We start from the raw sequence: 57671 nt of genomic DNA, 5'->3' as shown, positions 1-57671 counted from the left end.
TGTTCCAGATATCAATATGGACGGCTTGACCTTAAGAGTATATCAGGATGCATTAGCAATTAATTCTATTGCAACTCCTTCAGAAGAAAATAGTAGCGTAACAGATAGTACTGCCCCTTTCAACATAAACCTCGAAGATATACGGCTCTCTAATATCGACATTAAATTCAATAGCCATCAGAGCAAAATGAATGCTAAGATCGCGCTTAGGGAGTTATCCTTAGATTTTGATGATTTCAATTTTGCCGATCAAAACGTTGTAATTAATGACTTTGAAGTTGATGGCCTTAATGGAAATGTACTTTTGCTTAAAGATGAAAAATTAGTTAATAACGCTCAAGATAGCACTGCTACTTCTGCTCCTATTTTATGGAAAGTTGCTGTTGCTGAAACCAATTTAAGCAATATCAATTTTAAGTTTAAAGATGAAAATGCTAAGCCGGTTGAGGAGGGAATAGATTATATGGATCTGGAACTTACCAACATCAATTTGGAAGCCGATGATCTTGAATATACCGCAGATCGTATTTCTGGTGCTATTTCAGCATTTACTATGAAAGACAAATCCGGACTTTATATTAAATCGTTACATACCGATTTTCTTTACGCTAGTACTTCTTCTTATCTAAAAGATCTTTACATAGAAACGTCGGAGAGTATTATTCGTAAAAAAGTAGTGTTAGGATATCCATCTTTAGAAGCGATGCAAGATGATCCCGGAACTATAGAAATAGATGCAGAATTTGAAGAGAGTAAGATCGCATTTCAAGATATTTTGATCTTGGCTCCAGAACTTAAAAATACCAATCCGTTTCAATCTAATCCAAATGCGGTGCTTTATGTAGATGGTAAGATTTCTGGGAAATTGAACGATCTAAAAGTGGAGCAATTTAGCGCTTCAGGAATTGGAAGCACCAGAGTAAGCGCTACTGGAACTATTAAAGGATTACCAGATGTAGAAAATGCCAGATTCAATTTAAATATTTCTGAATTTACCTCTACCGCTCAAGATATTAAAGAATTTGTACCAGAAGGAACCATTCCTAGTAATATCACGTTACCGAAAAGAATGAATTTAAAAGGAAGTTTTGCCGGTTCTATGCAAAATTTTAAAGCAGATCTAATACTGAAAAGCAGCTCGGGAGATGCCAGTTTTGATGGAAATTTGGATATGAGAACCGAAGGGAACGAGATTTACGACGGAAATCTAAAACTATCCAATTTTGATGTTGGTAGATTAATTCAAAATGATTCTATAGGTGTGGTTAGCATGAATGCCAAGGTAAAAGGGAGAGGTCTAGATCCTAAAACAGCTACCGCAAGTGCATCTGGAACAATTACCAAAGCTCAATACAACAGTTATAATTATAAAGATCTAAAATTTGAAGGCGATATAGCTAAGGGCGATTATAACCTAAAAGCTGGAATGAACGATCCTAATCTAGATTTTGATCTGAATGCTTCCGGAAGTTTTAGTGGAGAACATCCTTCGTTAAATCTAGAAACCAATTTAAATAATGTTGGTTTAGATTCCCTCAACCTCTACGGAACACCATTAAGATTCACTGGAAAGATTAAAGCAGCGCTTACAAGCGCAGATCCAGATTACTTAAATGGAAAGGTATATATAACCGATCTTGTTATTGATAATGTAAAAAAGAAATTTCCATTAGATACTATTTCATTAACCGCAGTTTCAAAATTAGATAGCACCTCTTTGGTTTTAGAATCTCAATTATTAGAGGCTAGTATTAAAGGGCAATTTCAACTAACTAAAATTGGAGCGGCGCTTACCAGATCTCTTTCTCACTATTATGAGATCTCTACGGTTGCAGATACCGCCACTATTAAAAATCAAAATTTTGGCTATAAATTAAAAGTTCAAAGCGATCCTCTATTAACGCAAATTATGCCTGCTTTAAATCTAGAGGAGCCACTAAATATTTCCGGGAGATTTAACAGTGTAAATGATACAATAGTGATGGCAGCTAGTTTCCCGAGAATGGATTATCTAGATTATAAGATCACCAATGGTGCTTTGGATATCCACCCAGAAGGAAATGCCCTCACCTACGCTCTCACTATTGGTGATGTTGATAGTCCGCAAATAAAATTGCCTTATACTTCGCTTACCGGAAAAGTGGAAAATAACATGGTAGATTATAATCTTAGAATAGATAATTCTAAAGGTCAGCCACATTATCAGGTTGCAGGTACTATGGAAACCTCTTCCGGAAACACGTTGTTTTCTTTAGATCCAAAGAATCTTTTATTAGATTATGAAAATTGGAGCATTCCTCAAGACAATCAAATTATGATTGCAAGTAATGGCGTTTTAGCAACTAATTTCAACCTAAGCCATAATAATAGTGCTATTAAGATCAATTCTCAAACGCAAGATCCTGCTTCTCCTCTAAATATAGATTTTGAGAGTTTTAAAATTGAAACGATAAGTGCTATGATCTCTAAAGATACCTTGTTAATGGGTGGCCAAATTAATGGAGAATTATCTTTAGCAGATATGTTTACAAAACCTAAAATAACTTCAGATCTAAACATTGCCAATTTTAATTTCAAAAAAGATACTGTTGGAGATATCAGATTAAGAATAAGCAGCCAAACCCCTACTCTTTTAAACACCAATATTAATATTACAGGGCAAGGCAATCAAGTAGATCTTACCGGAACTTATGAAACTACAGAAGGTTCATTAAATATGAATTTGGATATTAAAACATTAAATGTGAAGAGCATTCAAGGTTTTAGTTTTGGCGCCATCTCAGAAAGTACAGGAAATATTTCTGGGAATTTTGATATTTCGGGAACTGTTGCAGAACCTAACATTATTGGTAGAATGAAATTTAACGAGGTAGGATTTCTGGTTAATCAGTTAAATGCAAATTTCCATACCATGAACGACTGGATTGCGTTTGATGAGAAGGGAATGAATATGTCTACTTTCACTTTATTTGATGAAGATGATAATAAATTAGTAATAGATGGAAGTATTGCTACTACAGATTATACTAGCTACAATTTTGATCTTGATGTTACTGCAGATAATTTCCACGCCGTGAACTCTACCGCAAAAGACAATGACTTTTATTACGGAGATCTTTATTTAGACAGTAATTTAAAAATTGGTGGATCATTAGAAAGTCCTGTAGTGAGCGGAACCATAGACATTCAAGAAGATACCGATTTTACCATCGTTATGCCGCAACCAGATCCATCTATTGCCGATAGAGAAGGCGTGGTGGAATTTGTAGACGAGCAAAGTTTACGAGAAGCTCAGGCAAAACAGATGGAAGCGCAATTTTCTAATGCAGAGCTGGAAGGAATGGATGTTTCAGTAAATATTACCGTTACCGATAAATCTAAATTCACCTTAGTAATAGATGAGGCTAATGGCGATTTCTTGAATTTAGAAGGAAATGCACAACTTTCAGCAGGTATAGATCCTTCAGGAAAAACAAGCTTAACAGGTAGATATGAATTATCTGATGGAGCTTATGAAATGTCCTTCAACTTTATTAAAAGAAGATTCGAACTAGAAAAAGGCAGTTACATACTGTGGACGGGAGATCCTACAAATGCAGATATTAATATTACTGCTATCTACAAATCTGAAACAGCACCTATAGATCTATTAGACAATCAGCTTTCCGGGCTTACCCCTTCAGCTAGAAATATCTATAAGCAAAAATTACCTTTCCAAACTAAATTGAATATGAAAGGGCAACTATTAGAACCAATCATCAGTTTTGACATTGTTCTACCAGAAGGTAATTATAATGTAGCTTCTGAAGTGCTATCTAATACGAGAGCAAAACTGGCTCAAATTAGAGATCAACCTTCAGAATTGAATAAACAGGTTTTTGCATTATTACTTTTAAATAGATTTATTGGAGAGAATCCTTTTGCCAGTGAAGCAGGTGCCACCAGTGCAGGCGCATTAGCAAGACAGAGTGTGAGTAAAATTCTATCTCAGCAATTAAATGATCTTGCAGCAGACCTAATAAATGGAGTTCAGTTAAATTTTGATCTTGAATCTTCAGAAGATTATACCACAGGACAGCGAGAGAACAGAACAGATTTGAATGTAGGAGTTTCAAAATCTTTATTAAATGATAGATTAAAGGTTACCATAGGTAGTAGTTTTGGATTGGAAGGTCCGCAAGGCGCTAACCAACAGTCTACCAATATTGCCGGTGATGTTGCAATAGATTATATGCTTTCTAAAGATGGAAGGTATTTGCTCAGGGCTTATAGAAAGAATCAATATGAAGTAGCTGTACAAGGGCAGGTAGTAGAAACCGGACTCTCTTTTATTATTACTATGGATTATGATAGATTTAGAGAACTGTTTATTGGAAATAAAGACAAAAATAAGTCAGATAACAAATGAAAATAAATCAATTTCTATTACTTCTAGTTGCGGCTCTAATTTTTAGTGCATGCAGCAATACCAAATATTTAGCTGAAGGTGAACTATTATATACAGGAGCCAACGTAAAGGTAAAAGGAGATAGCTTATCCTCAAAATCTACCGCCTATTTTGAAGAGAATTTGGAAGGCTTGGTAAGACCAAGACCTAACTCTAGTATCTTAGGATTAAGACCTAAATTATGGTTTTACAATATCGCGGGAGAACCAAAAAAGGATAAAGGCTTTAAATATTGGTTAAAAAATAAGATGGGAGAACCACCGGTATTATTTAGTCAAGTAGACATGGACTATAACACCAAACTTATTCAGAATTACATTGAGAATAAAGGTTTTTTTAATGCAAGAACAAGCGCAGACTCTTCCGCCAGTGGTAAAAAAGCAACTTCCACATATACGGTGCAATTGGGTGCTCGCTATATTATAGATTCCGTAAGATTTCCAAATGACTCTATTCCGCTTACCATAGATATTAAAGCAACAGAACCAAATTCTCTATTAAAAACTGGCAACCCATATGATCTTGAAGTTATAAAAACAGAAAGAGATAGAATAGATGCAAAATTAAAAGAGGTTGGATATTTTTATTTTAATCCAGACTTTTTACTAGCTCAAGTAGATAGTACCGCAGGGAATCATCAGGTAGATATAAAGATGAAAGTAAAAGATGAAACCCCTATCCTTGCCCAAAGAACTTTTACTATTGGAAATATCTATGTATATCCAGATTATTCTATCAATAAAGACACATTAGCTGAAGATTCTAGCGCTGCCATTTATTATAAAGATCTCACCATTTTAGATCCTGAAAATAAATTTAAACCCAGCGTGTTTGATAGATCATTACTATTTAAGAAAGGTGAATTGTACAATAGAACAGATCACAATAAATCTTTGAATAGACTGGTAAACCTCGGAACTTTTAAGTTCGTGAAAAATCAGTTTAAACCATCAGACTCTATAGATGGTGCCTTAGATGCCTATTATTATTTAACTCCTTTAGCAAAGAAGTCTATACGCCTGGAACTTACAGGTAAAACCAATTCTGCTAATTATTTAGGTACAGATGTTACCTTAAGCTGGAGAAATAGGAATGCATTACGCGGTGCAGAACTACTAACTATTTCGGCTTCAGCAGGATATGAAGCACAATACTCTTCTAATAATAGCGGATTTAATATTTATAGATTTGGAGGAGAAGCATCTTTGTCGTGGCCAAGATTAATAACTCCATTTAATTTAGAATCTAGTAGTGCTTTTATCCCAAAGACCGTAGCGAAATTGAGTTTTGATTTTCAATCCAGATCTCAGCTTTATGCACTAGAATCTTTTAAATCTTCTTTTGGATATCAATGGAAAGATAATATCAGAAAAGAACATCAACTTAATATTTCAGAAATTACTTATGTAAGACCTTTTAATGTTACAGATCTATACAAAGATCAAATAATTCAAAATCCATCATTAGGAAGAGTAATAGAAGAACAACTAATTTTTGGGCCTACATATAAGTATACCTACACCAATACCATGGAAACTGCAAAGACCAATACTATATTCTATCAGGGTTCTGCAGATCTATCTGGTAACATTGTAGGTTTAGTAACTGGAGCCAATGCTAAGGAAGGAGAACAAAAAGAAGTTATTGGTGTCCCATTTAGTCAATATATTAAACTAGAAAATGATTTTAGACATTATTTAAAATTAGGACCAGGGAAAGAGCTGGCAAGTAGAATAATTGTGGGGGCAGGAATTCCTTATGGAAACTCTACCCAATTGCCTTTTATTAAGCAATTCTTTGTTGGTGGTACCAATAGTATTCGTGCTTTTAGAGCCCGAACAATAGGTCCGGGATCTTATAATTTTGAGGTAGATGATAATGCATTTTTACCAGATCAATCTGGAGATCTTAAATTAGAATTAAATACAGAATTTAGAGCAGACCTATTTAGTATTGTAGAAGGAGCTTTATTCGTAGATGCCGGTAATATCTGGTTATTAAATGAAGATGAGCAAAAACCGGGAGCTGCTTTTTCCGGAGATTTTTTAAGTGAACTTGCAGTAGGTACCGGTGTGGGTTTAAGATTTGACTTACAATTCTTGATCTTGAGAACAGATCTTGCTTTTCCTATTAGAGTTCCTTATTATGAGAAAGGAAATAGATGGGTATTAGATCAGGTAGATTTTGGAAACTCTCAATGGAGAAGAGATAATTTAGTCTTTAACCTAGCTATTGGTTATCCATTTTAAAATATAGCTAAACTTAAATAATGAGCATAAAAAAAGGCTTCCTATGGGAAGCCTTTTCTAAAAATATAAAGAAAATTCTGAATTAGTTTACAGAAGTTTCAGTAGTATTTTCTTCAACTTGAGAAGCCTCATCGCTGATGGTATCTACTACTTCTTCAGTAGGAGTTTCCATTACTTCAGCAGGAGTTTCAGTTTCAATAACCTCAACTTCAGTTTTTTCAGCTGAATCTTCTTTACAAGAAGTAAAACTTAAAACAAGTGCGATAGCTGCAAGAGTCAAAAAAGATTTTTTCATTTTAAAATATATTATTGTTTGATTTAGTAAGCCAAATGTATATGATTTTGTAATACAAAAATCAATGTTACAAAATTATTTTTAGGGCTTTAAAGGCTTGATTTTGCTCATTTCTTAAAAATATTTTCATTCAGGCTCATACCTCCTGCCTTCAAAAGATATCTAGCAGACCTCTTTTTACAAGAAAAATGAATCAAATATTCTAGATAATTACCCGAACTTCTCCTAATTGCTGTACGCGATAAGGAAAATTCTCTCCGGGAGCTCCTATGAACATGAAATTTATAGGAATTTCCCAACGTTCTGATAATTCTTTGATCTTTTCTGGACCGAATACGCCCTTCTCTTCTACAAACTCTATTCTTATATCTGGATAAGCTCTATCTAGCACCATAATATCTTCTTTCAAATTTTCTGCAACATGCATGCTGTTATCTGTTACAGAAACTATCTTTATTCTTCTGGTAGGCTCGTTGTTGCGCATATAAAGCATCACCTTATTTAAGGTCTCTACATTATCATGATTGGTAAAGAAAACAAATTCCTGCCCTCTAATTTCTGCTAACTTATATCGAGTTCTTTTATGCAGCGTTTTAAAGAGTTTATTATCCATAGGAAAAACAGTTTCTATAACCGTTAGAAAAGCTCTTAGAATATAATTTCTGTAAAGCATAAAGAACACAACCAGCAAAGTAGGAATAAGGTATTGAAAGAAAATAAACAGATAATTAGGGTTGAGTACCACATTCCCTATGATAGCTGCAAACACCGCAACTATTGCAATTATTAATGCTAACCATGTAGATCTCTCTGGCCTAGGCAATTGTTTTCTATTGATTTTTAATAATAGGTTTCCTATTCCAAAGAGTACCATTACAGATAGAAATGCTATGGTATAAACTCCCGCAAGTTTTGCCAGATCTCCTTCTGTTACAAATAATATCGAGGTACAGAGAATAAAGAATACAATAAATATTAGGTAAGGACTTTTACGTTTGTTCTTTTTGAGAAGATAGTTAGGTAAGATCCTGTCTAAAGCCATACGCTCCATTAACCCACCTACTCCAACGAAAGATGTTAATACCGCTCCACTAAGTACTAATGCAGCATCTATACCTACCAATAAAGAAAGCCAGTTTCCTCCAGAAATATTCCCTAAGAATGATAGCAATGCTTCCTGATTTGCACCTACTACATCCATAGGTATTAATGCCAATGCTAAAAATGCTATTAATGGATTAAAGATGCTAACCACAATCCACATGTTTCTTAGAGTTTTAGGAAACACCCCTTCCTTTTGTTCTTCAACATAATTTGCAGAACTCTCAAATCCACTAATTCCAAGCATCGCTGCAGAAAAACCAAAGAATAATGCCATACTTACACTTCCATGAACAGGCATTCTAAAGTTTGCCATAAGTACATCAAAATCATGCGTAAAGAAATAGTAGAGACAAAATCCGCAGAGCAAGGTAAGAGATACCAAGTGAAAAAGAAAAATAGCAATAGCTACTTTAGAAGATTCTCCGATACCAAGGATCACCAACCCCATAAATAACAATAAAAGTACTATGGTAGTAGGAAGTACAGGAATAAAATCCCATATGCTATATGCATATTTTACTGCCTCACTAGCAGAGATAACTGCAGTGGCCATGTAAGAAAGTACTGTAAGAGCAGCCGCTAATGAGGCCGTAGATTTTTTAGAAGTATTTAAAAGTGCGTTATAAGCTCCCCCATTTAGAGGTAAGGCGCCAACAACTTCTCCATAGATCTTTCTGAAAAGAAATAACACCCCTGCAACCATCAACAAAGAAATCCAAGCGTATTGTCCAGCATAAAATATTGCTAAAGCAGATACATACAAACAAGAGGAACTTATATCGTTTCCACAAATTGCAGTGGCCTCTAATTGGTTTAATTTTTTACCCATAAATAATGAACTAGGACAGTTATGTAACTTTCTTTTAGTAAACAGAAAAGTATTGTAAATAGGATTTGGGATTTCCCAAATAAACTAAGGATAACGAAATTAAAAGAAATTGTACGATAATTCTAAGAACCTGATAATTATTTCAGTTTTTACTAAAAGATAATATTAAATTCAAAATGAATATATTAATCAACCCTATAATTCGCACTTAAAAGAATAGATTTAGCAATAGTACATCACCCGTTTTAAAATTATAGTAACTTTGGTTTTATTACATGAACATAGAACTTTCTATCTTTAAATTCTACTTAGATTTTAAATCTAAGTTTGCTTACTAATACCATATAAATGAAATCTACTTTTTTAAAGATCTTGTTGCTCATTTTCATTGTTTTTAATATTGGTCTAGGGAGTTTTGGGTTGAGTGAGAGCAGTGAAGCCCGATATGCGGAAATAAGTAGAGAAATGGTTAAAACCGGAGATTTTCTTACCCCTAATCTTTTGGGAATAAATCATTATCATAAACCTCCTATCACTTATCACATAACCGCTATTGGATATAAGATTTTTGGTATAAATGAATATGGTGCGAGATTCTTTCTTGGTATTGCACTAATACTTCAAATATACCTGATCTTTAGAATTGGAAAACTGCTATATAAAGATGAGAAGATAGCTGTTGCGGCTGCCTTGATCTATCTTAGCTTTCCTATTGTTATAATTGCCTCCAGAAATCTAACCACAGATGCATATCTAATAACCTTTATCTTATGGAGTCTCTATTTATGGTTGCAAAATAAGGTGCATCATTCTAAGATTTGGATATATGCTTTTTACATGGTTCTTGGGTTTGCTTTTTTAACAAAAGGTCCGGTTGCAATCCTTCCCGTTACTATTTTTATAGCGACCTATTTAATAGTTAAAAAGGAGAGGATCAAACTTTCCATGCACGATCTTTTTGGAATAATAATTTTCGTAGCGATCTCTGCTTCGTGGTTTATTGCTATTATAATAGACAACCCTAAATTATGGAACTATTTTATTGAAAAACAGATTGTAGAGCGTGCTACCAATGCAGAAAAATTTCATAGAAGTAAACCGTTTTGGTATTATCTCTTATTCGCTCCTTTATTAGGTTTTCCTTGGGTATTCTTTATAATAGCAAGTTATTTTAGCAATATTAAACAAGCACTGCAAAAGCATACTATCATCAAAACATTAACTATTATTAGTCTTTTGATCTTTGTTATTTTCTCTGCTTTTTCTTCCAAGCTCATTCTTTATATTCTTCCTATGTATCCTTTCCTAGCGCTGGCAGGTGGTTACCTTTTATATAAAATTTCGGATATGAAGTTAAAATGGTTTTGCAAGGTTTATGAGGTATTACTAGGACTTCTATTAGTTGGTTTAGTAGTTTCTCTATTTATTCCGTCAATCTCTATGGATCTTATTTATAGCCTTCCGCTAATAGTTTTAGTTGCTATAGTCCTTTTATATTTTATTAAATTTTCTCCATTTAATAGCAGGCAGAAACTGCAATATCTAGGGGTAGCATTTATAGCTTGCCTTATGCTTACACATACTATATTTAGCCGAAGTAATCCGTATACTGTTAATTCTGTGAAAGAATTGGTTTCCTTTGTAAAGGAGAAAAAAGGAACAGATCTAAACCGACTTATAGTCTTTGATTACCTATTACCTTCTGCTGCATTCTATTTAGATCAGAATATAGTTACCGTACACAATAAAAGTTTCCCTACCATTAGAGAAATACAATTTGAAGAAGGAGACGAATATAAGAAAGATTACATAGATCTTCGTTTAGACCAGGATAAAGAGCATTTTGAACTACTCATGAATCAAAATAACAACGTTCTAATAGAAAGAGCAAAACATCCCATGCCCGATTCTCTTAGATATTTGCTTAAAAACTACAAACATGAACAGCTTCTAGACAAATGGATTGTTCATTATTAATCTAGAGATTCACTTACCCTAATTACATATTTTTAGCTATTTAACTATTAAAGATGATTTTTATCATTTTTATGGAAAGCTTCCTTCTCTATATTTGACTCTAATAGCAATGCTATGGTGTCATCTTCTGCAATTCTTACTAACTTAAAATCCTTCTTTGTAGAAATTGGAGATCTATCTGCATTTGCTGGAAGATACTTTAAAGAAGTTTTTACGGCACCCTTCGAATTTAAAGAACTCTTGAAGCAATGTTACAACATGGGCAATAGATCTTTACTATTGGTAAGCGTAACAGGGTTTATTTTAGGTTTGGTATTTACCCTTCAATCCAGACCTACACTTCAGGAATTTGGTGCTGTAGCTTGGATGCCTTCTATGATTAGCATCTCTATAGTAAGGGAAATAGGGCCTGTAATTATTGCGCTTATTTGTGCAGGAAGAATTGGTTCTGGTATTGGTGCAGAATTGGGTTCTATGAAAGTTACAGAACAGATAGATGCCATGGAAGTTTCTGGTACTAATCCTTTTAAGTATTTAGTGGTAACAAGAATATTAGCCACCACGCTAATGTTACCGCTACTCATATTTGTAGGAGATTTTATTGCGCTTATTGGGTCTGCCATTATAGAGAATATTAAAGGAGATGTCTCCTTTCTATTATATTTCAATCAGGTTTTTGATGCTCTTAAATTTAGTGATGTGCTACCGGCAACGGTAAAATCATACTTTTTTGGATTTGCCATTGGTTTGGTAGGTTGCTTTAAAGGCTACAACAGTAAAAAAGGTACCGCCGGTGTGGGCCGGGCTTCTAATTCTGCTGTGGTATTCACTTCTATGTTATTATTTATTATTGATTTTATAGCAGTATTTATTTCAGATATTTTTTATTGATCATCTTATGAAATCAACTCTATTTGATACAACAAAACCGGTACTGGAAATCAAGGATCTTCATAAGAGCTTTGGCACCCTAGAAGTATTAAAAGGATTCAATCTGAAGTTATACGAAGGAGAAAATTTAGTATTAATGGGGAAATCTGGAGCTGGAAAGTCTGTTCTTATTAAATGCATGGTAGGACTCTTAGATCCAGATAAAGGAAGTGTTGAGATTCTAGGAAAGAATATAGCCGGGTTAAGTAGAAAGGAAATGGATATTCTTAGAACAAGTATCGGATTTCTTTTTCAAGGAAGCGCACTCTATGATTCTATGACGGTTAGGGAAAATCTTGAATTTCCATTGAGAAGACATACAAGACCTAATGATCTTGATGATACAGACCAGCTGGTTCTAGAAGCATTAACCAATGTAGGATTAGAAAATGTAATAGATCTAATGCCGGAAGAATTATCTGGAGGAATGCAAAGAAGAATTGCCCTGGCAAGAGCACTCATCTTAAAGCCGAAGATCATTTTATATGATGAACCTACTACAGGTTTAGATCCTATAACATCTAAGGAGATCATAGAACTTATGAGCAACATTCAGAAAAAATATAAGACCTCCTCTCTTATAATTACGCATGATGTAGATTGTGCCAGAGTGATCTCCAACAGAATGATCTTGATCTTAGATGGAATTAATTACGTGGAAGGCACATTTAATGAATTACAGCAAAGTGAAGATCCAAAAGTGAAAGCATTTTTTAAATAGAGTATTATGGAAAAAGGTAAAAACAAGAATCTGCTCCTAGGAGTATTTGTAACCGTTGCAATACTCATATTTGTTTTGGCGATCTATTTTATAGGAAGCAGACAAAATATGTTTGGAAACACCAGTGATGTCTCTTCGATATTTAAAAATGTAAACGGACTGCAAATTGGTAACAACGTTAGATTTAGCGGAGTTAATGTTGGAACTGTTAAAGTAATTACCATTCTTAATGACACTAGTATATGTGTTAATATGAAGGTGGATAATAGCGCTATGAAACTTATTAGATCTAATGCACAGGCTACTATAAGTTCTGATGGTTTGGTAGGGAGTATGATTGTAAATATTGTACCTGCAGATAATTATATCAACGAACCCTTAAATAATGGAGATACCATAGCCTCTATAAGTAAGATAGCAACGGCAGATATGCTAACTACATTAAATACTACCAATGAGAATGCAGCTTTACTTACTGCAGATCTGTTGAAGATCTCGAACGCTATTAATAATGGAGAAGGAACTATTGGTGCTTTGCTTAAAAGTGAAGAACTAGCAGAAAATTTTGAGAACAGTATCTCAAATTTTGAGAAAGCAGGCAAGCTAGCACTACGAACTATATCAAATTTAAATGCTAATATCTCAAAGTTTGATATGGATAACAGTGCTGCAGGAAAGATCTTTAATGACACCATTACGGCTGGAAAAATAGATTCTATTATGCAGAATATAGAAACCTCATCTGTTCAAATAAAACAGATCTCTATGCATCTTAATGATTTTTCAAAGAAATTGAATTCTGAAGAAGGTGCTTTTAATAGCATTCTTACAGATACAATTATTGCTTCTAATGTTGAACAAACACTGAAAAATGTAGAATCGGCATCAGAAAAATTTGATGAAAATATGGAAGCTCTAAAACATAATTTTTTATTTAAAGGATATTTCAAAAAATTAGAAAGAAAAAAAGCAAGAGCGCTTAAAAAGAATGAAAGCGAATAATAGAAAACTTAAGATAAAAGCTAAATTATGAATAAAATAGTATGTGCTACAGATTTTACTCGCAACTCTATTGCAGCATTACAATATGCCTTTAAGATGAGTAACTTGCTTAAAAAGGAACTAATAGTACTTAATATTTGCAATCCCGAGGAAGATGATGAGTATCATTCTGCATCAGACAATCAGGCTATTTTAGATACGAGAGTACAACTGTTACAAGAGTATTGTAGCATTCATTTAAAAGCAGATTTCGATTCTCTACAGATCCGGGCAATTATCAAAAAGGGTAAAAATATACCAAAGAAGATCTGCAATTTCATTAAAGATCTGGATATAGCATTTTTAATAATGGGAACTCACGGTAATAGTCCGTTTAAAGCTAAAAATTTTGGAAGCATAACCAATGCAATGATAGCTGCTTCTACTTTTCCTATACTGGCCATCCCTCCTACTTTTGAGTTCATTAATCTGGAGACCATCGTTTATACCAGCGATTTTGAAGAAGATGACATTTATAACCTAAATCAAATTGTAAAGATCTTTGCGCCTTTAAAAATTAGTATTGTTATCTTACATATCTATGCCTATGAAGAATATCTAACAAAAGAGCGGCTTATAGGATTTCAAACTTTACTGGCGGAAAAAGTGGCTTTAGATAATTTTGAATTTAAGCTAATATTTTCTGAGAACATTCTTAAAACCTTAAATGAATATCTTCTTACCACGAACACCGATATGGTTGCTATGATGGAACGGAAGAACAAATCTGAATTTAATGCAGGTTCTCACCAAGATCTTGTAAAGAAAATGGATAATATAACCAGTATTCCATTACTTAGTTTCAATACAGTTTATTAAAAATAGAGTAGCAAGCCAGATTGATTAAAAAGTAAACATAAACTCCTTATTATTATATATTTAATCTCTCCTCAGAACTATAAATACAAGGTAGCTAATAGTTATTTTAGATGTGATTGCTTATAGCGAAATAGAAGTTGCTTTAAATTTTCTAAATATTCTGTAAAGATCTTTTCCGTCATTTCTGGATGCTCAAAGGTTGGTAAAGTTACTTCCTGTTCTTCTAAAAATCTATAAATACTAGGATAGGAAGTTTCCAACTCCAGGGTGAGACCGGTTATTTCTGCAATGAGTTTATCTAATTTTGCCATGATAATTAAATTTAATTTCTCTTTTAAAGTTAATTATTTAATAGCCCATCGCTTATGATATTTATCATTCTATGACCAATTATCCGGAATGATTTCTTCTGATTATCCATTTATAAATCTCGAACCAGAAAACAATAACAAACGCTGTGATAAATAGAATTAATAACTGAGATAAATTAAGAGCGGTTACTTCGAAAAGATTGGCTACCCAAGGTTGATATAATATAATTGCAAGAAGCATAAAACTTAAAATTACAATGCCGCCAATGAGTTTGTTCTTATAACGTAAGGTGGTGAAAATAGAATGGTAGAATGATCTATTAACCAGCGTTAAAAATATATTAGAAACTATTAATGTACTAAAAACCATAGCTCTTGTGGCTTCTTCAGGATAAAGATTTCTAATAGCGAACTGGTATATAAACAGACATCCTATTGTTATCACTAAACCTTGAATGACGCTAACCGTGAGATCTCTCCACCGCAAAAATGTATCTTTCATTTTTCGAGGTGCACGCGTCATACTAAACTTCTCCAAAGGTTCATTTTCATAGATTATAGAACAAGTGGGGCCCATTATAAGTTCAAGAAATATTACATGTATAGGAGTAAAAATAACCGGATAGATCCATCCAAGAACTACGGGCAAAGCCACTGTTAAAATTATAGGTATATGAATTGAAATAATGTACTGAATTGCTTTTTTCAGGTTTACATAGATCTTTCTTCCCATGGCTACAGCTTCTACCATTTTACTAAAATCATCATCAGAGAGAATAAGTGATGATGATTCTTTAGCAATATCAGAACCTCTTTTTCCCATGGCAATACCAATATGAGCTGCCTTTAAAGCCAACGCATCATTCACTCCATCACCCGTCATCCCCACAATTTCATCTTGTGCTTTTAAGGTATTGATGATCTTTAATTTTACTTCCGGAAATATTCTGGTAAAAATATTGGTATCTCTTACTTTTTGTTCAAACTCTTCAGAAGAAAGCTTCATTAATTCTTCTCCTGTTATCGCGGTATGCTCATTTTCAAAATTTACCATCTTGGCAATAGCAGCTGTCGTGATCTCATTATCTCCGGTTAGAATTTTAATCTTTATACCAGCTGCATAAAGTTTTTGCAGCGTCTCGGCAATGTTCTTTTTTGGCGGATCATAAAATCCAAGAATGCCTATAAATTTAAACCTGAATTCCTGCTGAGTTTTTGGAAATTCATCTCCATTAAAATCTGCTGCACCTACCCCTAATATCCTTAAACCTTCTAAGGCTAATTGCGCCGCGATACTTTCTACATTGCTTTTTTCTTCCTTAGTGAGAATTGAATGTTCTAGTACAGCTTCTAAAGAACCCTTCATGGCAATTTTTCTAGATCCCTGTTCATTCTGAAAAATATGTGTCATCATTGGTGGCTTTCCCCCCAATGGATATTCATGGATCATTTTATAATCTGGACGTTCATCAACTTCTGCTAATGTTTCATAGAAATGATGAAGTGATTTCTCCATGGCATCAAAAGGAACACTCTCACTCGCCCACATTGCAGTTTCAATGAGGTTAAATGCTTCCTCAGAATTCCAATTTTGGTCACTGCTCGTCTTTGAATTTAAGTGTGTATAGATCTTGGTGAGTTCCATACGGTTCTCTGTAATTGTACCTGTTTTGTCTGTGCAAAGAACAGTTACAGAACCCAGTGTTTCAATAGTTTGAGTTTGCTTTACTACAATTCCCAATTTCATCAATCTAGAGGCACCTAACGCCATAAAAGTAGCAAAAGCAACAGGGATTTCTTCCGGTAATACAGACATAGCAATAGTTAATCCCTTCAGCAAACTATCTAATAGATCTCCTGAAGCTTTAAAACTGATACCCCAGATAATGAGAAAGATACCAATACCTATAATAGCCATTTTTTTAACGAAACTGGAAATCTGTTCTTGAAGCGGAGATTTAACCTTTTTGATTTTACCTAAGGAAGTATCGATCTCTCCTAATTTAGTATTTACACCAACCTGTTTGGTTTTAAAAACACATTGACCGGAAACTACTGCTGTACCCTTAAATACCAGATTTTTTTCAGGACCTTCCAGCTCTTTATAAACACTAAAGGCTTCTCCCGTTAAAATAGATTCATTTACGGTAAAATCATTTAGCTGAAGCAATTCTCCATCTGCAGTGATCAACTCTCCTTCTGAAGCTACCACCAGATCATCAATTACGATTTCATCAGATCGTATCTCAACGAGCTCATTATTTCTTATAACGGTACTAAGGGTTTGGGTATACTCTTTTAAAGCATCGAGAGCCTTCTTACTTCTAGCGCTTTGATAAAAGGAGATGGTAGAGATCAAAACGATGGCGCATAACAAGAATATGCCTTCATTATAACTGCCTAAAATAAAGTAAATACTAGCAGTGGCTAACAAGATAAGAAACATCGGCTCCAGAAATATATCTTTGAACACGTTTAATAACCTGCTTCCCTTAACCTTATTTATAGAATTACTACCATGCAATTTTCTAGAACGCAAGACTTCCTCATCATTCAATCCTTCAAAATTATACGGATTTTCGCTCATAGCTTTAATTTATTCTGATAAAGGAATTTGAAAATGAAATTAGATAAAATCCATCTTCCATCTTTTAAGGCTTGGTAATAAATGAATTATATGCTGGGCTTCTTCCATGGAAAGCTCATTATGGATCTTGGCCATATCATTCAATCTAACTTCCATGGTATGAATACTTAAAGAACTATCTGTAATTTCACCATTTTGGAAACAGTGAATGCAATATTCTCCATTTATAGATTGATCCCTATTAGTTCCTTTATTCTCCTCTAGTAAAACAAAGCCACAACTCTGGCACAATGGATGCTCCATATTATTTATAATTATACATGAATATAGATACCAAGATACGCGAAACTCTCATGCACTATCAATCTAATCCACTTGCTATAAAGTTAAACAACATTGTAAGATTTGATTATGATAATTATCAGCTTTCCCTAAAAACATTATGATATTAAAATTGGGTGTAACGCAAATAATGATTATTTTAAATACCTGTAATTCAAAAACTTAAATAGTAAGTGAATTTAAATTACCTTTTTTAAAGATCTCTTTAGCTAAAGCTTAGCTCATCGCTAAACACTTAAAACGTTCTCCCCAAATAAATTCTACAAGTATGAGGGGTAACATAAAGATATTACTGATAGCTGATTCTATACAATTAAGGAGTAGCACTCAAAAAATCCTAACAGATTCCGATTGCGAGGTGCTCATTGCTGAAAGTAGCAGCGATGCCTTTCTCGAATTAAAACTTTCAAAACCCGATCTTCTGTTTTGGGGTATTTCCATGCGTAATTCTAATATTTATAGTGCATATTTAGCATTACAAAAAGATTTTGGAGCTCACATCCCAATAATAATCATCACTTCTTTGTTGAATCTTAATGCTCCGGGAAAAATAGAGAACACCTTAAACGAAAATTACATAACCTACCCATTTTCAGCAAAAGCATTATTAGACAAGATAAATAACACTCTTTCTAAAGGTGAATATGCTAAGCTCACAGTACCTACTAAAAATTTTAAAAGCAGAAAATTAAGATCTATAACATCGCTCAAAGACTTGTTATATTATTTTAGAACTGAAGCAGAAGAAATTGATATTGTTAAGAACAAACCTGTATATAAAGAGCAAAAACATGCCAACTATGTCTATTTAGTGGAAAGTGGATTGGTAAAGATTCACAGAATGGATGAGTATGGTAAACAATTAATAACAGGGCTTTACAAACCAAAAGAGTTCTTTGGATTTTACTCATTTAAAGAAATATCCTCCTACCCAGAAACTGCCACGTGTTTAACAACTTCCAAACTTCTACGGATCTCTAACTCAAAATTTCAGGAGCTACTATCACAAAGTTCTAATCTTAGCTTAGAACTAGCACAATTATTATCCGACAAGCTTTCTCAATTAAAAAATCATCTACTCGAAATGGCCTATGGATCTGTTCTTAAAAAAACATCTAATACTATTTTACAGTTTGCAGAAAATATTGAAAATAAACCTCATCAATCTATAAAGATCTGCAGAAATGATCTCGCCAACGTAGCAGGAATTTCAACAGAAAGCTTAATTAGAAGTTTATCGTTCCTAAAAAAAGAACGATTAATAGATATTAATGGAAGAGATATCAAGATCTTAAATTACCATAAGCTACAGCTTGTTAGGTAATACTATATCATTCTTTTGGTGGATAAAAGTATTCTCTTTAAATCATGTTGATGCATAAAAGATTCGCACACAATTATTTACTTAGTTCTTAGTGGAGCCTAAACTGATATTCATCATAGTTTGATAGGCTAATAGCTCTTACTTTTAAGGTTCAATTACTTTATTATGAGAAAGATATTATTGCCTACCGACTTTTCTGCAAATGCTTTCAATGCCTTAAAATATGCTGTTTCGCTATTTAAGTATGAAAAAAGCGAATTTTATCTGCTTCACGCTTATGCAGATGAAGTTTATAGTAATGAGGCTGCACTTACTGAAGATCAATTCGAAGAAAAAAAGGCGAACGCTAAGAAAAATTCAAAATCTCAGCTTAAAGAGATCCTTGCAGCTATCAAGGAATTATCTCCTAACCCTAAGCATCAATTTTTCATAAAATCATCGTACGGTTTGCTGGTAGATAAAGCAAATGACCTTATAAATATAGAGAACATAGATGTTGCCGTAATGGGCACCCGAGGAAAGACCAATGAGAAATCTCTTACCTATGGCACCAATACCATTCAGGTTATGAAATATGTGCAATGCCCCGTGCTTTGCATCCCAGAAAATTACGTGTATAAAACACCTAAGCAAATTCTCTTTCCAACCAATTTTCTAATTCCATATCAGCGCAGAGAACTAAAGTTAGTAGCAGACATGGCAAGATCTTACAGGTCTGAAATTCATATGCTTTACATTTCTAAATTCCCCATTAACTCATATCGTCAGAAAGACAATCAATCATTTCTGAAAGAGCAATTTAAAGATGATGTATTCAATTTTCATAGAGCAGATGAAGGAGATAAAACAGAGGTTATATTAAAACACTTAGATTTTATGAATATAGACCTTCTGGTAATGGTAAGATCAAGACATACCTATCTAGAAAACATCATTCAAGCTTCTACCATAGATAAGATCGGACTTCAACCTCAAATTCCATTTTTAGTTCTTCAAAATTATCATAGAGAGATAATGTAAAAATCTGGTAAACTGACAATTGTCATACTATTTCATGCAGATTGTCTTTAGATTTAAGTGGTGCTAAATTCCATACTTATGAAAAAAATTCTTCTACCACCAGATTTTTCTGAAAACGCTTATAACGCTATAGATTATGCAATAAATCTCTTTAAAAATGTAGAATGCACCTTCTATCTTCTAAATACCTATACACCTGTTTTATATGATACAGAATATATTTTATACAGTCCCAGCCAGATAAGTTTAGATGAAATTTACAAAATAAATTCAGAAAGTGGATTAACCAGAGTAGAAAAGCGAATTAGAGCAGATTATAACAATCCAAAACATACTATTAAAAAGATAGCTGCTTTTAATATTCTTACAGATGAAATAAAGGAACAAGTAGCAGATAAGAATATAGATCTTGTAGTTATGGGAACTAAAGGTGCTACGGGAGCTGCTCAAATTTTATTTGGGTCTAATACAGTACATGTTATAAAAAGGTCTCCTTGTCTATTATTAGCAATTCCTTCTCAGTTCAAATTTAAACCTGTTCACAGCATATTATTTCCAACAGATTTTGAGATAGATTACAGCATATTGCCTTTTAAATTTCTAGATCAACTTTCAGACAATTACCAATCTCAATTGAATATTTTACATGTCATCTTTGGAACAGGCATGGAGCAAGATCAGGAACGAGGTAAAAAACAATTGTTAGAAAAAATTGATCACTATGCTCATAAATTTTATACGGTCAATAATAAAAGCGTACCTCAGGCTATCTATGATTTTCAAAATGAAAATGAAACAGATCTCCTGTTAATGATCAATAATCATCACTCTTTTTTCGAAAATTTACTCTTTAGGCCTGTTATTAATGAAATTGGTTTTCATGTTAAAACACCCTTTCTAATTATTCCTGCAAATGAACATAAAAATTAGAAATCATGAAAAACATTCTCCTTCCTACAGATTTTTCTGAAAATGCATGGAATGCTATCATTTACGCCATCACACTTTATAAAGATGAGGCTTGTAATTTCTATTTTCTACACGCTTATGATGTAAACGATTATCATGATTCTAGCAAGCTTACTCCCATTCCGGCCAAAGAAGCACTTAAAAAAGCCTTAGATCTTGCCAATCATGACTTGCAGCGATTAATGGAGATCTTGAAGATCACGTACCACAATCCTTTACACGTTTTCCATAGCCTTGCAGAGAACAAAAGTCTTATTGCTGCCATAACTTCTGAAATTAATTCTAAAGAATACGAATGTATAGTAATAGGAACTCAAGGTAGTACGGGCGCATATCAAACGCTTTATGGAAGTAATACCATAGCAATAATGGAGCAAATTAAGAACTGTCCCATACTAGCTATACCCTCTCATGTTGCTTTTTCAGGTTTAAGCGAAATTGTTCTGGTTAATGGCTATAAAAACTCACAGAAAAAAAATGATCTTAAATATCTAATAAAACTAGCTAATGAGACCAATGCTTCTATACGTATGTTATATATAGACGAAGGCAGTGGGTTGAGTGAAAATCAGAAGAAAAATAAAAGTTTATTAGATGCCCATCTGGACAATGTTCCACACAGTTTTCATTCTCTGGCACATGTAAGCGTACCTGTAGGTATTTATTGCTTTACAGAAAGTAGAGGTAGTGATATGATTGCATTCATTAATAAGAAGCATAGTTTTTTTGAAAACCTACTCTTTACGCATTTATATAGAGATGTTGGAAAATATGCTTTGATACCTGTTTTGGTACTTCACAAAAAATCATAACAGTAAGCTTATAGCTTAAACTGACACTGGTCATTTTTTATAGCTGTCAAGGTCAGTAGTTTTATAACTTAATTCAAATTAAGATGAAAAAGAAAATACTTATACCAACAGATTTCTCCAGAACCGCATGGAATGCTTTAATATATGCTACAGACTTATTTAAAGATGATAAATGCACCTTCTATATTTTGAATGCTTTCCAGCTTTATCATTTAACTACAGATAGTATTTTACCCCCACAGCCGGGACATAAGGCATATGAGCAAGCTAGAGAAAATTCAGAAAAAGGCCTAGAGCAATTAGTGGATGCGATAACTATAAGATCTGATAATGATAATCATAAATTTGAAATGATATCTACCTATAACAGCGTTTTTGAAGCTGTTAGAACCACCGTAGAGAATAAGAAAATAGATCTGTTGATGATGGGAACGCTAGGAGAAAATTCATCAGACAAATTCTTATACGGTAGTAATTCTGTAGATGTAATGGAAAAATTAAGAGATTGTCCGGTAATAGTGGTTCCTCAAACCATTCAACTTAAAGAACAATCCAGAAAAGAAGTAGTATTTGCTACCAATTTCAAATCTTCTGTAGCATCTCATGAACTTAATGAATTGCTAGAGGTAGCTTCAAAATTAAAAGCTGCTATTAGAGTATTACATATTCAGAAGAAAGATAATCTAAGCAAAGAACAAGAGAAAAATAAAAAAGAACTTCAAGAATATTTAAAAGATGTAGTGCATACTTTCCACACTTTAACAGACATTCCACTTGTTACCGGAATACATTCTTTTATAGAAAGTAGAAATTCTGATATGCTAGCGCTAATCAATAAAAAACAAGGTTTTCTAGCCTCTATCTTTTCTAAAACCTTAGTGCATGAAATTGGCTTTAAGCCACATGTACCTCTATTGGTAATGCATCACAAAAAATAAGAATAGATTTTTAATAATCTCAAAACTTCAATTTAGTAAAGCAAAAAATATTAAATGGATCTCTCTAAGTTACATATTATAAAAGCATCAGGAGAAAGCGTTCTTTTTTCTGCAGATAGTGTTGCGCACTCTTTAAAGCGTGCCGGTGCTGGTGATTTGATTATAAAAGAGATCCTAGATACTTTAAAGCTAGAAATGTATGAAGGTATTTCAACTAAAGAAATATATAATCGGGCCTTTAAATTACTTAAAGCTAAGAGCAATTGCCTTGCTTCAAAATATAAACTAAAAAAAGCGATATATGAACTTGGTCCAACAGGTTTCCCGTTTGAAAAGTTTATAGCGGCACTATTTAAAAATATGGGTTATGAAGTTACTGTGGGTAAGGTGTTATCAGGATTATGCGTAAAACATGAAATAGATGTTATAGCCACTAAAGGCAAGGAGACCTTATTTATGGAATGTAAATTTCATGGAGACCAGGGTAGAAATTGTGATGTAAAGATCCCTATGTATGTAGATTCCAGATTTCGAGATCTTCAGAATCATAATGAGCAAAAATCATCCACTAACAAACATGAATTCACTCAAGGCTGGGTAGTTACCAATACTAGGTTTACAGCAGATGCCTTGGCTTATGGAAAATGTTCAAATATTAAATTATTGAGCTGGGACACTCCTAAAGGAAACGGAATAAAAGATAGAATAGACCATACCGGACTTTATCCTATTACCGTTTCTAATTTGCTTACTAAAAGAGAAAAACAATTTTTATTAAGTAGAGATGTAGTACTCTGCAAAGAGCTAATTAACGATAAATTCTATCTAGACCATCTTGGTATTTCGAGCTTGCGCAAGCAAAAAATAGTACTAGAGATGAAAGAATTATGTCTAGGTTCTATTAAAAACTAAAATGTATGGATGCTGTAAAAGTTCATTTTCTAGGTGCCTCCCAAACTGTCACCGGTTCTAAATATCTTTTGGAAACTCCAGAGTTAAACATTCTTATAGACTGCGGTATGTTTCAGGGGTTGAAAGAGCTTAGGTTATTAAATTGGGAAAAATTTCCTTTCCCTCCAGAAAAAATAGATCTCATATTACTCACCCATGGCCATCTAGATCATACCGGATATTTACCTAAGCTATGGCAACAAGGCTTTACAGGGGCTATAATTGGCTCTGCACCAACGTTAGAAATTGCCTCCATCATTCTTAGAGACAGTGCAAAGATACAAGAGGAAGATGCAGCAAGAGCTAATGAAAATGGAACGAGTATTCACGATCCTGCCAAGCCTTTCTATACCATAAAAGATGCAGAAGCTACCATTAAATTATTTCAGCAAGCTAATATGGAAACATGGATGGTACTAAATAGCCAGATCAAAGTTCGATTTAAAAAGAACGGCCATATTTTGGGAGCTACTTTTATAGAACTAAAAATTAGCGAGAAGGTATTCCTATTCTCCGGAGATATAGGTAGAGTAAAAGATAGATTATTAGAGGCTCCAGAGAAACCAGACTGGGCAGACTTTTTATTTTTAGAGAGTACTTATGGAAATAGACTTCATGCTGAAGAAGATGTGGAGGCTAAATTAATACAATGTATAAAAGAAGTTCTAGTAAATAAAGGGAACCTTATCATCCCTAGTTTTGCAGTAGAAAGATTACAAACCCTTATGTATATTCTATGGAAACTTTTTAAGCAAAATAAAATTCCTAATATTCCCATATGTATTGATAGCCCTATGGCCAACAAGGTTTTTAGCGTATTTGAACAATACACTTCATGGCACAAAATCTCTTTAGAAGAATTAGAGCACATGAAGCAGCATTTTAACATTATTACCTCCTATAAGGATACTTGGAAGACCGTGGATGATACTCGCTCAAAGATTATAATTGCAGGGAGTGGTATGATCTCGGGCGGTAGAGTGCTCACTTATTTAAAATACCTTATCTCTAAACCGGAAACCATTTTGCTCTTAGTGGGATACCAAGCTGAAGGAACTAGAGGAAGAACTTTAAAAGAAGGTGGGAAAGAGATAAAGATCTATGGGAAATATTATGAAGTAAATGCAAAGATTGAAAATATAGAGAGTTTGTCTGCTCATGCAGATCAGGCGGAGATATTAGATTGGGTAAGTGATATCAAAAATATTCCTGAAACAACCTTTTTGATTCATGGAGAACGCATTGCCTTAGACGCTTTAAGGCTTAAAATAAAGGATACGCTACAATGGAAAGTGTACATTCCCCATCTATATGAAGTTGTTGAATTATCTGTCTAAAAAGGAAACTCGAAGTACTGATATTTATCAGTAAGTAAGGAAAAGTAAAGTGGTACCTTGGAAGAACATTAAAATAAATTACATGACAATTTTAAGCGCTCCATATTCTCATTTTAAACGAAGTCGCAAACAATTACTCATATTAGTAAGTGTGTGGCAAGAAACTTTATCTGCTACTAAAAAGGAGATTTCTTTTCTAGAGATGTACATAGCTTCTCCAATTTTTTATATCACTCCAGAATTGCTAACAGAGTTTATTAGATATCAGGCACATCTAAAAAAACTAAAGCAACAAGTAGAAATTATTTCTGCTCTTGCCAACAAGCATTTTACAGTTATACAAGACTGGACAGAGGTAGACAACGCAACCTTAGAAAACTTTATACTTCTAGAACATCAAAAGATTGAACCACAACTTTTAGAATTCATCAAAAATTATAACAATATCAAATTAGATATTTTTAATTATACAGGAGATAAGCTTATCCAAAAGGAAGGCAATTAATGTTTTAAAACTTTAAATCTATAGCTATGAAAAACGAAGTAAACAATTTTAGATATCTAGAATGGAAAACTCCTGAAGAAATGCACTTTTCTTCTTTAGAATGGATTTCAGAATTGAACTTTATTAATGATGAACATTCATTTTTTGAAGATATGTTAAAAGAATATACTTTACCTATTATAGAATTTCATCTTACAGAGAAGGTTACAGATCTAATTAAAAAGCTATCTACTACAACATCTACCGCTTCCAACCTACATAAAGATATTCAGGATCACATTAACGGACTTGAGGTTATGTTAGACGGAAAAGACAATATTAAAAAAGAAACACAGTACAAAGAAGCACATAGAAATTTATTGACAGAGTTCTTCAAATTTTCAAGAAACTACAATCGATTAAAAAAAGAGATTTTTAAAACGGTATCTGAAGCTTTGAAACATCAAAAACAAAAAAGATTGCTGCAATAATTGTATTCATATATTAGATTAAACGCTCTATGTGCTTGAGTTAAAAATATAAGATTGCTTTCTAAATTAAGCTTTAGGTTGTAAATTTAATAGGATATAAAACTATGGAAGTTATGAAAAATACTATCTATAACTCAGATGCCAATAGCGATAATAATATTGAACAGCTACAACAACACGCTTTAGATTGGGATAAATTAATTCAACAAAGTACAGACGATATCATCTTTTTAAAGAAATTATTATCTTCTGATGTATTTGAAAATTACGAGGCAAGTTTCTTTGATACTATAAAAATCCGGTTAAAGGATCTCGAAGAATTTAAAGCCGAAAAAATAGACCTGCATTACAGCATTAACAATCATAAGAATGATTTGAATGGCATGAGAGAGTGTGAAGACATAAGTTGCGATATGTTCTATGAAGAAGAGCATAAAAAACTTAGAGAAAGAGTACGAAATTTTCTTAAAAAATTTAGAGATCTAAAACTCGAAATCTATGACTATTCCAGTCCTAATTTTCGAAAACTTACTATTTAACATCTTTTCCAAAAAGTACTGCCAAATTTGCAGTAGTACGCCATACCGTCTATTTTTAGGGGTATACAGGTAAAATTAGGCTTCTCTATCTTTTAACATTATCAAAATTATATAGATGTTTTAATATCCGCTTAGCGTACTCATAGTAAACCCTACGAAGGATATCTTTAATTCACATTTTAATTATTCTTCCCCAACTTCTTAATTGCTGCATTTTCTAGCTTTTTCTGTGAGATTTAATCGCATTTTAATCAATTTAGTGCATTTTGGCTATTGTTTAACGGCTTGCACAGTCTTTGCACACTATATAGGGTATGATAGATTGGTATAAACCGATTTAAGTTTTAATAAACCAAAAAATAAAGAATGAAAGTATTAGTAATTGGAGCAGGAAATATGGGGCTGACCTATGCAGAAGGTATGTCAAAATCTAGTTTGTTGAACAGGCATAACTTAATGATATTCGATAAATCTCCTGAGCTATTAGTATCACTTAACAAATTAGATCATTTTGATGTTTATGATGACATTGAAGCTTGCTTACCAAAAGCAGACGTGGTGTTTCTGGCAGTAAAGCCATATCACTGTGAAGAATTATTTAAAGAAATCAAACATTTAGTTCATTCAGACCAAATAGTTGTATCTATTATGGCTGGGGTAACACTAAAGACTATACAAGATGGACTTGGTCTAGAGAAAGTGGTTAGAGCAATGCCTAATCTACCTGCGCAGGTAGGAAAAGGAGTTACTTCTTATACCGCTGCTAAGAAAGTATCGAGGATAGAACTTCTAATGGTAAGAAACCTTTTAGATACCACTGGAGAATCTATTCACGTAGGAACAGAGAATTTTATTGATGCCTCTACAGGAATATCCGGAAGTGGTCCTGCATATGTATTTTACTTTATGCAATCTATGTTAGAAGCTGCCTTAAAAATGGGATTCTCTAAAAATGACTCTAAAGTTTTGGTAAGTCAGACTTTTGAAGGTGCAGTAGAGCTATTTAATAAGTCTGATCTTTCTCCAAACACTTGGATGGAACGTGTAGCATCAAAAGGAGGAACCACTCGAGCTGCTCTAGATTCTATGGAAGATAACAATGTAAAAGAATTAATTAAAGATGCCGCATATGCAGCTTTCGATAGAGCGGTAGAATTAGGTAAAGAGTAATAGTAAGTTTAGTAATACAATCAGATTAGATCTGAAAAATTAATATAATGGATAAGAAAAGAATTGTTGTAAAAGTTGGTACCAATGTAATGACCAATAAGGACCATAGAATATTAGGTCCGGTATTAAAAAATCTGGTAGAGCAAATTGCAACTTTATATGAAGAAGATATTTTAGTGGTTTTAGTTTCATCAGGATCTGCAATAGCTGGTAAAGAAATTTTAGGTGAAATAAGTATCAAAGATCCATCACAACGTAGACAGGTGTATTCTTCTGTAGGGCAACCTAGAATGATGAGACATTATTATAGCATATTCCACGATTTTGGAATGAGATGCGCTCAAGTGTTAGCTACTAAGAGAGATTTTTCTCCTGGAGTTCACAGAGAAAATATGATCAATTGCTATGAAGCACTATTATCTGAAGGGATTATACCTATTGCAAATGAAGATGATGCAGTTTCTGTAACGATGTCTATGTTCTCAGATAATGATGAATTGGCTAGTTTGGTAGCAGAACTTATTGGAGCAGATGCGTTAATAATTTTGAGTGACACTGATGGCCTTTATACCGGACATCCAGACCATGCAGATTCAGAAAAACTTAATAACGTACAGGTAGATGAGAATGTAGAGAAATACGTTCAGGCATCAGATAAAGGTGAAGGTGAAGGCCGTGGAGGTATGGAATCTAAAATTAAGATCGCCAAAGATACTGCCGCGAAGAATATCCCAACCTTTATAGCAAATGGTAAGAGAAAGAATGTAATTCTCGATATAGTGAATGGGAAGAAAGTAGGAACAAAGTTCACGAAGTAAGAAAAATAGAAAGTGAAAAATTTATAAAAATTTTAGAATGAAGTTGATAAACACAGAGACTAAGAATAACGTTTTAAGATCTATGATGAGAATTTTAGATACAAAACGCGAAGATATAATTAAAGCAAACAAAGAAGATCTTGAAGCCTTCGGAGAAAACGAAGGTGCCATGTACGACAGGTTGATAGTTAACGATAAAAAAGTTGATGGAATGATACAATCTGTGAAAGAAGTGATGGAGCAGGAAGATCCTGTAGGGCAGGTAATAGAACATCGTAAACTAGATACCGGTTTGGATATCACTAATAAAACAGCACCTTTTGGAAATATCATGATTATTTATGAATCCAGACCAGATGTTACTATAGAGGCCGCTGTGCTTGCTTTTAAAGCAAATAATAAGATCTTTCTTAAAGGTGGTAAAGAAGCAATAAAAAGCAACGAGATCTTGGAGCAATGCTGGCATGAAGCTTTAGAAGAAAATAACCTCAGCAAAGATTGGATAAAATTACTTCATCTAGATCGAGCTCAAACTCAGGAGTTTCTTAAAAATCCACCCGAACAATTAGATCTAATTGTACCTAGAGGTGGAGAACGTTTAATAGGTTTTGTTAAAGAACATGCTACAGGGGCTGTATTGGTAAGTGGAAGAGGAAATAACTTCTTGTATGTTTCTAAGGATGCTGATTTTGAAGTTGCTAAAAAAGTGATCCTAAATGCTAAAACAGATAAGATCTCCGGATGTAATGCTTTGGATAAAGTTCTTATTGATGTGAATATTGATGATTATGAAAATAAACTGAAAGAACTTCAGAAAATGTTAAATGATCATCAGGTGCATATTTTGGCAGATGATGCTGTATCTGATATATTGACTGAAGAAGATAAAATTCCTGGGGACGATACATGGTATGAAGAATTTCTAGCTATGAAGATCGTCTTAGGAAGTATAGATGGACTTAACAGTGCCATAGATAAGATCAACAAATATTCTGGTGGACACTCTGCAGTTATCATTACTAAAGATAATGAGGAAGCAGTAGAATTTATGGAACAGGTAGACAGTGCTGCTGTATATCAAAATGCCTCTACAAGATTTACAGATGGAGGTCAAATGGGAGTTGGTGCAGAACTAGCCATTAGTACAGATAAGCTACACCACAGGGGGCCGCTAGGTCTAAAACAATTGGTTACCAATAAATATTATGTTCTGGGAAATGGACATATTAGAGAATAACCAACTAACGTTATATAATATAAAAAGAGGCGCCAATTGGCGCCTCTTTTTTTTGTTGTTTTTAGTTTAAAATTAGTATTTCAGGATCTTTAAAACTTCACTTTCAAAGTTCTCACCTTTAATTCTCACAAAGTATATTCCTGTACGATATCTACTTAGATTGATATTGGTATCTATAGTTCCTTTTTTAATTTTTACCGCATCTTGCATGACTACATTTCCTCTAAAGTCATATAAATATAAAGTGGCTTGTGCTTCTATACTAGCAGTAATTCTAATAGTAGTTTGGCCTCTAGTTGGGTTTGGTGATGCAACCACTTTCTCCACCACTACCTCTAGCTGGTTGTCTGAGCATGATCCTAACTTACCACCATTTCTTAAGAATGCAGGTACTGCATTTTTTGAGACACAGAAAGCTTTTCCTTTATAACAAACCTGAACTTTTTGATTCCATTTATTGTTTCCACAAGTTACATCTTCTACCGTAACAGTAACTTCACCAGTAACAGAACATCCCGATACATCTGTAACTTCTAGAGAATATGTAGTTGTTTCAGATGGACAAACAGTTATGGTTTTTGAAGTATCTCCTGTATTCCATAGATACGTATATTCACCTCTCCCACCAGTAACAGAAACTGCTTCAATGCTAGTACATGTGGTATCATATCCAGAATATACTACTACATCTTTAGTCATTTCCAATTCTAAAGCTGGTCCTTCTTCAACTACTACTTCAGCATTAACAGAATTTGATAATGCATCTGTAATCACAACCGTATACGTTCCCGCTACTAAACTGGTAGCTGTTTGGGTTGTTTGCCCATCACTCCATACATAGGTATAAGGAGCAACTCCACCTTCTACAATTACAGTTGCAGAACCTGTGGCGGTTCCATTACAAGTAACATTTGATGCTTCTATAGATGCAACCTGAACACTTTTTAGAATCATTCTTACAGAGACAGGAAAATGGTCTGATGCTGTAGTAGTAAAATCACTATTAAAATATTCGTAATGTACACGTGCACTTCCATCCACATAATTATTTGTAAGCTCATTAGAGACAGCTATATGATCTATCATATTCTCTCTAAAAGCATAAGATCTAAAACCTTGAGCACTAAGAACAGCTGTTAAGATATCGTAGTTCTGAGTATCCTGAACAAAAGCATTATAAGTGGTTACTGTAGTATTTACATTATCTGCAACGGTAACATCTACATCATCGTTATAATCTCCTAAAATAATAATATTCTTATCTGAATAGTAAGTATCTAATGAATCTTTCAATACTTCCACATCATACTTTCTCATATCATATCTAGACTGTGAGTTGGTACTTCCATTTGCTCTTGCATGTAATTCAACAAAATTAATGGTTTTAGTTTGCCCATTTAAAGTAACATCTGCTTCCATCATAAATGGCAATCTCCCACTTGCGTAAAATCTATCTGGAGTTTCTGGATAATCTGCTAAAAGAGATCCATCACCATCATAAAATGGATGTACCGACGTGAACATTGCTCTTGTAGATTTTACCGAAACTACATCTGTTCTATAGATAAATCCAACTTTTTGACCGCCTGGTGAATCTGGATAAGAGGTTGCATTAGATAATACATAATCATATCCTTCCATTTCAGAAACCATTTCTCCAAAAAGAACATCGTCTGAGATCTCTTCAACACCAATAACATCTGCTTCAAGATCTAAGAGAATCGCTTTTACGCGTTCCTTTTGAACAGCGTCTGAGTCTGGAGAACCCTTGGCAGGAGAATTTCCTTCGTCACCAAACCACTCTATGTTCCATGCTACAACATCAAAAGTAAGATCTTTTGAAATATCAGAATCAGATCCAGAATTGTCATAAACATCTGCACATGGAAGGTCTGTAGACAATCTTGGTAATAATTGGAAAATCTGATTATATCTACCCACTACTCCAATAACTTCGGAACATGATGCTGGCATTTGCTTGCCTATCAAACCACTTACGTCTGCATCTAGTCTTAATTCTCCATTACCAGAATCATCAGTAACTACATAGTTCTCATTACCAAAGATCAAACCACCTGATCCAGAAAATGTTACATCTGCAATACGTACCAATTCTCCGGGGTGCTGACTAAGTTCTGCTACGGTAATATCTAAAGGTATTATAGGTGCATCTGCAACTCCCTCAAAATCTACGCGCGCTACAGGGCTAATTTGGATCTGCCCGTTGTAACTGCTTTTTGTTCCTGTAACGGTAATTTTATCTCCAATATTAAAAGTTCCATCTCCGTGAACCATACCATCAAAAATTGCAACACCACCAGTAACATCTTGTAAGTATGCAGAACCTCTAAATTGATCGCTTACTGTAAGTGTTCCTGTAATAGTAACGGTGGTTCCATCTAGAGCATTTCTAGCTTCTAAGATTGTGATCAATTCTGTTTGTGGAGCTAAAGCTCCGTTCTCTGTGCCCGGTGTAGGGTCTGTAGCTACATAATTAGCTGTATTTTTTACTCCACCTTCCCCATTCGGGATTCTTTGTAAGGAATGTATTCCTTGATTCCCAGCTGCATTTTCATCTGCCTGTAATTGTCCTTCATTTAAAAGTACAATAAGTTCTTCATCCTGAGGATCATCGGTACCATATACCAAAGCGTCTACTAAATTATCTGTGCTAATTGCAGAACCATTCGGAAAATTGGTAGCTGAAGTTTGATAAACTGCAACGGCATCTGCACCATTCTGAAAGGTATTATTTGCAACTACCATATTCACGTTGGCAACATCTGCATTACCCATAACAAAATATCCCTCTGCATTGGTAAGTTGCCCTGCAAGATCTATTGTATTATAACTTAGATCATTATTACCATTATAAAGAACAACGATAAATCCGTCTAAAGGAGTATTCCCTTTTCCTCCATCGTATAGTTCTAAAAATTCCTGAGTGTCTGATCCTGGAGTATCTGCATCTAGCTCGTTTATCACCAAAGAAACCGGCTCTAAAATATTAGTATTCGGTTTTCCTGGCGTTGGAAGTGCCTGCGTATAAGTATCAGTGTTTCTTACTCCACCAGAACCATTTGGAAATCTTTGAGAAGAATGCGCATCTTTATTTCCATTCCCATCTTCATTAATTTGAGACTGTCCTTCATTTAATAATACTAACAATCCTGCATCATCTGCATCATTAGTATCATAGACTAGTGCGTCTATTAAATTATCTGTACTAATTGCGGTTCCATTTGGAAAATCTGCTGCATATCCTTCAAAAAGTGCTACTGCATCTGCTCCGTTTTGAAGTCCGTTGCTATTAAATTGTAAGCTTACGTTTTCCACATCTGCATTTCCTAGAACGAAATATCCATTTACATCTGTGCTATAACCAGAAAGATCGATGGCATTATAGCTTAGATCATTAGATCCGTTATAAAACACCAATACCTTCCCATCCAAAGAACTGTTACCAGCACCCCCATCATATAATTCTACAAACTCCAGAACATCTGTCCCTTCTGTATCTGCATCTACTTCATTAATTACAATAGTTGGTGGTACTACTTCTCCCCCAAAATCCTGACCGGTATTAACGGCATTGTAAGTATTGGATGCAGCAGATTGCCATGTAAAATTTTGATACTCTTGTCCGCTTCCGGAAAGTTGTAATGAAAAACCAGCCTCTGGAGCAGGATCTTCTTTTACACCAATATCTGTACTCTCAAGTCCGCTAGCTACACCTGCTGTGGCAGTAAGTACACCTTCATAACTTAAAAATTGCACTACTTCTAAATTATTCACTAAAGCAAATCCATCTGGAGATCCATTTTGCAATCCTGAAATTGGGAAAAATATGGTTCCAAAGCCTCCTTGAAGATCTGGTATAATTCCAGATAAATTGGTAGTTCCTGAAACTACTCCCCCATTTCCATTGTACTCTACAATGCTCCATCCTTCTAGATTTGTACCTGCTGGCCCGGCAATCTCTATACCTTCTTCTATATCTCCGCCTAGGTTATCGTAATGCAATTCATTAACGAAGACCGACTGCGCGATAAGGTTCCCAGTCATTAAAAATGAGACTATTAGCAGTCCCAAAAATTGTAATTTTTGTTTCATAATCATTTTTATTTTGGTGCTACAATAAAGGATTTTTTATTAAAACCTACTTTAAGTTTTTATTAACAGAAGGTTAACTCCTTGATTTTAATTTCAATTTTTATAGCAATTACAATGGTTCAAAACCAAAATTGGTGTAACATTTGGTGTATAACTTAGTCTTATTTAAAAACAACAAATTTTGTCTTAATGAAAAAAATAATATACTCTCTATCATTACTTTCTGTAATGTTTGGATGTAAAACCTCTCAAAAACTATCAAATATTACCCCTCAACCTGTGGTGGTGAAAATGGATCTTGTAAATGTTGTAGATGATCAGGTAAAAGTGACGGTAGATCCTGGAAAGTTCACAGAAGATCAAACCACATTCTATATTCCTAAAACTGTTCCTGGTACCTATAGTATAGATAATTATGGTGAGTTTATTGAAAACTTAAAAGCATATGACTATTTAGGGAATGAGCTATTAGTTGCTAAAACAGATGAAAATTCATGGTTAATAGATAATGCAACCCAATTAGACAAGGTTACCTATTACGTAAATGATTCTTTTGATATGGAAGGTGAAAAAGGAGTTTTCTCCCCTTCTGGAACTAATATAGATAAGGATAAGAATTTTATGCTGAACCTTCACGGGTTTGTGGGATACTTCAAGAATCTTACAGAACAACCTTATGAGTTACTAATTAAAAGACCAGAGGGACTTACTCCGGGTACATCTTTAATGGCGGCAAACTCTTCACCAGATAAAGTATCGCCTAAAACTATGGTAGATCTCTTTAAGGCTTCAAGGTATTTTGAAATTACAGATCAACCTATTATGTATGCAAAACCAGATACTGCCTACATAAATATAAAAGGGATGAGAGTTCTTCTAGATGTTTATTCTCCAAATGGTGTTCATAGTGCCAAAGAGATAAAGCCAGAAATTGAGAAAATGGTTACAGCTCAAAAAAACTTTTTAGGAGATATAGATAAAACTGCTAATTATGCTATTATTCTTTATTTAGCAGACCCTAATCTATTAGATGCTAAAGGATATGGTGCTTTAGAACACCACACCTCTACAGTAGTAGTTTTACCCGAAACTATGCCTTTAGATAAGTTGAATCAATCTATGACAGATGTTGTTTCTCACGAGTTCTTTCATATACTTACTCCATTAAGTGTGCATTCAAATGAAATTCACTATTTCGATTATAATGACCCTAAGATGTCTGAGCATTTATGGATGTATGAGGGCGTAACAGAATATTTCGCAAATCTATTTCAGAGCAATCAAGATCTTATTGGCAATGATGAATTTTATGGAAGAATTTCAGAAAAGATCGAAAGTTCAAAAAACTTTAATGACACCATTCCTTTTACAGTAATGAGTCGTAATATATTAGAAGAGCCTTATAAAAATGACTATTATAATGTTTATCAAAAAGGTGCGCTAATTGGAATGTCCTTAGATATTAAATTACGCGAATTGAGTGATGGTAAAACTGGTATCTTAGATCTTATGAGTAAGCTTAGCCAGAAATATGGTAAAGATACTCCATTTAAAGATGAAGAGCTAATTCCAACAATTGTATCACTTACCTATCCGGAGATTCAGGATTTCTTTGATACATACGTTACGGGAACCACTCCAATCCCATACGAGGAATTTTTAGAAATTGTAGGTTTAGAATTTTCAGAACAGGAAATCGAAACCTCGTTCTTTATAAATGGTAGAGTACCTTATATAGATGGAAATCCAGAAAACATGAGTCTTTTCTTTAGAAAGGGAATTAAATTGAATTCATTTTTTAAAGAATTAGGAGTTGAAAATGGAGATGTTATCAAGACCGTTAACGGAGCATCTTATAATATTCAAAATGCTTATGATCTTGTTATGGCATCACAGAATTGGAAAGAAGGAGAAAACTTTACCATGGTTGTAGAAAGAGATGGAAAAGAAATTTCATTTCAAGGAAAGATATTTACTCCTAAAGATATGAAGGTAACTTTAGGCGCAAAAGAGCTTCCTGCAGATAGCAAAGCAGTAATGCTTAGAAAAGCTTGGTTAAAAGGATAAATTCTATATTGAGAATAAAAGGCGACAATGTACTAATTGTCGCCTTTTTTATTTTTAATCCTCAGGCAAAGACTCTCAGGTTCTTAGACAAGATCATTTAAATAATTTTAAAATTAATTTCCTATTTGTAAATTGAGGCTTTACATTTAGAGATTCTAACAAGTAACTACCTATGGAAATACCTATTTTAAAAGACATCGTAGTAATACTAGGGCTGTCTATTTTTATCATCTTGGTATTTCAAAAATTAAAGGTACCCTCTTTACTTGGATTCTTGTTAGCCGGAATTATCGCGGGGCCACATGCTTTTAACCTTATTAGTTCCAGACATGAGGTAGAATTACTCTCAGAAATTGGTATCATTTTTCTATTGTTCATTATCGGAATAGAACTCTCTTTAAAAGGGCTGGCTTCTATGAAGAAGATGATCTTATTGTGTGGTGGTGTTCAGGTTGGAGGAACTATTTTAATAACCGCAGCTATTGCTTATTTCTTCGGAATAGATATTAATAGCGGGATATTTCTTGGGTTCTTATTCTCTTTAAGTAGTACCGCCATAGTTCTAAAATTGTTTCAAGAAAGAGGAGAAGTTACCTCTCCTCACGGGAGAATTACAGTGGCCATATTAATATTCCAGGATATTATTGTAGTACCCATGATGCTTTTAACTCCATTATTAGCAGGAAAAGCAGAGAATATTTGGCTCACCATAGGCATCTTATTACTAAAGATCTTAGGAGTAGGTATCGTGATCTATCTTTTGGCTATTTATGTGGTGCCTAGAGTATTTAAAATGGTAGTGAAAACCAAAAATAGAGAACTTTTCATTCTAACTACAATCGTATTTTGCTTCGCTATAGCATGGTTAACATCTTCTGTAGGATTATCTTTAGCATTAGGCGCTTTCTTTGCGGGACTTATTATTTCAGAATCCGATTATAGCCATCAGGCCACAGCGAACGTGCTGCCATTTAGAGAAATATTTATAAGTTTCTTCTTCATTTCTGTTGGGTCTTTATTGAACTTAAAATTCTTTTTCAGCCACATTCACTGGATCTTATTATTGATTGTAGGTGTGATCTTGTTGAAAATGCTCATTATAGCTTTTACAGTAATATTGCTAAAATATCCTCCAAGAACCGTTTTTATGGTGGTATTTTCCATCTTTCAGGTAGGAGAATTCTCTCTTTTATTATCTACAGAAGGCTTAAAGAATGGATTGTTAGGAGAAAATTTATATCAATATTTCTTAGCCATCTCTATTATTACAATGGGACTTACCCCATTTATAATGAACTATGCAAATCAACTTACATATTATTTGGTTCGAATTCCCATCCCTACAGCCGTAAAACACAGATTGAATCATCTAAGAAAGAACGCTCCAAAAGAAGAAGTTCAAAAGGAAGCATTAAAAGATCATTTAGTAATAATTGGTTATGGTATTAATGGTAAGAATATTTCTAAAGCCGCCCGAAATACTAATATTCCATACACAATTGTAGACCTGGAACCGGAAGCATTTCAGGAAGCTAAGAAAAAAGAGGAGCCTATTACTTTTGGTGATGCAACCAACCCGGTAATTTTAAAGCATTTAAATGTGCAGGAAGCTAGGGTGGTGGTAATTGCCATCTCAGACCCCGCGGCCACAAAGAAGATCATTCAGGCCGTAAGAGCTTTTACTCAAACTGCGTGTATCATTGTGAGAACTAGATACGTTAGAGAGATAGAAGATAATATTAGGCTTGGAGCAGATGAGGTAATCCCGGAAGAGTTTGAAACTTCTATAGAAATCTTTAGTAGGGTGCTTAGAAAATATCTTATTCCTTTTGATGAGATCCAAAATTTCATCAATCAGGTTAGATCATCAGACTATGAAATGCTGACTAGCATAAAGGAAGGCCCGCACTCCCCATCCTATAAGCATTTAAATATTCCGAATAAAGAAATCGTAACCCTAAGTGTACAACAAGGAACCAACTCTGTAGTTGGCAAAACCATAGAAGGTGCCGGAATAGGGCGAGATTACGGTGTAACTGTACTTGCCATTAAAAGAGATAAACACTATTTAACAGAGATTTCTCCAGATACCAAGATAGAACAGGGAGATCTGCTCTATATCTTTGGAGCTCCTAATAATATTAATAATCTTAATAAGATATTATCTCTGTAAAAAGATTTTTCGTGATATTCATCTAGAACTTATAATATACTATCTGTTGATATTAGTTGCCTATTTATCTAAATGGTATAGGTTAAAATAGATATATTTATTTTTGAAACAAACCAAATTAGATATCATGTCTATACTTCCAGACGATCTTGTACGCTATCAAAAGTTTATTGGCTTTATGCTAAAATATTGGAATAGCGATCTTTTAAACCATACAGCAAATTCTGCATTACAGGAAACTCAAGGAGATGAAAAGGTGATCGAAAAATTTGATCAGTCTCCAGAAGAATTAGTAGAAGACCTGAAAAATATGGGGCCAACCTATATCAAATTAGGGCAGTTACTATCTACAAGACCAGATTTGCTGCCAGATGCTTATCTCAAAGCATTAGCCACTTTACAAGACAATGTACCTCCAATTCTTTTCTCTGAAGTTCACAAATTGGTAGAAGAAGAAATTGGAAGTAGAATTTCTAAAGCCTTCAATACGTTTGAGGAAAAACCTATTGCTAGCGCCTCCATAGGGCAGGTACATAAAGCAACTTTAAAATCTGGAAAACCCGTAGCCGTAAAAATTCAGCGACCGGGAATTAGAAAGATGTTTCTAGATGATTTAGATACGCTAAAAGAAATAGCTGCTTTTGTAGTAAAGCATACCACCACCGGTAAAAAATATGCTTTTGATGAAGTTTTAGAAGAGTTAAGACATATATTATTACAAGAATTAGATTATAACAGAGAAGCTCAAAATTTGATAAGCTTAGGCAGAAATCTGAAAAATTTTAGCTTGCTCACTGTTCCCCAGCCTGTATTAGATTATTCTTCTTCCCGTGTACTTACCATGGAATTTATTGAGGGTAAAAAGATAACCAGCATTTCACCATTATACAGATTAGAAAATGATCTTTCACCTATGTTAGATCAATTGGTTGCGGCTTATTTACAGCAGATCATTACAGATGGTTTTGTACATGCAGATCCACATCCGGGAAATATTCATATCACAAAAGAAGATACTATAGCCCTTATAGATCTGGGAATGGTTGCTAAGTTCACTCCTAATATTCAACAAAAGATCTTACAATTGCTAATTGCATTAAGCCATGATGATGGAGAAGCGACGGCAGATGTTCTTCTTAATATGAGTGAGATAAATGAAGATTCTAATGTTAAGACCTTCAAAAAAGTGATCAATCATTTAGTGGCAGACGGACAAAACCAGATGGCCAAGGATATGCAAACCGGAAAAATGCTTATTCAGATGAATAGAATTGCTGCAGATAATGGAATTCATATTTCTGTGGAAGTAAATATTCTAGGAAAGATCCTTTTAAACATGGATCAGATCATAGCTGTTCTAGATCCAGAATTTGACCTTCGGAAAGCCATACAAACTCATGTCCATAAGATAATGAGAGATAAAATGTATGACGAATTGAAACCGGAAAATATGTTCTCTATCTTATTAGAGTCAAAAAAGTTATCTGAAAACCTGCCGGAGCGATTAAATAAAATATCTCATAATCTGGCAAATAATGAATTTAGAATGAAGATTGATGCTATTGATGAAAGCAGGTTTACAGATGGTTTTCAAAAAGTAGCAAATAGAATTACATTAGGCCTTATAATAGCTGCAATGATAGTTGGTGCTGCTATGATGATGAAAGTACCTACCAGTTTTACGCTCTTAGGTTATCCTGGGCTCGCTATAATTTTCTTTCTAATTGCTGCTATGGGTGGAATTGCATTAAGTTATATTATTATCTTTAAGGATGAAGGATACAAGCACAAGAAAAAATAATACTCCTCCATTAATATTTAAATAAATTACACGTTTATGAAATTTTATTATCTCCTATTTTTTACATTTTTTACTACCATTAGCTTTGCTCAAAAGGAATTGCCTGTAGATACTATGGTTGTTTCTAAGCATTCTGTAAATATTAATGGTAAGAATATAGCGTACACCACTCAAGCAGGAATGCAACCTGTATGGAACAAAGCCGGAAAAGCTGTTGCTGGTTTATTTTATACTTATTATAAAAAGGATAATGTTAAAAATCTAGAGAACAGACCTTTAGTAATTTCCTTTAATGGTGGGCCAGGTTCTGCTTCAGTATGGATGCACTTAGCATATACAGGCCCTAGAATTTTAAAAATAGATGATGAAGGCTTTCCGGTTCAACCTTATGGGGTAAAAGAAAACCCCTATTCCATTCTTGATATTGCAGATATAGTTTATGTAAATCCAATAAACACAGGCTATTCTAGATTTGTGCAAGACCAGATAGACAATATTGATAAAAAGGATTTTTTTGGTGTAAATGCCGATATTAAATATCTAGCTGAATGGATAAACACTTTTGTTTCAAGAAAGAATCGATGGTTATCTCCTAAATATTTAATTGGTGAAAGTTATGGAACCAATAGAGTGTCTGGATTAGCGTTAGAACTTCAAGAAGCTCAATGGATGTATCTTAATGGAGTAATTTTAGTTTCTCCTACAGAAATAGGGATAGAGCGAGATGGTCCTGTAGAAGTTGCCAATAGACTTCCATATTTTGCTGCAGCAGCATGGTATCATAATAAGCTTCCAAAAGAACTTCAAGCTAAAGATCTAGATGAGGTATTACCGGAGGTGGAAAAATATACCATAGAAACCTTACTGCCAGCAATGATACATGGAGGATTTTTACCGGAAAATGAAAAGAAAGCGATCGCTTCGAAAATAGCTTTCTACTCTGGAATTTCTGAAAAGACCATTCTTCAAAACAATCTAGCTGTTCCTTTTCAATATTTCTGGAAAGAACTTTTACGCGATGAAGGTGGTTATACAATTGGAAGACTAGATTCTAGATATTTAGGAATAGATGCCAAAGCTGCCGGAGATTCTCCAGATTATAACTCCGAGTTGAATTCATGGTTACATTCATTTACTCCATCTATAAATTATTATTTAAATAATGATCTTGACTTTAAAACAGATGTAAAATATAATATGTTTGGATCTGTTTACCCATGGGATAGGGATAATGACAATACAGGGGAAAACCTAAGACAAGCTATGGCAGAAAATCCAAACTTAAATGTGATGATCCAATCTGGCTATTATGATGGTGCATGTACTTATTTTAATGCTAAATACAGTATGTGGCAATTAGACCCTAGTGGTAAAATGAAAGATAGGTTAAGCTTTAAAGCCTACAGAAGCGGACATATGATGTATCTTAGAAATGAAGATCTAAAATCTGCAAATAATGATATTCGCTCTTTTATAGAGAATTCCATACCTAAAGAGGGAAGCTCAGCAAAATATAAACGCTAAGCCATCAAGACTAAAAATATAAAAGCTCAGGGATATCTCTGAGCTTTTTTAATATAAGATGAATTTTGTTAATTAACTTACAGGTTTAACTCCAATTTGCTTTAAAATCCCAAGCTCATCTGTACTTCCCCAACGTTCTATTAGTTTACCATTCTCAAATCTTCCAATTTGCATTCCACGAACGCTAAATGTTTTACCTGTTGGTGAAACCCCCATAAACTCACCCTTATGTGTTCCGGAAACAGTATATGCAAAGCATACATTATCTTTATCTGTAACCATATGCGCAACCTCAGCATGAAAATCTGGAAATGCAGATCTCATCATAGTAAAAAAGTCGATGAAACCTTGAGCTCCTGGACCCTGAATATCTGCAGGATCATGATCTACCACATTATCTGCAACTACTTCTCTAATCATTTCTAGTTGCCCGGTGTTTATAGCTTCAGCAAATTTTTCTTGTGCTGCAATATTTTTGTCTTTACTCATAATTATATTTTTAAAATTAATTTTTATAGTCCGCTTATATAACTTCCATACAGATCTTTAAACTGAATTCCTTCTGAGAATCTATATTTATTCAATTTCTTATACTCCACCAGTCCCCAAAGTAAAAACTCCTTCAAAAAGTATTTATCCTCTTCAGAAACTTCTGGTTGATATTTCTCTATAAGCTTATTTAATGGAGGTACAGAATCTAGCTTTTCTTTGTATTGCTTATCTGTAAGCTCATCTAGTAATTCAAATCCGCTTTCAGCAAAAAACCATTCTACTAGATCGTTGTAAGGGTTTTCTGCATCTGGCTTTTCTAGTTTCTCTATTTTAGGAAAATAATTTACAAAAAGTGTTTTTACTGCACCACCAATTAATTCTTGAGCTACAGAATCACTTCCCTCCTGCTCTCCTTCATATACAAGCTCTACTTTTCCTGTAATTGCCGGTATTACTCCAAGAAAATCTCCAAATCTTAGTAGGGTTTTTTCTTCTCCATTTTTTATTGCTCTTCGTTCTGCAGTGCTTAAAAGATTTTCAAAAGCAGAAATACTTAATCTTGCACTTATACCGCTTCTTGCATCTATAAATTCATGCTCTCTAGCCTCAAAACTAATTTGCTCTAAAAGATCTTTGGCAAGTTCTGGAACATATATCATTTCTGTCTGGCGGGCATCTAGCTTAGCCTCTTGCTGAGTTATAGCCTTAGCAATTTCTATATTGTGTGGATAGTGAGTGAGAATTTGGGAACCAATCCTATCTTTAAGTGGAGTAACAATACTACCTCTATTGGTATAATCTTCTGGATTGGCAGTAAATACAAATTGCATATCTAGGGGCAATCTAAGTTTAAAACCTCGTATTTGTATGTCTCCTTCCTGTAATATGTTGAATAGTGCTACTTGTATACGAGCTTGTAGATCTGGCAATTCATTAATAACAAAAATACTTCTGTTAGCTCTAGGTATCATACCAAAATGAATAACTCTATCATCTGCATAGCTAAGCTTTAAATTAGCAGCTTTTATTGGATCTACATCACCAATAATATCTGCTACAGTAACATCTGGAGTAGCAAGTTTCTCAAAAAATCGTTCCTCTCTGTGCATCCACGAAATTGGAGTAGCATCTCCTTTTTCTTCAATCATTTCTTTAGCATAGCGAGAAATTGGGTGAAAGGGATCATCATTAATCTCAGAACCTTCCACTACTGGAATATATTCATCCAATAATTTAACCATCAATCTGGCTAATCTCGTCTTAGCCTGACCTCTTAAACCTAGTAGATTGATGTTGTGCTTAGATAAAATGGCACGCTCCAACTCTGGAATTACCGTATGATCGTATCCAAAAATTCCTTCAAAAGCTGGTTCTCCGTTTTGGATCTTCTTAATTAAATTCTGTCTTAATTCTTCTTTTATACTTTTACTCTGGTACCCGGATTTTTTGAGCTCACCAAAATTCTTTATATCATCTACTTTCATATTCAATTCTTCTTTTAAACTTTTTATTTACAATCGAGCTTATATTTCTAAATCACGATTCTAATTATCCTTTTATGCGTTTTTTTCTATTATTTTCATAATCTTCAAAGATCATTTCGCCAAGTCCTTTTAATCCAGTAAAGAAGGCTTTACCATGATTAGCTTGCGTAAATTCTCTCACAAAACGTTCTAAATATGGATCTTGTGCTATCATAAATGTGGTAATAGGAATGCGCAATTTTCTAGCTTGTTGGGCCATATTGTAGCATTTATCTATTATATAAGGATCCAAACCAACGCTGTTCTTATAATAGGTTCCATCTCGTTCTCTAATACAACTAGGCTTCCCATCTGTAATCATAAATATCTGCTTATTGGTATTACGCTTTCTTCGTAGCAGATCCATTGCCAATTGTAAACCAGCCACTGTATTCGTGTGATAGGGTCCTACGCGTAAATATGGAAGATCTCCAATAGAAATTGCCCATGCATCATTTCCGAAAACAAGAATATCCAAAGTATCTTTTGGATATCTGGTAGTTATAAGTTCTGCCAAGGCCATTGCTACCTTTTTTGCAGGAGTTATTCTATCTTCTCCATATAATATCATACTATGACTTATATCTATCATTAGAACTGTGCTCATCTGAGATTTATGATGAGTCTCTTCTACTACCAAGTCATCCTCTGTCATCTGGAAACTTCCTGCTCCATGATTGATCTGGGCATTCTTCAAACTTTCTGTCATAGAGATCTTATCTAAAGAATCACCATATTGATAATCTTTAAACTCGCCTGTATGCTCATCTCCTATTCCCTGATGTTTTGTAGAATGATTTCCAGATCCACTACGCTTTAACTTCCCAAATATCTGGTTCAAGGCCTGCTGTCTTATCGCTCTTTCGGTTTTAGCTGTAATTGCCATACCTCCATTTCCATCTGGATCTATTTCTTCCCTAATAAAGCCTTTCTTTTTAAGATCTTCAATAAAATCGTCTATGGTATAATCTTCATCGGTAAGCTTATACTCCACGTCCAACTGTCTAAGCCAATCTATGGCTTCATCAAAATCTCCAGAAGTATGGGTTATTAATTCTTTAAAAATCTCAAAGAGCTTGTCAAATGGAGATTTTTCCGGCTCTTCAAATTTTTTGAACACAAAACCATTTCTAATGCTATCATTCTTCTTTTTCATAGTTTAAAGTTAAGCCATTTCAGATGGAATACGAAAGCTTTGGCAAATCAACACGGGCTAAATTTTTGTTAATTAAAAAATCTTAATTCTAGATTGCCTATGTAGATATATACCATATTGCTGTTATTCTTTTCTTAAAAACTATATATTATTTATGGAGTTATAAGAGATTTGAATAGATTACTAAAAGACGGCTAAGAGGAAATCAATTGAAGTTAATTGACCTAGTAAAAGTCTATAGCGCTAATTTTTCAGAATAGGCATCTAGTAAAATACGATACTTATAAAAAAGCTCATTTTATTTAATAGAAAATTTATAAATCTATTATCATTAGAAAGTTTTTAAATTTGCATGCATGAATACCTTCCAATTAATTGTTACTATTTTCGGGATTATAATGTTAATTCCAACCATTGCATCACTTACAAAATTTGATCAGTGGTGGATAAGGGGGTTTGACTTCCCTCGTATACAAATAAGCTTTTTAATTTTACTTACCATTGCTTTCTCCATAGAAGTATATTCTTTCGACAGCTATTGGCAGATTGGGTTGGTGCTTCTTCTAGCATTGAGCTTTATCTATCAGGCTGTAAAAATTTATCCTTATACCCTATTTGCAAAAAAGCAGGTTCTGGAATTTCAGGGAAGCGATGATGATGCTATAATATCCATTCTTGTTAGCAACGTACTTACCACTAATAAAAGGTCTGATAAGCTAATAGATAGAGTAAATGAATACAAGCCAGACATTTTATTAACCTTAGAGACCGATGAAAGATGGGAGAATGAATTGGCTGTTATTGAAGAGGATTATCCATATACCGTTAAAATTCCCAAAGATAATTTATATGGAATGCATCTATATTCAAAATTGAAATTAGAAGATATAGATATCAAATACATTATTACTGAAGAGATTCCCTCTATTCACGGATACATAATTATGAATAATGGGGTGAAAATAAAATTACACTGCCTACACCCAAAACCTCCAAGCCCAACCGAGGATGATAATTCTACAAATAGAGACGCAGAATTGTTATTTGTAGGTAGAGATGTAAAAAAAGATCAAGAATCTGTATTGCTCATTGGAGATCTTAACGACGTTGCTTGGTCTAGAACCACTAAATTATTTAGAGAATTAAGCGGACTTTTAGATCCTAGAATTGGAAGAGGATTCTACAATACTTTTCATACAGGTTATGCACTCTTAAGATGGCCCTTAGACCATGTATTTCACACCTGCGATTTTACATTGGTAGAGATAGCAAGGTTAAAAAGCATAGGCTCAGATCATTTCCCAATGTTCATAAAACTTAATTTTGAACCTAGAGCAGAACTGTTGCAAGATGAGCCAGAAGAGCCAGACGAAGATGAAAAAAAATGGGCAGATGAGAAAATTGAAGATGGACACCCAAAGTATGATGATGTCTAAGATTTTAATCTTATTGAAAGAACTGGGCTAATTCTGGATCTGTTCTTAACTCATTGCATCGTTCTACTGTAATTGGTTTTTCAATAAATGAATAGACATTTTTATAGTCTATAGACTTTTTCTTATCGCAAGAATCTATAGAAGAGGTTACCATTATCACTTTAATATCTTCTGTATCTTCCAAATTTTGCAAGATCTCTAGAAATTCCCAACCGCTAATTTCTGGCATATTTATATCTAGAAAAATAAGGTATTCTCTTTCCTGAATAGTTGTATTTCTCAAATATTTAATGCCTTCTTGAGCATTTTTGAAAGCCAATGGTTCATGAGAAACCCCACATTTCTGAAGAATGCGTTGTTGCACAAAAACTACAATACTGTCATCGTCTATAATTAGGATCTTTGCCATTATACTTCTTGTTCAGTTTTCTCTGTGATCTTACGTATTATTTCATCTAGTTCTTTAGCTGAAGTTACAATATATTCCAAAAGTTTAGATTGCTCTCCTAAACCTCCTTGAACTTGTAACAGATCTATGATAGCCATAATTCTTGCTAACGGGGCTCTAACAACGTGAGACTGCGTCCAGGCTATTTCTTTTAAGCACGCATTCCTATCTTTAATGGTATTGATATATTCATATATTTCTGTCATATCCTGCATAGAACCTATCATTCTTTTAGGTTTTCCAGAATCATCTGTTACCAGATAACTTCTATCTAGAATATACTTATAACTTCCATCTGAACATTGAAATCTATACTCAACTTGTAAATTGGAAGCACCAGAGAGATACAATTCTTGAGTTTTTAACTTAACCTTATCTCTATCTTCCGGATGTACTTTTTCATCCCACCAATCTCCTTTAGTACCTACCTGCTCTTGGGTATAGCCAAACATCTTTTCCATACCCTCATTATATTCCATTTTATCTAATTGTACATCATAATCTGTAACAGTATCGCTCGTGGCTTTAGCTACAATATTATATCGAAGAAGACTTTCAATAAGCTTGTTCTCCTGCTCTACAAAATCTGTTATATCTCTTGAGTTTGCAACAATTCCACCTACGGAAGGATCATGAGTTAGATTTGTAAGAATGGTCTCAAGCCATCTCCATTCTTCAGACTTAGACCTTACCCTAAATGACTTTAACTGAATACGCTTAGTATGTTCTAATTTAAGAAAATCTTCCTTCACACTAGCCAGATCTTCCGGATGTATAAGATGAAAGAAATTACTATTTAATATAAGGTCGGGGTCAATTCCTAATATCATTTTTGATGATGGACTAACATACGTATAAGCCCCTTCAAAATTTAAGATCATTACTAGTTCTGATGCTTCTTGAACTAGTGCTTTATATCGCTGTTCACTCAAGATCAAAGCCTTTTCCGCCTGTACTCTTGCAGTAATATCTGTAGCTAATGTTACCCTCGCTTTTTTACCATCAAACTCTATAGGATTGCTTTTAATTTCAAGCTCAATAATTTCTCCGCTCTTAGTATAATGCTTTACACTAGTTTTAAGAAAAGTATGTATACAATTCTTCCATATCTTTTCAATTCTAACAGCCTCATCTTCCGCCCAAAGATCTTTAACCGTCATATTGAGAAATTCCTCCTGGGAGTATCCGTATAAATTAATAGCCGCAGAATTTACGCTAAGAAACTGTAAGCTATTCCTATCTAAAACCCACATTGGTAGCGGACTGGAATCAAATAAGTTTTTATACTTTTTCTCAGATTCGCCCAGCTGTATTGTAGTAATATTACGCTCTATGCTATAGTAAATACTTTTTGATAATTGCGCTGCATTAAGATCATCCTTTAAAAGGTAATCTGAAATTCCTAAATTTAAGGTCTTTACTCCAAAATCTTTATCTGCAAAGCCCGTAAGTACAATTACCGGTATTTTAGGCGCCAATGCTACTACAGAAATTACAAGATCTTCATTGTTATCTGCATCTGGTAAGGAAAGATCTAATAGTACTACATCAAATTTATGCTTATGAATAAGAAGTTCCTTGGCTTCAGAGAATCGTGCTGCTCGGGTTAAACTAATATTTAAATGCTCCTCGTTGAGATAATCTTCGATGAGAATATAATCACCTAAGTGATCTTCAATTACAAGTATATTGAGTTTAGTATTTTTCAAATCTAAGCCTATTTACTACTAGGAAGTTTAACCACAGAGATCCAAAATTGCTCTATAGAAGAAATCACTTTTAAAAAGTCTTCTGCCTCAACAGGCTTCGTAATATAACAATTTACCTGATTTTTATAGGATGCCATAATATCTTCTGAAGAAGATGATGTACTAAGCATAATAACCGGTAAATGTTTTAACTGCTCCTTGGACTTTATTTTTTCTAAAACCTCGTGCCCATGTAACTTAGGAAGATTTACATCTAAAAGTATGAGATCTGGGGTAGCTGCATCAACATATCTGCCTTTATTCTCTAGATACAAAATAGCTTCGTATCCATCTTTGACTACATCAACTTTATTGGCAATTTTGCCTTCAGTTAGTGCCTCGGTAGTTAATAATATATCTCCTTCATTGTCTTCTACCAATAAGATATTTATGGGACTCATAGGGGTTAAGTTTCGTTGGGGTATGTAAATATACTAAAATTGTTTCTTGATAGTAAAATGAAAAATACTTCCTTTTTCTAAGGCAGATTCAAGCCAAATAGTTCCGCCGTGATTTTCAATTATCTTCTTACTTATAGCTAATCCAATCCCTGTTCCTGAATAACTCTCTTTTGAATGCAGCCTTTGAAAGATAATAAATATTTTACGAGAAAACTGAGGATCTATACCAATACCATTATCAGATATAATAAATTCCCACTTATCTCCCAGATCCTTAACATTTATAAGAATTTCAGGATAGCTATTCCCATTTTGATATTTTAATCCGTTGCTTATTAAATTGGATAGTACACTTAGTAGCGGAGTCTTAGCTGCTTTGATAGTGGGCAAATGATCGTATTTAATAATCGCTTTTTTTTCAGCTATCGTATTTTGATGCAATATTACAACCTCATCAACAAGAATGTTAAGATCTATCTCCTCCATTTGGTAAGATAATCTTCCAACCCTTGAATACTCTAGAAGATCTAAAATAATTTGACGCATTCTCACTGCCCCATCGTTAGCGAAATAGATGTATTTTTGAGCTTTCTCATCTAATTGATCATCATATTTCTTTTTAAGCTGCCCTAAGAAACTTGTAACCATTCTTAGTGGTTCTTGTAGATCATGAGATGCGATATAAGCAAATTGTTCTAATTCCTGATTGGAAACTTTGAGATCATAAGCTCTTTTACTCAATTTAAGATTGAGCTCTTCCAAATCTCTTTCATTTTGTTTGAGTTTTGTAACATCCTGAAGAGAACCTATCATTCTAACTGGTTTCTTCTCCTTATCTCTAATAATGAAACCTCGTTCCAAGACATAAGTTATTTTGTCTTTTGTATCAATTAATCTATATTCTATTTGCCAGGTGGAATCTTTCGAGTCGAGTACTTTTTGTAAGGCACTAAGAACTCGATTTTTATCTTCCTTAAATAAATGAGATTCCCAGTCTAATAGAGATTCATTTTCAGATTTCTTTTCATATCCAAAAACAGCATAATAAGCATCACTCCAAATTAAGATGTTGCTTTCAATATCCCAATCATAAACGGCCTCTTGCGTAGCACGAGATACCAGATCATAGCGTTCTTTCGCTATTCTAATCTGTTCATCCACCTTTTTTCTATCGGTTATATCTTTGAAATAAACTGAAAATGCTTCATTACTAGGATAGATATTCACTTCAAACCATTGATCTCTTACCTCAAGATATTCTTCATAAGATATCTTTCTACCAATTTTGATGACATCTTCTAATTTATCAAAAAATTTAAGGCTTTCATTTCGAGCGGCAAATTCTTTAATATTTTTATCAAGAATTACGTGTTTAGGTAAATTAAGTAATTCTTCTGCTTCTCTATTCCAATAGGTTACTTTAAGATCCTTATCCAAGGAGAAAAATCCGTCGGTAATACTTTCTAAAATGTTATTGATCTGATAGTTGTATTTTTTCAAAGTAGCTTCGTACTGTCTCCTTTCGCTAATATCAGTATGCAAAGCAAATAGCGCTACCAGCTCCTTATTCTCATTAAAAACAGGACCTGCATTCAAATGGAAAAATAACTTTTTATTATTTCCGCTTAGAAATTGAATATCTCCATTCCAATATTTACCAGCATTTAATTGGGTAAATACTTCATTAACAAGCTCCGGATCTCCATACATTTCTTTCACCGCCTGTAAATTGTTAACTCTTGAAGCATTCTTACCAAGTATGCTTTTCAAGGCCTTATTAATAAAAACCTCTTCCGTATAGAAATCTATAAGGCCAACTCCTATCTTAGAACTTTCAACTATATTCTTATATTTTAAAAGTTCTAGGTTGGCAGATTTTATTGGGGTAATATCTATACCAAATAGATATAAAATACCTTTTTCTTCGATAATATTTGAGGGAGTCCAGCTAATCCATTTCCAGGTTCCATCTTTAGCTAAACATCTATTTTGGAAAGATTCTGAAGATTTACCATTGGCTACCTTTTCCAACCTAAGTAAAGCGTCATCAGCTTCAGATGGATGTAAGAATTTTTTAAAGGGTGTATTTAATAACTCTTCCCTTTCAAACCCAAAAACTTTTCTAAATGCTGGATTTATCTCCTTTAAATATCCATCGGTACCAATAATAGCAATTAGGTTTGGAGAATAATTAAACATGTTATTTAACTGCCCTTCCGTAGATTTACGATGTAAACTGGAAGAAATTTGATAGACTATTCTTGAAATTCGATCAGATAAATTATCATCCCATAGTTTTTTTTCCGAGGAATAAAAACTAAGAACTGCAATAGTCTCTCCTTCTACCTTTACGGGAACACCCACGGCCAAATTCTGCTTGGAGGTTTCATTTCCTTCATTTAGGCTTACATGTACCTCTTCCTCTTTCCAGGTTATTCCAGGCAAACCTTCTCCATATTCTAAGACTTTAGAACTCACTTTAATATCCGGCAGATCATCTGCATTAGACATACTAATCAACCTTATATTCTTCTTGGCGAAACCAACTTCCCAGGCTTCCGCACTTTCGAATTTAAAATACTGCTTAATTTTTACTATGGTGGCAATTAGTCCAGATTTATAATCTTCAGATCTGTTTAAGATTTCTATTAGGTCTTGAACAAGCTGTTGTTCTTGCTGAAAATTATAAGTATCTGTAATATTTCTACCTATTCCTACTAAACCTATGATCTTATCCTTACTCTTAAAAGGCACCTTACTTAGAGAAATTACTTCCTTTTCTCCCGTGCGACTATTTATAACATCTTCCCTATTAATTACCGGAATTCCAGAATCTATTACCCTCTGGTTATCTAACATAATTTCTTTTGCTTCCTCCTCAGGAAAATAATCCTTAGGTTGAAGTTTAAGAGTATCCTTTTCAGAATATTTCCCTAAATATTCTGAATAGAATTTTGTATTGGTTAAGATGGTTTCGTGATTTCTATTTATCACAAAAATATAATCTGGAATATTATCAATAATTGCACGAAGCATGTTTCTATCTTCAATTATCTTCTGCTCTGCTGCTTTAATTTGGGTAGCATCTTTTGCTACACAATACATTATTTGATCTTTAGCACTCCATTTCACAGACCAAATTACAGGAACTATTTTTCCTTCCTTATGTATATATCTATTAGAAAAATTTGTGATAATAACACCTTGAATGCTTTGATACCACGCTTTCTGAGTTTTTGGTATATCTCTAGGATAAATAACTTTGGAATAATTTAGACCAACTAGCTCTTCTGGCTCATATCCCCAAATTTCCTTACTTGCAGCACTTACTTCTAGAAAATCTCCATCCTTGCTAACAGTACAAATAATATCTTGAGATTGATCTAAAATATTCTTGAATCGTTTTTCACTTTGAGCGATCTTAATCTTACTCTCCTCTAGCACGGTGATATCTTTAGCAATTCCAAAAACACCCGTTATCTCATCATTAAAAATTACAGGAAAATTAGTGATGTTAATTCGCATTCTGTTGCCTTTATGACTAATAAAATCGACATCATAATTTTCTACGCTTCCTTTTAAAGCTTCATTGAAATGTTTCCAAACCTTTACCAATTCATCCTCAGGAAACATCTTATTGTAATCATGCTCTAAAACTTCCTCTAGATTTGCTTCAATTAAATCGAGTCCGCTTTGATTAACACTTACAAATTTCCCATCCAAATCAAAAGAATATACTGCATCTGGATAATTATTAAATAATGACTCAAAAATTTGAGTCGCTTTCTGCAATTTTATTTCATTCTCTTTTCTCTCTGTAATATCGATTAGCACAGTACTGGTTAATAGTTCATTTTTATCATTTTCAAATAAGGTTGAATACACTTCTACTAAAAATTCTGTACCGTCTTTTTTATAAGCTTTAAGCTCTCCACTGGCAAAACCATTTTTGGATCCATCTTTTAATAGATTATCAATGCGAGGATGCCTTGTTTCAAACAAGATCTCTCTGGGCACTTCTAAGAGTTCAGCTTTAGAATAGCCAAACATATCTCGTGCAGCTTTATTAGAATCTAAGACGATTCCGGTGGGTTTGGTTAATAGAATGCCAATTGAAGCATTTTCTAAGATTTTTCTTAACTTATCTTCTGCTTTGCTAACACTATTTAGCTTATTCTGAGATAATAAAACATCTACAGCATCTACTCTACCTACCTCATTAAATACGGGGCATAACTGCATAAAAACAGCGCTCTCAAAATGTTGATTTTGGAAGGTGTAGAATGAGACCTGACCAGTAATTACCTCTTTAAATTTTCTCCAGAACAATTTTAATTCTTCAGTAGAGACAATATTTAGGATGGAAGAATCAGCTAACAGTTCTGTAGAAAATTCTTTATCTAAAAGCTTAGCTGCTGCCTCATTAAGGTATTTTACTCTTCCTTGAATATCTACTCTCAAGATAGCGTTTTCGACAACCTTAACCTCGGCGTCTTCATCATGGATAGCTTTTAGAATAGTATTTCGATTTTCAACCTCAGCATTGTTTAGCAACATAGATTAAAGAATTAAATTGGGGAAATTAACGCTTTAAGATACAAAAATTGAAAGCTCTCTCTAAAAGAAACTTTTTGATATCTGTATTCCAGCTCCAAAGTTAGGAGCAGATATAGAACTGAAATCTGATCCTAGCGTAACATTTACGTCTATAATATCCTTCCAAACACCAATATTTAGATAGGTTGATAACACAGAGGAATCTAATGTATTATCACCCTTTGCTCCATAATTCAATCTATAACTTGATAAAAGCTTATAAGAATATTTGTCTAAAGCGATACCGCCAATACCAAAGTGGTGAACCAAGATAGTATTATTAGCAATTCTAAATCTTTCATTATCCAGAGTTATAAATGGAACACCGAGAACTCTATGCTCATATGTCCAACCAGATCTATAGAGATTATTATTGAAATAATTATCTCTACCATCTGTAGTTGGGCTATTACTACTTTGATTTTTAGTGTAAAATAACTCGTATATAAAGGATTCTACCCATTTGCCTTTTTCCTGATCTTCTATAAAAATTCCATACCTACCATCTGGAGTATTTGCTAAAACACGTCCAGATCCATCATCAAAAAGATGATTATATAATAATTGAATATCATAGTGAGATACTATCGTATTTAAGTAGATCTCATAACTTCCCATTTGATTTCCTAAGGCATTAACCTCTTGACCTCCTACGCTATCATCACCTTCCATTCCTGTAAATACATCTATGTAATCGTTAAAACTACTAGGTAAATCTCCAAAAGTTGGAGAGGTTCCTCCCCATTCTACAAAATGTTGAAGTCCTATCTTTAAACTGAATTTCTCATATTTATCGAAAACAAGATGAAAACTTTTATGATGAATTCTGGTATCCTTTACATATCTATCTTCATCATCAGTTATGAATTCTTCAATAGAAGCATCAAACCCTAAACCTGCAGTTCTCGATAAATAGATAGTTCTATTGGTTCTAAGACCAAAGCCCAGTAATGGTCTTGCATTAAGAGACCATAAAATGTTTTCATTTGTAGCGCTAAGACCATTATAAAGTTCATCTTTTTGCTTTCTTCCAACAATTGCATCTAGCCAACTATTTTTAAATTTAAGATAAGATTCATCCAATTGCAGCTTATCTGTATAACCATCTTGATATAAAAATCCTACCCCAGCGATTAAACTTGCTTTATCTGATAACTGATAACTTGCATCCCCATTTATAAAAGTTGATATATTTGTTTTTTCATCTATACGCCCTCTTTGGTTGCTGTGTAACCAAAATGGTGATTCTTCATCAGAATATATCAATCCTTGAATAGAAGCTTTTCCATTAAACTCTATATTTTGCGCCAAGGAAGATGAGAAAATGAATAATAGTATCGGGATGAGTAATTTTAATTTCATTCAGAAGAATTAATTTAAAAGCTACGTTTAACATTAGCCATATATGAGTTAAAAATATGTAATTTTATGCTATAAAAACATTTTTAATGCTTTCGATTTTTAAGAAAAAAGAATATTTAAAAGATCATTTAGATGGTATTACAGATATTCATAATCATATTTTACCTGGAATAGATGACGGTGCATCTACTATAGAGGAGTCTTTAATTTTAATTAAGAAATTAAAAAGTTTAGGGGTGAGAAATTTTATTGCTACTCCTCATATTATGAACGACTATTATCCAAACACACCAGAAACTATAGGTAAAGCCCTCTCTACAGTTAAAGAAGGGATGTTAACTGATAGCAGTTTAAAGGAGAATACCATAACTGCAGCTGCTGAATATATGATGGATCACAGCTTTCTTGAAATTCTACGGAAAGAACAATTATTAACGCTCAAAGGTAAATACGTGCTTGTGGAGATGTCTTATTTTCAAGCCCCTATTAACTTAAACGAAATACTTTTTCAACTTCAAACTAGAGGATATAAACCAGTTTTGGCACACCCAGAGAGATATGCCTATTATCATGCATCAGATCTGAGAAAATATGAAGATCTAATAAGTAGAGGTTGCCTATTTCAACTTAACACCCTTTCCCTTACTTCTCATTATGGTAAAAATATGGAAAAAACTGCGTTAAAATTGTTGGAAGCCGGTATGTATAATTTTATTGGCAGCGATACACATCGCATTCAACACCTTGAGAAGTTAGAAAATATTCAACTAAATAAAAAAACCCTTAACATTGTTAAGAGTTTAATTAATAATACAAAGGATATTTTTTAAACCTAGGATTTTCCAGATTTTCTTCCAAATAATCTTCTCAACTTAGATTCTTTATCCGCTCCGTAACCGTAGCCATAGCCGTAGGAATATCCATACTTAGCTCCGTAAGAGAATTTCGAATAATCCACATCATTTAATACGATTGCTAAACCTTTAAGTTTACCTTGTTGTTTAAGATCTTTAGGGAAATCTAATAATTTTTTATCTGTATATCCTGCTCTAGTAACGTAGATAGTTGTGTCTGCCAGCGGGCTAATTAACAATGTATCTGTTACAATCATAGTTGGGGCTGTATCTACAATTACAAAATCATATTTGCTACTTAGATATTCCAATAGATCCTTCATTCTATTGCTCATAAAAAGTTCAGCAGGATTCGGTGGTATTGCTCCCGATAAAATTAAATCTACCTTAATATCTTGATCACTAGACGGAGAAACTATATCCGCTGGATTAATATCGTAATCATATAAGTAATCTGATAGCCCTCTTGTTTCCATGGGCAGGTCCAGATATCTATGAAGCTTTGGATTTCGGATATCTGCCCCTATGATAACTACCTTTTTCTTGGTACTTGCCAAGGTTCTTGCTAAGTTATAAGATATAAAGGTTTTACCTTCCCCTTTTATTGTAGAAGTAACGTAAATAATTTCTCCTCTGTTATCATTTCTAGCTTTTAAAAGATATGCAAGATTGGTTCTAAGTATTCGAAAAGATTCTGCTAAGGGAGACCTATCATTTAATTGAATGGTTTCATTCTTAGACTCATTTACTCGTGGAACCTCTCCTATAAAAGGAATATTCTTAATTAAAGATGCCAGATCACCTTTATGATGAACCTTAGTATCCAACATAAAAGTAATAAACAAAATAACTAATGGAAGAATTAAACCGATAGCAAAACCGGCTACTAAAATCAACCACGGCTTAGGATCTACAGGTGTTGGGTAGGTGTAAGCTGGATCAATCACTTTAGCTACCGGAGATGTAACGGCAAATGCTATAGCAGCTTCCTCTCTTCGTTGAAGAAGAAATAAATATAGCTGTTCCTTAATTTGTTGCTGTCTTTCTATTCCACGCATTCCTTTTTCCATTCCAGGGAAAGAGCTAAACTTATTTTGAGCAATAGCATCTTTTTGGTTAAGCCCCCTTAATTGAAGATTGAGCGTGCTTAGGGTATTTCGTATATTTTTCTTTAAATTATCTTTAAGAGAATCTAATTGTTCTGAAATTGCTGCAACTACAGGATTTTGAGGAGTAGATGTTCTTAGAAGAGCATTTCTTTCTAATATCAAAGAATTATAAGAAGAAATTACACCCGAAATTCCGGCATCCGAAATTCCTAAATTTGAAGGCAAAAGATTATACCCATTATCTTCATTAATTAACTCTTGAACAGCATTAATTACTAATTTTTGGGTCTCTAATTCAAAAATTTGCGATTCTGCTTCAGAAGATTTCGTAATAAATTTTTCTGCCCCACTACTAACATCCATGAAGCTATTATCTCGCTTGAAATCAGCTATACCACCTTCAACAGAGTCTAATTCGGAAGTTATTAATTCCAACCTATTTTGAATAAATTGAGTGGTACTTAAGGCAACCTGACTTTTGTCTGCTACTCCGTCAACATTAAATTGATACATCAGATTATTTAAAAAATCTTCAGACCTTTTACTTTCTTCCTGGGTTAACGATAATAAAAGAATCTCATTAGCTTTTCCTTTCGGACCTATTTCCAATTTCTGTATGTATTCTGTAGTTACATCTTCCAAAGGCCTTAGTAAGATCTTAACGGTTTTATTTCTAGAAAGCTCATGCTTTACCAATCTAGCATTTGGGAGAATGGTAAATTTGAGAGAATTCACATCTACAATTTGACCGTATTCGTACGAAATCTTAGAATCATCAGATTCATTTAGAATAGAAAATTCATCTTTTGATAAAGGAGTCACTGTTAGAGATAAACTTGAATTATTAACTACAGAATCTGAAGATATGAATTTAATAAGCACTGGGCTATCATCATAAGCTTCGGTAGTAATTACGTTACCCTCAATAAAATAAGATATATTTTGTCCTAACTCACTTATAACTTTTTTAACGAGTCTTTTTGATTTTAAAGTAACAATTTGATTATCTAATGAATTATCTTCCAATGATAAAATAGAACCTCCACCTGAAGGCAGAGCTCCAGCTATATTTTTGCTATCACTGTCGCTCAGAACCATTAGTGATGCTTCTGTTCTATATTCTGGA

41 protein-coding genes (2 of these 41 only partly in view) are annotated in these 57671 nt (G+C 33.7%); 26 read left to right on the top strand and 15 right to left on the bottom strand.

All coding sequences use genetic code 11. From position 1 onward, the window contains the following. On the top strand, positions 1-4408 hold the 3' portion of the coding sequence (locus P163_RS04880; RefSeq protein ID WP_034888250.1) for a translocation/assembly module TamB domain-containing protein. Its footprint begins 575 nt before the window's first position; the window shows 4408 of its 4983 coding nt (coding positions 576-4983); the start codon falls outside the window, past its left edge; it ends in the stop codon at positions 4406-4408. After that, entirely contained in the window at positions 4405-6696 is a 2292-nt protein-coding gene (locus tag P163_RS04875) for a BamA/TamA family outer membrane protein (protein WP_034888248.1), read from the top strand. The genes P163_RS04880 and P163_RS04875 overlap by 4 nt, the downstream gene beginning before the upstream one ends. An 82-nt stretch (positions 6697-6778) precedes the next feature. On the opposite strand, the gene P163_RS04870 is transcribed toward P163_RS04875, so the two are convergent. Beyond that, entirely contained in the window at positions 6779-6991 is a 213-nt protein-coding gene (locus P163_RS04870) for a hypothetical protein (protein ID WP_034888246.1), read from the bottom strand. Positions 6992-7193: 202 nt separating this feature from the next. Further along, entirely contained in the window at positions 7194-8924 is a 1731-nt protein-coding gene (locus P163_RS04865; RefSeq protein ID WP_034888244.1) for an APC family permease, read from the bottom strand. 348 nt (positions 8925-9272) lie between these two features. Here P163_RS04865 and P163_RS04860 point away from each other — a divergent pair, with 348 nt between their 5' ends. From P163_RS04860 to P163_RS04840, 5 genes are all read left to right on the top strand, one after another. Next, positions 9273-10901 (top strand): ArnT family glycosyltransferase, encoded by a 1629-nt coding sequence (locus tag P163_RS04860; RefSeq protein WP_034888242.1) that lies wholly within the window; start codon positions 9273-9275, stop codon positions 10899-10901. Between the two features lie 114 nt (positions 10902-11015). Beyond that, positions 11016-11792, top strand: coding sequence for an MlaE family ABC transporter permease (locus P163_RS04855; RefSeq protein WP_034888240.1), 777 nt, complete (start codon positions 11016-11018; stop codon positions 11790-11792). Between the two features lie 7 nt (positions 11793-11799). Continuing rightward, on the top strand, positions 11800-12552 hold the full coding sequence (locus P163_RS04850) for an ABC transporter ATP-binding protein (protein ID WP_034888238.1): 753 nt from the start codon (positions 11800-11802) through the stop codon (positions 12550-12552). Between the two features lie 6 nt (positions 12553-12558). Next, positions 12559-13554 carry an MlaD family protein gene (locus P163_RS04845; protein ID WP_034888236.1) on the top strand — a complete coding sequence of 332 codons (996 nt, stop codon included), beginning with the start codon at positions 12559-12561 and terminating at the stop codon, positions 13552-13554. A gap of 27 nt (positions 13555-13581) precedes the next feature. After that, positions 13582-14412 (top strand): universal stress protein, encoded by an 831-nt coding sequence (locus P163_RS04840; RefSeq protein ID WP_034888234.1) that lies wholly within the window; start codon positions 13582-13584, stop codon positions 14410-14412. Positions 14413-14513: 101 nt separating this feature from the next. Here P163_RS04840 and P163_RS04835 read toward each other — a convergent pair whose 3' ends face one another. The 3 genes from P163_RS04835 to P163_RS04825 all read right to left on the bottom strand — a co-directional run bounded on the left by P163_RS04835 (position 14514) and on the right by P163_RS04825 (position 17613). Beyond that, the gene (locus P163_RS04835) at positions 14514-14723 is read right to left on the bottom strand and encodes a hypothetical protein (RefSeq protein ID WP_034888232.1); all 210 of its coding nucleotides are present in this window, start codon (positions 14721-14723) and stop codon (positions 14514-14516) included. 79 nt (positions 14724-14802) lie between these two features. Beyond that, positions 14803-17310 (bottom strand): cation-translocating P-type ATPase, encoded by a 2508-nt coding sequence (locus P163_RS04830; RefSeq protein WP_034888229.1) that lies wholly within the window; start codon positions 17308-17310, stop codon positions 14803-14805. A gap of 39 nt (positions 17311-17349) precedes the next feature. Continuing rightward, entirely contained in the window at positions 17350-17613 is a 264-nt protein-coding gene (locus P163_RS04825) for a zinc ribbon domain-containing protein (RefSeq protein ID WP_034888227.1), read from the bottom strand. A 307-nt stretch (positions 17614-17920) separates the two neighbouring features. Here P163_RS04825 and P163_RS04820 point away from each other — a divergent pair, with 307 nt between their 5' ends. The 13 genes from P163_RS04820 to P163_RS04760 all read left to right on the top strand — a co-directional run bounded on the left by P163_RS04820 (position 17921) and on the right by P163_RS04760 (position 29742). Next, positions 17921-18976 carry a cyclic nucleotide-binding domain-containing protein gene (locus tag P163_RS04820; protein WP_051931143.1) on the top strand — a complete coding sequence of 352 codons (1056 nt, stop codon included), beginning with the start codon at positions 17921-17923 and terminating at the stop codon, positions 18974-18976. Between the two features lie 165 nt (positions 18977-19141). Continuing rightward, complete coding sequence (locus tag P163_RS04815) at positions 19142-19996, top strand: universal stress protein (RefSeq protein WP_034888225.1); 855 nt, start codon at positions 19142-19144, stop codon at positions 19994-19996. Between the two features lie 78 nt (positions 19997-20074). After that, positions 20075-20926, top strand: coding sequence for a universal stress protein (locus tag P163_RS04810; RefSeq protein ID WP_034888223.1), 852 nt, complete (start codon positions 20075-20077; stop codon positions 20924-20926). A gap of 5 nt (positions 20927-20931) precedes the next feature. Then, a complete protein-coding gene (locus P163_RS04805) occupies positions 20932-21777 on the top strand; it encodes a universal stress protein (protein ID WP_051931141.1) in 846 nt (281 codons plus the stop codon). An 83-nt stretch (positions 21778-21860) separates the two neighbouring features. Further along, positions 21861-22715, top strand: coding sequence for a universal stress protein (locus P163_RS04800; protein WP_034888219.1), 855 nt, complete (start codon positions 21861-21863; stop codon positions 22713-22715). A gap of 54 nt (positions 22716-22769) precedes the next feature. Then, complete coding sequence (locus tag P163_RS04795; protein WP_034888217.1) at positions 22770-23627, top strand: restriction endonuclease; 858 nt, start codon at positions 22770-22772, stop codon at positions 23625-23627. Between the two features lie 5 nt (positions 23628-23632). Further along, a complete protein-coding gene (locus P163_RS04790) occupies positions 23633-25003 on the top strand; it encodes an MBL fold metallo-hydrolase RNA specificity domain-containing protein (RefSeq protein ID WP_034888215.1) in 1371 nt (456 codons plus the stop codon). An 82-nt stretch (positions 25004-25085) separates the two neighbouring features. Continuing rightward, on the top strand, positions 25086-25508 hold the full coding sequence (locus tag P163_RS04785; protein WP_034888213.1) for a hypothetical protein: 423 nt from the start codon (positions 25086-25088) through the stop codon (positions 25506-25508). Between the two features lie 26 nt (positions 25509-25534). Continuing rightward, positions 25535-25978, top strand: coding sequence for a hypothetical protein (locus P163_RS04780; RefSeq protein WP_034888211.1), 444 nt, complete (start codon positions 25535-25537; stop codon positions 25976-25978). Positions 25979-26091: 113 nt separating this feature from the next. Beyond that, positions 26092-26517, top strand: coding sequence for a hypothetical protein (locus P163_RS04775; protein WP_156100654.1), 426 nt, complete (start codon positions 26092-26094; stop codon positions 26515-26517). A 366-nt stretch (positions 26518-26883) separates the two neighbouring features. Continuing rightward, positions 26884-27687 (top strand): pyrroline-5-carboxylate reductase, encoded by an 804-nt coding sequence (gene proC / locus P163_RS04770; RefSeq protein WP_034888207.1) that lies wholly within the window; start codon positions 26884-26886, stop codon positions 27685-27687. A gap of 47 nt (positions 27688-27734) precedes the next feature. Then, positions 27735-28505, top strand: coding sequence for a glutamate 5-kinase (gene proB / locus P163_RS04765; RefSeq protein ID WP_034888205.1), 771 nt, complete (start codon positions 27735-27737; stop codon positions 28503-28505). 37 nt (positions 28506-28542) lie between these two features. After that, positions 28543-29742 (top strand): glutamate-5-semialdehyde dehydrogenase, encoded by a 1200-nt coding sequence (locus P163_RS04760; RefSeq protein WP_034888203.1) that lies wholly within the window; start codon positions 28543-28545, stop codon positions 29740-29742. 72 nt (positions 29743-29814) lie between these two features. On the opposite strand, the gene P163_RS04755 is transcribed toward P163_RS04760, so the two are convergent. Then, positions 29815-33855: a T9SS type A sorting domain-containing protein gene (locus P163_RS04755; RefSeq protein ID WP_034888343.1), complete on the bottom strand. Its 4041-nt coding sequence runs from the start codon at positions 33853-33855 to the stop codon at positions 29815-29817. Between the two features lie 189 nt (positions 33856-34044). Between P163_RS04755 and P163_RS04750 the strand changes: the two genes are divergently transcribed. The 4 genes from P163_RS04750 to P163_RS04735 all read left to right on the top strand — a co-directional run bounded on the left by P163_RS04750 (position 34045) and on the right by P163_RS04735 (position 41420). Further along, positions 34045-35922, top strand: a complete 1878-nt coding sequence (locus P163_RS04750) for a peptidase M61 (protein ID WP_034888202.1) — start codon at positions 34045-34047, stop codon at positions 35920-35922. Between the two features lie 172 nt (positions 35923-36094). Continuing rightward, positions 36095-38095 (top strand): cation:proton antiporter, encoded by a 2001-nt coding sequence (locus tag P163_RS04745; RefSeq protein WP_034888200.1) that lies wholly within the window; start codon positions 36095-36097, stop codon positions 38093-38095. Between the two features lie 103 nt (positions 38096-38198). Then, entirely contained in the window at positions 38199-39896 is a 1698-nt protein-coding gene (locus tag P163_RS04740; RefSeq protein WP_231556155.1) for an ABC1 kinase family protein, read from the top strand. 36 nt (positions 39897-39932) lie between these two features. Beyond that, positions 39933-41420, top strand: coding sequence for a S10 family peptidase (locus P163_RS04735; RefSeq protein ID WP_034888196.1), 1488 nt, complete (start codon positions 39933-39935; stop codon positions 41418-41420). 72 nt (positions 41421-41492) lie between these two features. Here the strand turns inward: P163_RS04735 and P163_RS04730 are convergent, their stop codons facing one another. From P163_RS04730 to P163_RS04720, 3 genes are all read right to left on the bottom strand, one after another. Further along, positions 41493-41909 carry an ester cyclase gene (locus P163_RS04730; protein ID WP_034888194.1) on the bottom strand — a complete coding sequence of 139 codons (417 nt, stop codon included), beginning with the start codon at positions 41907-41909 and terminating at the stop codon, positions 41493-41495. A 23-nt stretch (positions 41910-41932) separates the two neighbouring features. After that, positions 41933-43396, bottom strand: a complete 1464-nt coding sequence (locus tag P163_RS04725; RefSeq protein WP_034888192.1) for a hypothetical protein — start codon at positions 43394-43396, stop codon at positions 41933-41935. A 64-nt stretch (positions 43397-43460) separates the two neighbouring features. Next, on the bottom strand, positions 43461-44591 hold the full coding sequence (locus tag P163_RS04720; protein ID WP_034888179.1) for a vWA domain-containing protein: 1131 nt from the start codon (positions 44589-44591) through the stop codon (positions 43461-43463). 356 nt (positions 44592-44947) lie between these two features. Here P163_RS04720 and P163_RS04715 point away from each other — a divergent pair, with 356 nt between their 5' ends. Beyond that, positions 44948-46027 carry an endonuclease/exonuclease/phosphatase family protein gene (locus tag P163_RS04715; protein WP_034888177.1) on the top strand — a complete coding sequence of 360 codons (1080 nt, stop codon included), beginning with the start codon at positions 44948-44950 and terminating at the stop codon, positions 46025-46027. A 10-nt stretch (positions 46028-46037) separates the two neighbouring features. Here P163_RS04715 and P163_RS04710 read toward each other — a convergent pair whose 3' ends face one another. The 5 genes from P163_RS04710 to P163_RS04690 are packed head-to-tail and all read right to left on the bottom strand — an operon-like array spanning position 46038 to position 54582. Continuing rightward, positions 46038-46436, bottom strand: a complete 399-nt coding sequence (locus P163_RS04710) for a response regulator (RefSeq protein WP_034888175.1) — start codon at positions 46434-46436, stop codon at positions 46038-46040. After that, positions 46436-48184 carry a PAS domain S-box protein gene (locus P163_RS17775; protein ID WP_051931137.1) on the bottom strand — a complete coding sequence of 583 codons (1749 nt, stop codon included), beginning with the start codon at positions 48182-48184 and terminating at the stop codon, positions 46436-46438. The genes P163_RS04710 and P163_RS17775 overlap by 1 nt, the downstream gene beginning before the upstream one ends. An 8-nt stretch (positions 48185-48192) precedes the next feature. Continuing rightward, entirely contained in the window at positions 48193-48624 is a 432-nt protein-coding gene (locus P163_RS04700; protein WP_034888173.1) for a response regulator, read from the bottom strand. Positions 48625-48657: 33 nt separating this feature from the next. Continuing rightward, positions 48658-53181 (bottom strand): PAS domain S-box protein, encoded by a 4524-nt coding sequence (locus P163_RS17770; protein WP_051931135.1) that lies wholly within the window; start codon positions 53179-53181, stop codon positions 48658-48660. A 60-nt stretch (positions 53182-53241) separates the two neighbouring features. Further along, on the bottom strand, positions 53242-54582 hold the full coding sequence (locus P163_RS04690) for a capsule assembly Wzi family protein (RefSeq protein WP_034888171.1): 1341 nt from the start codon (positions 54580-54582) through the stop codon (positions 53242-53244). An 86-nt stretch (positions 54583-54668) separates the two neighbouring features. On the opposite strand from P163_RS04690, the gene P163_RS04685 reads away from it, so the two are divergent. Then, positions 54669-55412: a tyrosine-protein phosphatase gene (locus P163_RS04685; protein WP_034888169.1), complete on the top strand. Its 744-nt coding sequence runs from the start codon at positions 54669-54671 to the stop codon at positions 55410-55412. A gap of 2 nt (positions 55413-55414) precedes the next feature. Here P163_RS04685 and P163_RS04680 read toward each other — a convergent pair whose 3' ends face one another. Then, a protein-coding gene (locus tag P163_RS04680; protein ID WP_034888167.1) for a GumC family protein crosses the window boundary here: on the bottom strand, positions 55415-57671 show its 3' portion. 149 nt of this gene lie beyond the right edge of the window; the window shows 2257 of its 2406 coding nt (coding positions 150-2406); its start codon lies beyond the right edge, outside the window — the gene reads right to left on this strand; its stop codon occupies positions 55415-55417.

The organism is Gillisia sp. Hel_I_29 (assembly GCF_000744275.1).
GTDB lineage: Bacteria > Bacteroidota > Bacteroidia > Flavobacteriales > Flavobacteriaceae > Gillisia.
The sequence above is the reverse complement of the archived record's forward strand: the minus strand, read 5'-3'. Positions and strand labels throughout refer to the sequence as shown.

What these genes read in the sequence shown, in the direction of transcription:
- P163_RS04875 (WP_034888248.1), top strand. Translation starts at nt 4,405, where the DNA reads ATGAAAATAAATCAATTTCTATTACTTCTAGTTGCGGCTCTAATTTTT.
- P163_RS04870 (WP_034888246.1), bottom strand. Translation starts at nt 6,991, where the DNA reads ATGAAAAAATCTTTTTTGACTCTTGCAGCTATCGCACTTGTTTTAAGT.
- P163_RS04865 (WP_034888244.1), bottom strand. Translation starts at nt 8,924, where the DNA reads ATGGGTAAAAAATTAAACCAATTAGAGGCCACTGCAATTTGTGGAAAC.
- P163_RS04860 (WP_034888242.1), top strand. Translation starts at nt 9,273, where the DNA reads ATGAAATCTACTTTTTTAAAGATCTTGTTGCTCATTTTCATTGTTTTT.
- P163_RS04855 (WP_034888240.1), top strand. Translation starts at nt 11,016, where the DNA reads ATGGTGTCATCTTCTGCAATTCTTACTAACTTAAAATCCTTCTTTGTA.
- P163_RS04850 (WP_034888238.1), top strand. Translation starts at nt 11,800, where the DNA reads ATGAAATCAACTCTATTTGATACAACAAAACCGGTACTGGAAATCAAG.
- P163_RS04845 (WP_034888236.1), top strand. Translation starts at nt 12,559, where the DNA reads ATGGAAAAAGGTAAAAACAAGAATCTGCTCCTAGGAGTATTTGTAACC.
- P163_RS04840 (WP_034888234.1), top strand. Translation starts at nt 13,582, where the DNA reads ATGAATAAAATAGTATGTGCTACAGATTTTACTCGCAACTCTATTGCA.
- P163_RS04835 (WP_034888232.1), bottom strand. Translation starts at nt 14,723, where the DNA reads ATGGCAAAATTAGATAAACTCATTGCAGAAATAACCGGTCTCACCCTG.
- P163_RS04830 (WP_034888229.1), bottom strand. Translation starts at nt 17,310, where the DNA reads ATGAGCGAAAATCCGTATAATTTTGAAGGATTGAATGATGAGGAAGTC.
- P163_RS04825 (WP_034888227.1), bottom strand. Translation starts at nt 17,613, where the DNA reads ATGGAGCATCCATTGTGCCAGAGTTGTGGCTTTGTTTTACTAGAGGAG.
- P163_RS04820 (WP_051931143.1), top strand. Translation starts at nt 17,921, where the DNA reads ATGAGGGGTAACATAAAGATATTACTGATAGCTGATTCTATACAATTA.
- P163_RS04815 (WP_034888225.1), top strand. Translation starts at nt 19,142, where the DNA reads ATGAGAAAGATATTATTGCCTACCGACTTTTCTGCAAATGCTTTCAAT.
- P163_RS04810 (WP_034888223.1), top strand. Translation starts at nt 20,075, where the DNA reads ATGAAAAAAATTCTTCTACCACCAGATTTTTCTGAAAACGCTTATAAC.
- P163_RS04805 (WP_051931141.1), top strand. Translation starts at nt 20,932, where the DNA reads ATGAAAAACATTCTCCTTCCTACAGATTTTTCTGAAAATGCATGGAAT.
- P163_RS04800 (WP_034888219.1), top strand. Translation starts at nt 21,861, where the DNA reads ATGAAAAAGAAAATACTTATACCAACAGATTTCTCCAGAACCGCATGG.
- P163_RS04795 (WP_034888217.1), top strand. Translation starts at nt 22,770, where the DNA reads ATGGATCTCTCTAAGTTACATATTATAAAAGCATCAGGAGAAAGCGTT.
- P163_RS04790 (WP_034888215.1), top strand. Translation starts at nt 23,633, where the DNA reads ATGGATGCTGTAAAAGTTCATTTTCTAGGTGCCTCCCAAACTGTCACC.
- P163_RS04785 (WP_034888213.1), top strand. Translation starts at nt 25,086, where the DNA reads ATGACAATTTTAAGCGCTCCATATTCTCATTTTAAACGAAGTCGCAAA.
- P163_RS04780 (WP_034888211.1), top strand. Translation starts at nt 25,535, where the DNA reads ATGAAAAACGAAGTAAACAATTTTAGATATCTAGAATGGAAAACTCCT.
- P163_RS04775 (WP_156100654.1), top strand. Translation starts at nt 26,092, where the DNA reads ATGAAAAATACTATCTATAACTCAGATGCCAATAGCGATAATAATATT.
- proC (WP_034888207.1), top strand. Translation starts at nt 26,884, where the DNA reads ATGAAAGTATTAGTAATTGGAGCAGGAAATATGGGGCTGACCTATGCA.
- proB (WP_034888205.1), top strand. Translation starts at nt 27,735, where the DNA reads ATGGATAAGAAAAGAATTGTTGTAAAAGTTGGTACCAATGTAATGACC.
- P163_RS04760 (WP_034888203.1), top strand. Translation starts at nt 28,543, where the DNA reads ATGAAGTTGATAAACACAGAGACTAAGAATAACGTTTTAAGATCTATG.
- P163_RS04755 (WP_034888343.1), bottom strand. Translation starts at nt 33,855, where the DNA reads ATGAAACAAAAATTACAATTTTTGGGACTGCTAATAGTCTCATTTTTA.
- P163_RS04750 (WP_034888202.1), top strand. Translation starts at nt 34,045, where the DNA reads ATGAAAAAAATAATATACTCTCTATCATTACTTTCTGTAATGTTTGGA.
- P163_RS04745 (WP_034888200.1), top strand. Translation starts at nt 36,095, where the DNA reads ATGGAAATACCTATTTTAAAAGACATCGTAGTAATACTAGGGCTGTCT.
- P163_RS04735 (WP_034888196.1), top strand. Translation starts at nt 39,933, where the DNA reads ATGAAATTTTATTATCTCCTATTTTTTACATTTTTTACTACCATTAGC.
- P163_RS04730 (WP_034888194.1), bottom strand. Translation starts at nt 41,909, where the DNA reads ATGAGTAAAGACAAAAATATTGCAGCACAAGAAAAATTTGCTGAAGCT.
- P163_RS04725 (WP_034888192.1), bottom strand. Translation starts at nt 43,396, where the DNA reads ATGAAAGTAGATGATATAAAGAATTTTGGTGAGCTCAAAAAATCCGGG.
- P163_RS04720 (WP_034888179.1), bottom strand. Translation starts at nt 44,591, where the DNA reads ATGAAAAAGAAGAATGATAGCATTAGAAATGGTTTTGTGTTCAAAAAA.
- P163_RS04715 (WP_034888177.1), top strand. Translation starts at nt 44,948, where the DNA reads ATGAATACCTTCCAATTAATTGTTACTATTTTCGGGATTATAATGTTA.
- P163_RS04710 (WP_034888175.1), bottom strand. Translation starts at nt 46,436, where the DNA reads ATGGCAAAGATCCTAATTATAGACGATGACAGTATTGTAGTTTTTGTG.
- P163_RS04700 (WP_034888173.1), bottom strand. Translation starts at nt 48,624, where the DNA reads ATGAGTCCCATAAATATCTTATTGGTAGAAGACAATGAAGGAGATATA.
- P163_RS17770 (WP_051931135.1), bottom strand. Translation starts at nt 53,181, where the DNA reads ATGTTGCTAAACAATGCTGAGGTTGAAAATCGAAATACTATTCTAAAA.
- P163_RS04690 (WP_034888171.1), bottom strand. Translation starts at nt 54,582, where the DNA reads ATGAAATTAAAATTACTCATCCCGATACTATTATTCATTTTCTCATCT.
- P163_RS04685 (WP_034888169.1), top strand. Translation starts at nt 54,669, where the DNA reads ATGCTTTCGATTTTTAAGAAAAAAGAATATTTAAAAGATCATTTAGAT.